Annotated in this window: 46 protein-coding genes and 2 pseudogenes (2 of these 48 running past the window's edge); 28 read left to right on the forward strand and 20 right to left on the reverse strand. The window is 70.3% G+C overall.

From position 1 onward, the window contains the following. The 3 genes from rpmA to proB all read left to right on the forward strand — a co-directional run. Positions 1 to 108: the 3' portion of a 50S ribosomal protein L27 gene (gene rpmA / locus RGI145_RS02270; protein WP_075797061.1), read on the forward strand. Its footprint begins 174 nt before the window's first position; 108 of the gene's 282 nt are visible here — the last part of the coding sequence; its start codon lies beyond the left edge, outside the window; the stop codon is at positions 106 to 108. Positions 109 to 235: 127 nt separating this feature from the next. After that, the gene (gene obgE, locus RGI145_RS02275) at positions 236 to 1,246 is read left to right on the forward strand and encodes a GTPase ObgE (protein WP_075797062.1); all 1,011 of its coding nucleotides are present in this window, start codon (positions 236 to 238) and stop codon (positions 1,244 to 1,246) included. Beyond that, entirely contained in the window at positions 1,243 to 2,355 is a 1,113-nt protein-coding gene (gene proB / locus RGI145_RS02280; RefSeq protein WP_075797063.1) for a glutamate 5-kinase, read from the forward strand. Before obgE ends, proB begins: the two co-directional genes overlap by 4 nt. 77 nt (positions 2,356 to 2,432) lie before the next feature. Here the strand turns inward: proB and RGI145_RS02285 are convergent, their stop codons facing one another. Beyond that, positions 2,433 to 3,086: a glutathione S-transferase family protein gene (locus RGI145_RS02285; RefSeq protein WP_075797064.1), complete on the reverse strand. Its 654-nt coding sequence runs from the start codon at positions 3,084 to 3,086 to the stop codon at positions 2,433 to 2,435. A gap of 151 nt (positions 3,087 to 3,237) precedes the next feature. Between RGI145_RS02285 and RGI145_RS02290 the strand changes: the two genes are divergently transcribed. The 7 genes from RGI145_RS02290 to RGI145_RS02320 all read left to right on the forward strand — a co-directional run bounded on the left by RGI145_RS02290 (position 3,238) and on the right by RGI145_RS02320 (position 14,951). Continuing rightward, entirely contained in the window at positions 3,238 to 4,536 is a 1,299-nt protein-coding gene (locus RGI145_RS02290) for an Hsp70 family protein (protein WP_075797065.1), read from the forward strand. Between the two features lie 51 nt (positions 4,537 to 4,587). Then, a complete protein-coding gene (locus RGI145_RS02295; RefSeq protein WP_075797066.1) occupies positions 4,588 to 6,273 on the forward strand; it encodes a M3 family oligoendopeptidase in 1,686 nt (561 codons plus the stop codon). Then, complete coding sequence (locus RGI145_RS02300; RefSeq protein ID WP_075797067.1) at positions 6,270 to 7,547, forward strand: TIGR03862 family flavoprotein; 1,278 nt, start codon at positions 6,270 to 6,272, stop codon at positions 7,545 to 7,547. Before RGI145_RS02295 ends, RGI145_RS02300 begins: the two co-directional genes overlap by 4 nt. A gap of 101 nt (positions 7,548 to 7,648) precedes the next feature. Then, the gene (locus RGI145_RS02305) at positions 7,649 to 7,906 is read left to right on the forward strand and encodes a GlsB/YeaQ/YmgE family stress response membrane protein (protein WP_075797068.1); all 258 of its coding nucleotides are present in this window, start codon (positions 7,649 to 7,651) and stop codon (positions 7,904 to 7,906) included. A gap of 186 nt (positions 7,907 to 8,092) precedes the next feature. Beyond that, positions 8,093 to 9,262, forward strand: coding sequence for an iron-containing alcohol dehydrogenase (locus tag RGI145_RS02310; protein WP_075797069.1), 1,170 nt, complete (start codon positions 8,093 to 8,095; stop codon positions 9,260 to 9,262). Positions 9,263 to 9,503: 241 nt separating this feature from the next. After that, on the forward strand, positions 9,504 to 11,204 hold the full coding sequence (locus RGI145_RS24890; RefSeq protein ID WP_075797070.1) for an FkbM family methyltransferase: 1,701 nt from the start codon (positions 9,504 to 9,506) through the stop codon (positions 11,202 to 11,204). 15 nt (positions 11,205 to 11,219) lie between these two features. Next, entirely contained in the window at positions 11,220 to 14,951 is a 3,732-nt protein-coding gene (locus RGI145_RS02320; protein WP_075797071.1) for a glycosyltransferase, read from the forward strand. A gap of 15 nt (positions 14,952 to 14,966) precedes the next feature. Here the strand turns inward: RGI145_RS02320 and RGI145_RS02325 are convergent, their stop codons facing one another. The 9 genes from RGI145_RS02325 to thrC all read right to left on the reverse strand — a co-directional run bounded on the left by RGI145_RS02325 (position 14,967) and on the right by thrC (position 27,859). After that, positions 14,967 to 16,319, reverse strand: coding sequence for a TldD/PmbA family protein (locus RGI145_RS02325; RefSeq protein ID WP_083670304.1), 1,353 nt, complete (start codon positions 16,317 to 16,319; stop codon positions 14,967 to 14,969). Positions 16,320 to 16,342: 23 nt separating this feature from the next. After that, positions 16,343 to 17,608, reverse strand: coding sequence for a M16 family metallopeptidase (locus RGI145_RS02330; RefSeq protein WP_075797073.1), 1,266 nt, complete (start codon positions 17,606 to 17,608; stop codon positions 16,343 to 16,345). A 160-nt stretch (positions 17,609 to 17,768) separates the two neighbouring features. Beyond that, complete coding sequence (locus tag RGI145_RS02335) at positions 17,769 to 18,362, reverse strand: IS5/IS1182 family transposase (protein ID WP_075797074.1); 594 nt, start codon at positions 18,360 to 18,362, stop codon at positions 17,769 to 17,771. Between the two features lie 666 nt (positions 18,363 to 19,028). Further along, positions 19,029 to 19,805 carry an SMODS domain-containing nucleotidyltransferase gene (locus RGI145_RS02340; protein ID WP_075797075.1) on the reverse strand — a complete coding sequence of 259 codons (777 nt, stop codon included), beginning with the start codon at positions 19,803 to 19,805 and terminating at the stop codon, positions 19,029 to 19,031. Continuing rightward, entirely contained in the window at positions 19,805 to 20,365 is a 561-nt protein-coding gene (locus tag RGI145_RS02345) for an SLATT domain-containing protein (RefSeq protein WP_237183171.1), read from the reverse strand. Before RGI145_RS02345 ends, RGI145_RS02340 begins: the two co-directional genes overlap by 1 nt. A gap of 292 nt (positions 20,366 to 20,657) precedes the next feature. Beyond that, positions 20,658 to 22,493: an SLC13 family permease gene (locus RGI145_RS02350; RefSeq protein WP_075797077.1), complete on the reverse strand. Its 1,836-nt coding sequence runs from the start codon at positions 22,491 to 22,493 to the stop codon at positions 20,658 to 20,660. Between the two features lie 240 nt (positions 22,494 to 22,733). Next, on the reverse strand, positions 22,734 to 25,553 hold the full coding sequence (locus tag RGI145_RS02355; RefSeq protein WP_075797078.1) for a Calx-beta domain-containing protein: 2,820 nt from the start codon (positions 25,551 to 25,553) through the stop codon (positions 22,734 to 22,736). 134 nt (positions 25,554 to 25,687) lie between these two features. Further along, positions 25,688 to 26,215: a phenolic acid decarboxylase gene (locus tag RGI145_RS02360; protein WP_075797079.1), complete on the reverse strand. Its 528-nt coding sequence runs from the start codon at positions 26,213 to 26,215 to the stop codon at positions 25,688 to 25,690. Between the two features lie 237 nt (positions 26,216 to 26,452). Next, on the reverse strand, positions 26,453 to 27,859 hold the full coding sequence (gene thrC / locus RGI145_RS02365) for a threonine synthase (RefSeq protein ID WP_075797080.1): 1,407 nt from the start codon (positions 27,857 to 27,859) through the stop codon (positions 26,453 to 26,455). A gap of 253 nt (positions 27,860 to 28,112) precedes the next feature. On the opposite strand from thrC, the gene RGI145_RS02370 reads away from it, so the two are divergent. The 7 genes from RGI145_RS02370 to RGI145_RS02400 all read left to right on the forward strand — a co-directional run bounded on the left by RGI145_RS02370 (position 28,113) and on the right by RGI145_RS02400 (position 35,202). Next, a complete protein-coding gene (locus tag RGI145_RS02370) occupies positions 28,113 to 29,192 on the forward strand; it encodes an acyltransferase family protein (RefSeq protein WP_075797081.1) in 1,080 nt (359 codons plus the stop codon). Positions 29,193 to 29,243: 51 nt separating this feature from the next. Next, a complete protein-coding gene (locus tag RGI145_RS02375) occupies positions 29,244 to 29,930 on the forward strand; it encodes an MBL fold metallo-hydrolase (protein WP_075797082.1) in 687 nt (228 codons plus the stop codon). A 143-nt stretch (positions 29,931 to 30,073) separates the two neighbouring features. Continuing rightward, positions 30,074 to 31,357 carry a M20/M25/M40 family metallo-hydrolase gene (locus RGI145_RS02380; RefSeq protein ID WP_156878407.1) on the forward strand — a complete coding sequence of 428 codons (1,284 nt, stop codon included), beginning with the start codon at positions 30,074 to 30,076 and terminating at the stop codon, positions 31,355 to 31,357. A 296-nt stretch (positions 31,358 to 31,653) separates the two neighbouring features. Further along, a complete protein-coding gene (locus tag RGI145_RS02385) occupies positions 31,654 to 32,631 on the forward strand; it encodes an SMP-30/gluconolactonase/LRE family protein (protein WP_075797083.1) in 978 nt (325 codons plus the stop codon). A gap of 3 nt (positions 32,632 to 32,634) precedes the next feature. Further along, on the forward strand, positions 32,635 to 33,333 hold the full coding sequence (locus tag RGI145_RS02390; protein WP_075797084.1) for a glutathione S-transferase family protein: 699 nt from the start codon (positions 32,635 to 32,637) through the stop codon (positions 33,331 to 33,333). Beyond that, a complete protein-coding gene (locus tag RGI145_RS02395; RefSeq protein WP_208863911.1) occupies positions 33,260 to 34,078 on the forward strand; it encodes a metallophosphoesterase family protein in 819 nt (272 codons plus the stop codon). The genes RGI145_RS02390 and RGI145_RS02395 overlap by 74 nt, the downstream gene beginning before the upstream one ends. Before the next feature lie 146 nt (positions 34,079 to 34,224). Further along, positions 34,225 to 35,202: a Bug family tripartite tricarboxylate transporter substrate binding protein gene (locus tag RGI145_RS02400; protein ID WP_237183172.1), complete on the forward strand. Its 978-nt coding sequence runs from the start codon at positions 34,225 to 34,227 to the stop codon at positions 35,200 to 35,202. Positions 35,203 to 35,295: 93 nt separating this feature from the next. On the opposite strand, the gene RGI145_RS02405 is transcribed toward RGI145_RS02400, so the two are convergent. Further along, positions 35,296 to 36,204, reverse strand: a complete 909-nt coding sequence (locus RGI145_RS02405; protein ID WP_075797085.1) for an SDR family oxidoreductase — start codon at positions 36,202 to 36,204, stop codon at positions 35,296 to 35,298. A gap of 117 nt (positions 36,205 to 36,321) precedes the next feature. Between RGI145_RS02405 and RGI145_RS02410 the strand changes: the two genes are divergently transcribed. After that, a complete protein-coding gene (locus tag RGI145_RS02410) occupies positions 36,322 to 37,146 on the forward strand; it encodes a helix-turn-helix transcriptional regulator (RefSeq protein ID WP_156878624.1) in 825 nt (274 codons plus the stop codon). A gap of 159 nt (positions 37,147 to 37,305) precedes the next feature. Here RGI145_RS02410 and RGI145_RS02415 read toward each other — a convergent pair whose 3' ends face one another. Then, the gene (locus RGI145_RS02415; protein ID WP_237183173.1) at positions 37,306 to 39,114 is read right to left on the reverse strand and encodes an ABC transporter ATP-binding protein; all 1,809 of its coding nucleotides are present in this window, start codon (positions 39,112 to 39,114) and stop codon (positions 37,306 to 37,308) included. Positions 39,115 to 39,503: 389 nt separating this feature from the next. Between RGI145_RS02415 and RGI145_RS02420 the strand changes: the two genes are divergently transcribed. The 3 genes from RGI145_RS02420 to RGI145_RS02430 all read left to right on the forward strand — a co-directional run bounded on the left by RGI145_RS02420 (position 39,504) and on the right by RGI145_RS02430 (position 41,883). After that, positions 39,504 to 40,376: a bifunctional helix-turn-helix transcriptional regulator/GNAT family N-acetyltransferase gene (locus tag RGI145_RS02420; RefSeq protein WP_075799766.1), complete on the forward strand. Its 873-nt coding sequence runs from the start codon at positions 39,504 to 39,506 to the stop codon at positions 40,374 to 40,376. 196 nt (positions 40,377 to 40,572) lie between these two features. Next, positions 40,573 to 41,526 (forward strand): NAD(+) diphosphatase, encoded by a 954-nt coding sequence (gene nudC, locus RGI145_RS02425; RefSeq protein ID WP_075797087.1) that lies wholly within the window; start codon positions 40,573 to 40,575, stop codon positions 41,524 to 41,526. Beyond that, on the forward strand, positions 41,527 to 41,883 hold the full coding sequence (locus tag RGI145_RS02430) for a hypothetical protein (protein ID WP_075797088.1): 357 nt from the start codon (positions 41,527 to 41,529) through the stop codon (positions 41,881 to 41,883). It abuts the gene before it with no gap. Between the two features lie 42 nt (positions 41,884 to 41,925). Here the strand turns inward: RGI145_RS02430 and RGI145_RS02435 are convergent, their stop codons facing one another. From RGI145_RS02435 to RGI145_RS24895, 4 genes and pseudogenes are all read right to left on the reverse strand, one after another. Beyond that, positions 41,926 to 42,462 (reverse strand): NAD-binding protein, encoded by a 537-nt coding sequence (locus RGI145_RS02435; protein ID WP_335740093.1) that lies wholly within the window; start codon positions 42,460 to 42,462, stop codon positions 41,926 to 41,928. A gap of 3 nt (positions 42,463 to 42,465) precedes the next feature. After that, a pseudogene (locus RGI145_RS26145) lies at positions 42,466 to 42,694 on the reverse strand (NAD(P)-binding domain-containing protein); the annotation flags it as partial. Continuing rightward, positions 42,689 to 42,994 (reverse strand): annotated as a pseudogene (locus RGI145_RS25365) (transposase); the annotation flags it as partial. The pseudogenes RGI145_RS25365 and RGI145_RS26145, both read right to left, overlap by 6 nt. 62 nt (positions 42,995 to 43,056) lie before the next feature. Next, positions 43,057 to 43,629, reverse strand: a complete 573-nt coding sequence (locus RGI145_RS24895; RefSeq protein ID WP_156878408.1) for a hypothetical protein — start codon at positions 43,627 to 43,629, stop codon at positions 43,057 to 43,059. Between the two features lie 271 nt (positions 43,630 to 43,900). Here RGI145_RS24895 and purH point away from each other — a divergent pair, with 271 nt between their 5' ends. From purH to RGI145_RS02475, 7 genes are all read left to right on the forward strand, one after another. Further along, entirely contained in the window at positions 43,901 to 45,475 is a 1,575-nt protein-coding gene (purH, locus tag RGI145_RS02445) for a bifunctional phosphoribosylaminoimidazolecarboxamide formyltransferase/IMP cyclohydrolase (protein WP_075797089.1), read from the forward strand. A gap of 79 nt (positions 45,476 to 45,554) precedes the next feature. Then, positions 45,555 to 46,112 (forward strand): DUF924 family protein, encoded by a 558-nt coding sequence (locus tag RGI145_RS02450; protein ID WP_075797090.1) that lies wholly within the window; start codon positions 45,555 to 45,557, stop codon positions 46,110 to 46,112. A 922-nt stretch (positions 46,113 to 47,034) separates the two neighbouring features. After that, on the forward strand, positions 47,035 to 48,360 hold the full coding sequence (locus RGI145_RS02455; protein WP_075797091.1) for an MFS transporter: 1,326 nt from the start codon (positions 47,035 to 47,037) through the stop codon (positions 48,358 to 48,360). A gap of 286 nt (positions 48,361 to 48,646) precedes the next feature. Then, positions 48,647 to 50,266 (forward strand): hypothetical protein, encoded by a 1,620-nt coding sequence (locus RGI145_RS02460; protein WP_075797092.1) that lies wholly within the window; start codon positions 48,647 to 48,649, stop codon positions 50,264 to 50,266. 26 nt (positions 50,267 to 50,292) lie between these two features. Then, the gene (locus RGI145_RS02465; RefSeq protein WP_075797093.1) at positions 50,293 to 51,405 is read left to right on the forward strand and encodes a zeta toxin family protein; all 1,113 of its coding nucleotides are present in this window, start codon (positions 50,293 to 50,295) and stop codon (positions 51,403 to 51,405) included. Beyond that, positions 51,402 to 51,743: a hypothetical protein gene (locus RGI145_RS02470; protein ID WP_075797094.1), complete on the forward strand. Its 342-nt coding sequence runs from the start codon at positions 51,402 to 51,404 to the stop codon at positions 51,741 to 51,743. Before RGI145_RS02465 ends, RGI145_RS02470 begins: the two co-directional genes overlap by 4 nt. A 9-nt stretch (positions 51,744 to 51,752) precedes the next feature. Then, the gene (locus tag RGI145_RS02475; protein ID WP_075797095.1) at positions 51,753 to 52,676 is read left to right on the forward strand and encodes a LysR family transcriptional regulator; all 924 of its coding nucleotides are present in this window, start codon (positions 51,753 to 51,755) and stop codon (positions 52,674 to 52,676) included. Positions 52,677 to 52,842: 166 nt separating this feature from the next. On the opposite strand, the gene ahcY is transcribed toward RGI145_RS02475, so the two are convergent. From ahcY to RGI145_RS02495, 4 genes are all read right to left on the reverse strand, one after another. Further along, positions 52,843 to 54,255 carry an adenosylhomocysteinase gene (ahcY, locus tag RGI145_RS02480; RefSeq protein ID WP_075797096.1) on the reverse strand — a complete coding sequence of 471 codons (1,413 nt, stop codon included), beginning with the start codon at positions 54,253 to 54,255 and terminating at the stop codon, positions 52,843 to 52,845. A 305-nt stretch (positions 54,256 to 54,560) separates the two neighbouring features. After that, positions 54,561 to 54,869 carry a hypothetical protein gene (locus tag RGI145_RS02485; protein ID WP_075797097.1) on the reverse strand — a complete coding sequence of 103 codons (309 nt, stop codon included), beginning with the start codon at positions 54,867 to 54,869 and terminating at the stop codon, positions 54,561 to 54,563. A 212-nt stretch (positions 54,870 to 55,081) separates the two neighbouring features. Next, the gene (gene ptsP, locus RGI145_RS02490; protein ID WP_075797098.1) at positions 55,082 to 56,959 is read right to left on the reverse strand and encodes a phosphoenolpyruvate--protein phosphotransferase; all 1,878 of its coding nucleotides are present in this window, start codon (positions 56,957 to 56,959) and stop codon (positions 55,082 to 55,084) included. Then, positions 56,949 to 57,210, reverse strand: the 3' portion of a protein-coding gene (locus tag RGI145_RS02495; RefSeq protein WP_027282707.1) for an HPr family phosphocarrier protein. 38 nt of this gene lie beyond the right edge of the window; only the last 262 of its 300 coding nucleotides appear in the window; its start codon lies beyond the right edge, outside the window; its stop codon occupies positions 56,949 to 56,951. The genes ptsP and RGI145_RS02495 overlap by 11 nt, the downstream gene beginning before the upstream one ends.

A 57,210-nucleotide genomic window follows, 5' to 3' on the forward strand; every position in this document is an offset into this window, starting at 1 on the left:
ATCCAGGCCGTGGCCGATGGCGTCGTGAAGTTCGACCGCAAGGCCGAGGGCCGCGTGATGGTCTCCGTGGACCCGCGCCCGGTGGCTGCCCCGGCGGCCGCCGAGTAACCACGCGCCCCCACTACACGGCTCGTCTTACCGGACGGGGGCCCTCGTGGCCCCCGTTCGTCGTTTCAGGCTCGTTTTCTCAGGGGTCCGTGCCGATCCCGCATTCCCTCTCCAGGCTCCCGAACCGATGAAGTTCCTCGACGAAGCGAAGGTCTATCTGAAGGCAGGCGACGGCGGTGACGGCGTCGTGGCCTTCCGCCGCGAGAAATACATCGAGTTCGGCGGCCCGGATGGCGGCAATGGCGGCCGGGGCGGCGATGTGGTGGTCGAGGCGGTGGAGGGGCTGAACACCCTGATCGACTACCGCTACTCCCAGCATTTCCGCGCCCGCAAGGGCGGCAACGGCGCCGGCTCCGACCGTACTGGCGCGGGCAGCGAGGATGTGGTGCTCAAGGTTCCCGTCGGCTCGGTGGTGCTGGACGAGGACAAGGAGACCGTCCTCGCCGACCTGACCGAGCCCGGCCAGCGCGCCACGCTCTGCCGCGGCGGCGATGGCGGCCATGGCAACGCGCACTACAAGACCTCGACCAACCGCGCCCCGCGCCGGGCCGACAAGGGCTATCCGGGCGAGGAGCGCTGGGTCTGGCTGCGCCTCAAGCTGATCGCCGATGCCGGTCTGGTCGGCCTGCCCAATGCGGGCAAGAGCACCTTCCTCGCCGCCGTCTCCGCCGCCCGGCCCAAGATCGCCGACTACCCCTTCACCACCCTGCATCCGCAGCTCGGCGTGGTGCGGCTCAATGCCTCCGAGGAATTCGTCCTGGCCGACATCCCGGGGCTGATCGAGGGTGCGGCGGAGGGGGCCGGCCTCGGCACCCGCTTCCTGGGCCATATCGAGCGCTGCGCCGTGCTGCTGCACCTGATCGACGGCACCCAGGCCGATCCGGTCGCCGCCTGGAAGACGGTGCGCGGCGAGCTGGAGGAGTATGGCGCCGACCTGACCGACAAGCCCGAGATCCTCGCCCTCAACAAGACCGACGCCATGACGCCGCAGGCCCGCGCCTCCCGCATCAAGGCGCTGGAGCGTGCCACCGGCCGCCCGGTCATGCTGATCAGCGGCGCCACGGGGGAGGGCGTGCCGGAGGTCCTCCGCGCCCTGGCCGATGCCGTGGCCGCCGACCGGGCGGAACGCGCGGCATGATCGACCTCCGCAACGCGAAGCGGATCGTCGTCAAGGTCGGCTCCGCCCTGGTGGTGGACCCGGAGACCGCCGCGCCGCGCGAGGCCTGGCTCGCCTCCGTCGCCGCCGACCTCGCCGCGCTGCGCGAAGGCGGGGCCGAGGTCATCCTGGTCTCCTCCGGCGCCATCGCCCTGGCCCGGCGCGTTCTGGGCCTGACCCAGCCGCGCCTGCGGTTGGAGGAGAAGCAGGCGGCTGCCGCGGTCGGGCAGATCCGCCTCGCCGGGGCCTGGCAGGGCGTCTTCGCCGCCCATGGCATCGCCGCCGCCCAGCTCCTCCTGACCCTGGAGGACAGCGAGGACCGCCGCCGCTACCTGAACGCCCGAGCCACGCTCTCCACCCTGCTGGGCCTGGGCTGCGTGCCGGTGATCAACGAGAACGACACGGTCGCCACGGCGGAGATCCGCTTCGGCGACAATGACCGTCTCGCCGCGCGAGTGGCCGAGATGGTGCAGGCCGATGCGCTGGTCCTGCTCTCCGACATCGACGGCCTCTACACCGCCGATCCGCGCCGCGACCCGGAGGCGCGGCACCTTCCCGCGATCGAGCGCATCACCGACGAGATCATGGCCATGGGGGGCGAGCCGCCGCCCGGCTATTCCTCCGGCGGCATGCGCACCAAGCTCCTGGCCGCGAAGATTGCCACCGGCGCCGGCTGCGCCATGGCCATCGCCCTCGGCACCCGCCTGAACCCGCTCCGGCACCTGCTCGAAGGCGGCCGCTGCACCTGGTTCCTCCCGGCGCCCGAGGGCCGCAGCGCCCGCAAGGCCTGGATCGCCGGCAGCCTAGCCCCGCACGGCGCCGTCACCGTGGATGCCGGTGCCGTCCGCGCGCTGCGCAACGGCTCATCCCTGCTGCCCGCCGGGGTGCGGGAGGTCTCGGGCAGCTTCGGGCGGGGCGACCCGATCTCGATCCGCGACGAGGCCGGCCGCGAGGTCGCCCGCGGCCTTTCCGCCTATGACGCCGATGCCGCGCAGCGCATCGCCGGGCGCCATACGGACGAGATCGAGGCCATCCTCGGCCTGCGCGGCCGCGACGAGATCATCCACCGGGACGACCTCGTCCTGCTCTGATCGCCGGCCCTCCGGGAAGGGGGGGCGGCCTTCACGGCACCGGGCAGACGCCTCTTTCCGGCCGCCGCCGCACCACCTCAGGCATAGGCATAGGGCCCGCCCCGCTCCAGCGCCCGCCGATAGGCCGGCAGGGCATGGATGCGCTCCAGGAACCGTGCCGGGTTCGGCTGCGCTTCGCCGAAGGGCGCGCGATGCGCCGCCGCCTCGATCGGGAAGCTCATCATGATGTCCGCCGCCGTCATCTCCGGCCCGGCGAACCAGCCCGTCTCCGCCAGGGCGTCGTTCCAGTACTGCTTCATCCGCTCCAGGCCGGGCGCCACGAACCCGTCGCGGATCTTCGCGAGCGCCGCCCCGGCTTCCGGCGGCACGCGCTCGGCGGCGCGGTTGAGCTGCAGCGTCATCACCAGGGGCGGCATGGCCGAGCCCTCGGCATGGTGCATCCAGTGGCGATAGGGCCACCAGTGCGGCCCGTCCTTCGCCGGCTGCAGCCGCCCCGCGCCATGCCGGTCCAGGATGTACTCCACGATCGCCCCGGTCTCGGCCAGGACCATCCCGTCCTCGGTGATGACCGGCGATTTGCCCAGCGGATGCACCGCCCGCAGCTCCGGCGGCGCCAGCATGGTCTGCGGGTCACGGTCGTAGCGCTTCACCTCATAGGGCACCCCCAGCTCCTCCAGCAGCCAGAGCACCCGCTGGGAGCGGGAGTTGTTCAGGTGGTGGACAGTCAGCATCGTGGCCTTCCTGTTGCGCGGTGTGGGACAGGATAACGCGCCGCGGCGGCGTCCGTGCGGCCCGTCCCCCGGAAAACGCCGCGCCGCCTCTTGCCCGGCCCGCCGGTTTTGGCTCTAAGACGCGCCCCCTCGCCCCAGCGGAGTCCTGCCCATGTCCTCTCCCCATGCCGCCATGGGCCGTCCTGTCGTGGGCATCGACTTCGGCACCACCAACAGCGTCATCGCCACGCTGCAACCGGACGGTTCCGTCGCCACCGCCCGCTATGCCGTGGGGCGGGAGGTGCTGGACACCTTCCGCTCCGTCCTCTGCTTCTGGACCGAGCACGGAGCCGCGGGCCGCGCCGCCACCCGCCATGCCGCCGGGCCGCGCGCCATCGAGGCCTATCTGGAGGACCCTCTCGCCAGCCGCCTGATCATGTCGATCAAGAGCTACCTGGCGCAGCGGAGCCTGATGGAGACCCGGGTCTTCGGCCGCTCCTACGCGCTGGACCAGCTCGTCGGCCTGCTTCTCGACGGCCTCTTCGACTCGGCGGGCGGCCTGCCCGCCGGGGCGCATGTCGTCGCCGGCCGTCCGGTGCGCTTCGTGGGGGAGACGGCGGACGACGCGCTCGGTGAGGCCCGGCTGCGCGACGGCTTCCGCGCCGCCGGCCAGGGGCGGATCCAGGTGGCGCTGGAGCCCGAGGCAGCGGGCCACCGCTTCGCCAGCACCCTGGACGGTGCGGCCACGGTCCTGGTCGGCGATTTCGGCGGCGGCACCAGCGACTTCTCGATCCTGCGCTTCGAGCCCGGCCCGCCGCGCCGCGTCGCGCCGCTGGGCCATGCGGGCGTCGGCATCGCCGGCGACGCGCTGGACTACCGCATCATCGACCACGTGGTTTCGCCGCGCTTCGGCAAGGGCACGAGCTATGCGATCATGGGCAAGGACCTGCCCGTGCCGCCCGGCTGGTACGCCAATTTCGCCCGCTGGCACCGGCTCTCGCTGATGCGCGCCCCGCGCACCCTGCGCGAGATCGAGGAGGTCGCCCGCACCGCCGACCACCCGGAGCGCCTGCGCCACCTGATCCGCTTCATCGAGGAGGAGGCGGGCTACGCGCTCTACCAGGCCGTCTCCGGCGCCAAGGCCGCGCTTTCCCGCGCCCCCACCACCACGCTGCGCTTCGAGCACGAGGGATTCCGGCTGGAGGAGGAGGTCGCCCGCGCCGATTTCGAGCGCTGGATCGCCCCGGAACTGGCCCAGTTCGAGGCGGCGGTGGACCGTGCCCTGGCCGATGCGGGACTGGGGGAGGGGGAGGTGGACCGGGTCTTCCTCACCGGCGGCACCTCCCTGGTCCCGGCGGTGCGGCAGCTCTTCGAGCGGCGCTTCGGCCCGGCGAAGGTGGCGGGTGGCAGCGAGTTCGTCTCTGTGGCGGAGGGTCTCGCGCTGATCGGCGCCGAGGCGCAGGATAGCTAGCGCCGGAGGGCACCGCCCCCGAAAGAACAGCCCGGAACGGGAAGAACCGCCATGAGCCAGATCCGCTTCGAGGATATCGACGCCGAGACGCCGAGCCGGCAGAGCCTCTCCGCGCGATACGCCGTCATCGAGGCGCTGCTGGGTCGTCCCGGCACCTCCGGCCACGCCGAGGCGCTGGAGGAGTGGGACCGGCTGCGGCGCGAATACGAGACCTGGAGCTCGCTGGTGCATCTGCGATTCTCGCAGGACACCACCGACGAGGAGGTCAGGGCGGCGCGCGAATATGCCGATGCCCTGGCCCCGGTCGCGACGGAGCACGAGGTCGCCGTCAAGCGCCGCCTGCTGGCCGACCCCGACCGCCGGGCGCTGGAACGCCTCACCGGCCCCCATGCGCTGCGCCTCTGGGAAACCGACATCACCACCTTCGAGCCGGCGATCGCCAAGGACCTGGAGGAGGAAGCGAAGCTCGGCGCCCGCTACACCGCGCTGCTCGCCTCCGCCCGCTTCGAGATCGGCGGCAAGTCGGTGAACCTGTCCGGCCTCGCCCCCTATGCCGAGGATCTGGACCGCGACACCCGCCATCGCGCCGAGCGCCTGCGCTGGAGCTTCTTCGAGGCGAATGCGAAGGAGCTGGACGCGATCTATGACGGGCTGGTGAAGCTGCGCCACGGCATGGCGCGCAAGCTGGGCTACGACAGCTACACGCCGCTCGCCTATCGCAACATGCGCCGGGTGGATTACGGGCCGGAGGACGTGGCCCGCTACCGCGAGCAGGTGGTGGAGCATGTCGTGCCCCTGGTGTCCCGCCTGCTGGAGCAGCAGCGCCGCGAGAATGGCTGGGAGAGGCTGTATTTCTGGGATGAGGCGCTGGTCGATCCCCGGGGCAACCCGAAGCCCGCCGGCTGCCACGACCTGCTCGTGACCCGCGCCCAGGCGATGTTCGACGCGATGGACCCGCGCCTCGGCGCCTTCTACCGCCTGATGCACGAGGGCGGCTTCCTCGACCTCAAGAACCGCCCGGGCAAGGCGGGCGGCGGCTTCTGCACCTCCTTCCCCAGCTACGGCGTCCCCTTCATCTTCGCCAACTTCAACGGCACCAACCACGATATCGGCGTCTTCACCCACGAGATGGGGCACGCCTTCCAGAACTGGGAAAGCCGCGAGCAGCCGGGCATCGACTATCTCTGGCCGACCATGGAGGCGGCGGAGATCCATTCCATGGGCCTCGAATTCCTCACCTGGCCGCAGATGGAGAGGATGGTGGAACCCGGCGCCGCCGACCGCTTCCGCCGCCTGCACCTGATCACCTCGCTCGCCTTCCTGCCCTATGGCGTCTGCGTGGATCACTTCCAGCACGAGGTCTATGCCAACCCCGATGCCAGCCCGGCCGAGCGCCACGCGATCTGGCAGCGGCTGGAGAAGCTCTACATGCCCTGGACGGATTACGGCGACCTCGCCTATCCGGCGCGGGGCGGGCGCTGGCAGGCCAAGCACCACATCTACCGTTCGCCCTTCTACTACATCGACTATACCCTGGCGCTCTGCTGCGCGATGCAGCTCTGGGTGAAGTCGCGCCGCGACTATGCGGGCACGCTGGAAACCTATGTCTCCCTGTGCGGCCAGGGCGGCTCGGCCCCCTTCGGCGAACTCGTCCGCTCCGCCGGCCTCGTCTCGCCCTTCGAGCCGGGCGCCCTGGCCGAGGTGGTGCGCGAGGCCGAGGCCGTGCTCGGGGCGTGACGGCGGCTCCCCCGGAGAAAGGGCGGCCCGGAGGCGCGGCGGCGGTCGCGGTGGTCGGCGCCGGCCCCGCCGGGCTCTTCGCCGCGGAATGCCTGGCCAGGGCGGGCTGCGCTGTCACCGTCTTCGACCGCATGCCGTCCCCCGCCCGCAAGCTGCTGATCGCCGGGCGCGGCGGCCTGAACCTGACCCATAGCGAGCCGCTGGAGGCCTTTCTTCCCCGCTATGGCACGGCCCGCGACTGGCTGGAGCCCGCCATCCGGGCTTTCCCGCCCGAGGCGCTGCGCCGCTGGTGCGAGGAACTGGGGCAGCCCACCTTCACCGGCAGCAGCGGCCGCGTCTTTCCCACCGCCTTCAAGGCGGCTCCGCTGCTGCGCGCCTGGCTGCGCCGCCTGGATGCCCTGGGCGTGCGCCTGCGCCCACGGCACCGCTGGACCGGCTGGGACGGGCAGGGGAGGCTGCTCTTCGGGCCCGAGGGGGCGGAGGCCTTCGCGTGGCGGACCGATGCCGTACTTCTGGCCCTGGGAGGCGCTTCCTGGCCGCGCCTGGGCTCGGACGCCGCCTGGGTGCCGGTTCTGCGGGAGGCCGGGATCGCCGTCTCGCCGCTCCGTCCCGCCAATGCCGGCTTCACCCTCGACTGGTCGCCCCTGTTCCGCGAACGCGCGGCCGGCGAACCGCTGAAACGCGTCGCCCTGCATTTCGGGGGCCACACGGTCCGGGGCGAGGCGGTCGTGACGGCCGAGGGGCTGGAAGGCGGGGTGTTCTACGCCCTTTCCGCCCCGTTGCGCGAAGCCATCGCCCGCCGGGGAGAGGCGGTGCCGCAGCTCGATCTCCGCCCGGACCTTCCGGCGGAGGAGGTGCTGCGGCGTCTTTCCGCGCCCCGTCGCGGGCAATCCCTCTCCAACTTCCTGCGCAAGACCCTGGCCCTGCCACCCGTGGCCATCGGCCTGTTGCGGGAGGTGGCGCGAGGCGCGCCGGACAGCCTGTCGGACCCCGCGCGGCTGGCATCGCTGGTCAAGGCGCTGCCGCTGCGGCTGACCGGGATCAGGCCGATCGAGCGCGCCATCTCCTCGGCCGGCGGCATCGCCAGGGAGGAAGTCGAGGAAGGCTTCATGCTCCGCCGCCGCCCCGGCGTCTTCGTCGCGGGCGAGATGCTGGACTGGGAGGCGCCGACCGGCGGCTATCTGCTGCAGGCCTGTTTCAGCACCGGCCGCGCGGCGGCGGAGGGGATGCTGCAATGGCTGGACGTGCCGGAAGTGCCCCCGCCGGCACACTGAGACCGCCGGCAGCCAGCCCCCGTCGATTCCCGCGCCTCCGCAGGAAACCCATCCGCCATGCCGGCGCTCAAGGTTTCACAACGTTTCCGGAGACACTCGAAGTGGGCATCATCTGGACCATCATCATCGGCTTCATCGTGGGCCTGATCGCCAAGTTCCTGATGCCTGGGCGTGACCCTGGCGGCTTCATCATCACCACGATCCTGGGCATCATCGGTGCCGTGGTGGCCACTTATCTCGGCCAGGCCGTCGGCTGGTACGGACCAGGACAGGGGGCCGGCTTCATCGCCTCCATCGTCGGCGCCGTCATCGTCCTCTTTATCTACCGCATGGTGGCCCGGCGTTCGAACTCCGTCTGAGGGAATAGCCCCTCGGGCGCATCGATCCGCGCGTCATGAAGGAACCGGAGCCGGCCCTGCCGGCTCCGGTTCTGTTTCCGGCCCGGCTCCCGGGGTGGAGAGCCTCCATGAGGTCCCGCCATCCGGTCGCCCTTCACGCATCCGGCGATATCCGCGATGCTCCCCTTCTCAAGGGGAGGAAGAACGATGCTGGTTTCCCTGGTCACACCCCGGTTGATCCTCCTGGGCGGCGGCGCGGTGGCTCAGGTCGCCGAAGTGCTGGCGCAGTTCGGGCTATCCCGCCCTCTGGTGGTGACCGATCCCTGGATGGTCTCTTCCGGCATGGTGGAACGCTGCCTGGAGCCGCTGCGCCAGGCCGGTCTCCACCCGTCCGTCTTCTCCGACACCGTGCCCGACCCCACCGATACGGTGGTGGCCGCCGGCGTGGAGTGCCTGCGCGGTGCCCGGCATGACTGCCTGATCGGCTTCGGTGGCGGCAGCCCGATGGACACCGCCAAGGCCATGGCCATCCAGGCCGCGCTGGAACCCGGCGTCCATATCCGCAGCGTGAAGTTCCCCGCCCGGGCGGATCGCGGGGCCATGCCGGTGATCTGCATCCCCACCACCGCCGGCACCGGCAGCGAGGCCACCCGCTTCACCATCGTCACCGACACGGAACGCGACGAGAAGATGCTGATCGCCGGCCTGGGCGCCCTGCCGCTGGCCGCCATCGTGGACCACGAGCTGAGCTGGACCGTCCCGCCCCGGATCACCGCCGATACCGGCGTGGACAGCCTGACCCATGCGCTGGAGGCCTTCGTGTCCCGCCGGGCCAACCCCTTCTCCGACGACTATGCCCGCCAGGCCATGCGCCTCATCGCGCCCAACCTGCGGGCCGTCTATGCCCGGCCGGACGACGTCGCGGCGCGGGAGGCCATGATGCGGGGCGCCCTGCTGGCGGGGATCGCCTTTTCCAACGCCTCGGTCGCCCTGGTGCATGGCATGTCCCGCCCTCTGGGCGCGCATTTCCATGTGCCGCACGGACTGTCCAACGCCATGCTGCTGCCCGCCGTGACCGCCTACAGCCTGCCGGGCGCCCTGCCGCGCTATGCGGAGGCGGCGCGGATCATGGGCGTGGCGGGGCCGGAGGAGGGCGACCAGGCGGCAGCGGCCCGGCTCGTCGAGGCCCTGCGCGCGCTGAACCGTGACCTCGCCGTGCCGTCCCCCGCCGCCTGGGGGATCGAGGAGCAGCGCTGGAACACGCTCCTGCCCCTGATGGCGGAACAGGCCCTGGCCTCCGGCAGCCCCGGCAACAACCCGCGCGTGCCGGAGAAGGAGGAGATCATCGGGCTGTACCGGGAGGTGTATGGAGACTGACGGACATCGTCTGCACGCATCGCGCGACACGGATGTGTCTCCGCAGCCGGGGCGCGATGGCGGCCCGGCGGACATCCTGGCCGCCCCCCCAATCTCCGGCGGGGAGGGATGACAACCTCGTTTCGGGCTGGCACACCTGTCGCGACATCATCGTCGGGCGCGGTTCGCGATCTTCCCGGACCTGTCCTGGTCGCGCTTTCCGCCGGCTCCGCAAGGCGGCGATCCACACATGGGATCTCGGATGGATTTGATTTCCTACGCGCAGAACCAGGAAGACGTCATGCTCTGGCGGGCCCTGCAGCGTGTCGAGAACGGCTTCTACATCGATGTGGGCGCGGCACATCCGGAAGATCTGTCCGTGACGCGGCTGTTCTATGACCACGGATGGTCGGGCATCAATCTCGAGCCGAACAATGCCTACTTCGCCGAGCTCCAGGCCCATCGCGGACGGGACATCAACCTCCCGGTCTGCGCGACGGCCGAACCGGGGGAACGTGTTTTCCACGAGATCCCGGGGACGGGTCTTTCCACCCTTGATACGTCGGTGGCGGAAGAACACGCCCGCAAGGGCTGGGAGCTGAAGGAACGCCGTGTGCCCGGCCTGACGCTGGCGCAGATCTGCGAACAGTACAGGCCCGACGGCCCGATCCACTTCCTGAAGATCGATGTCGAGGGCGGCGAGGCGGAAGTTCTGCAGGGGGCGGATTTCAGCCGCTTCCGGCCCTGGATCCTGCTGATCGAGGCCACGCGCCCGCTTTCACAGGAACCGGATCACGCCGTCTGGGAGAACGGATTGCTGGCGCAAGGCTATCGCTTCGCCTGGTTCGATGGCCTCAACCGCTTCTATGTGGCGGATGAACGGGCTGCGGCGCTGCTGCCGTATTTCACGGTCCAGCCCAATGTCTTCGACGGCTTCCTTCGGGCTGCGGACCTGCTGCAGCGGCACCGGGATTCGGAAACCTACGCGGCCAACGAGCGGGAAGCCCGGCTGCGGGCCGAGGCGGATCGCGACCGCGTGGAACAAGCGCGCCAGAAGGCCGAGGCGGACCGCGACCACGCGGAACAGGCGCGCCAGAAGGCCGAGGCGGATCGTGACCAAGCGGAACAGGCGCGCCGGAAGGCCGAAGCGGATCGCGATCGCGCGGAGATGGCAAGCCAGAAGGCCGAGGAAGCCCATGCCCTTCTGCTGACGGCGCACAAGGCGGCCCTGTCCAGCCTAGAGGAAGCGGGGACGCGCCGGGGCGAAGCGGAACAGCGGGCCTTGTCGCTGCGGGAGAAGATGGCAGGGCTGGAAGAGGCGCTGCGGGACGCGGGGGCGCGCGCCCGTCAGATGGAGCAGAAAGCTGCTGCGGCCGGCGAGCGCGAAAGGAAGGCGCATGCCGAGTACATGGTCCTCCGGGAAACCCTGATCGCGCAGACGGCGTCGGCCGCCGAAGGGACCGGCATCCGCATCGGTCAGGCGCTGGAACATGCGGATGCCGCCCATCGCCGCCTTTCGGAGGTGATGGAGGAGCGCGCGCAACTGGAGGCCCGCCTGCAGGAGGCCGAGCATCGCTATGTCGCGGCGGAAGTGATGAACCGGGCCTATCACACCAGCACGTCCTGGCGCCTCACGCGTCCCTTGCGTGGCGTGATCTATCTGCTGCGCCGCCAGATCGGCCTGAAGGATGTCGGCCTCTACGCCTCGCGCCGCGTGCTGCCCAAGCTTCGCGGAGTCCATGCCGGCGACGATGCGAAGCAGGTGCAGGGCATCACCGAAATGCCGGCGCCGGACGAGACGCCCGCTCTCGCGCTTCCTTTGCCGGAGGTGCCTTCGCCGGCGGAGGCGATGCCGGCGAGGGAGCAGGATCTTTCCCTGCGCGGGCAGTATGTGCGGCGATTGCTCTCGCATCGCCTTTCCTCGGATGCCCGGCAGGGCCATCCCATCATGCCTGCTGGCTGAGACAGGAAGACAGAGTTGCGACTGGTCATCGATCTGCAGGGCGCGCAGGGAAGCAACGCCAAGCGCGGCATCGGGCGCTACTCGCGCGAGCTTGCCCTGGCGATGGTGCGTGCCCCTCGTCAGCACGACGTCGTCGTGGCGCTGAACGGCACGATGCTGGAAACCGCCGAGGATCTTTCGGCGCGCTTCTCGGCCCTTCTTCCTCCCTCCCATCTCCGCTCCTGGTTCTCCACCCCCAGCTCGGCCGGACCTTATGCGGCACAGGCCGCGCGGGTCGTGCGGGCCCAGTTCCTGGCCTCCCTGCAACCCGACATCGTCCATGTCTCGAGCATCTTCGAGGGGCTGGGCGACGGGGCCGTCACCTTCTCGCCGCCCGGCCTCGAAAGGCTGCCGCTGGTCGGCACCTGCTACGACCTGATCCCCCTGATCCGGCACAAGGAGTATCTGGAGGGACAGGGCGTCCTGGCGCCGCACAGGCGCTGGTACTATGCGGGGCTGCACGAGATGTTCCTGGCCGAGGGCCTCCTTGCCATCTCGGAATCGAGCCGCCAGGAAGCCATCACCCATCTGGGCTTCGATGCCGGGAAGGTGTCCAACATCCAGGCGGGAATCGGCCCGGCCTTCCGCCCGCCGGAAACGGATGAGGCCGCGGCCGCGGCGCGGCTGGCGCGCTACGGCGTGCAGGCCCCCTATATCCTCTTCGTCGGCGCCGGTGACCCGCGCAAGAACGAGCAGGGCTTCATCGAGGCCTATGCCCGTCTGCCCGCGGAACTGCGCGCGCTGCATCAACTGGTCCTCGTCGGGCATGTCGACGAGGAGCGCCTTCGCCAGCTCCTGGCGGATGCCGGCACCTCGCCGGAGAAGCTGCGCATCGTCCCCTTCGTCCAGGAGGATGACCTGCCCGTGCTGTACGGGAACTGCGCGGTCTTCGTCTTCCCTTCGCTGCACGAGGGTTTCGGCCTGCCCGCCGCGGAGGCCATGGCCTGCGGCGCCCCGGTCATCGCGAGCAACACGAGCAGCCTGCCGGAAGTGGTGGGCCTGGACGAGGCGCTGTTCGATCCGGCCCGGCCGGCGGAGATCGCCGAGCGCATGGCCCGGGTCCTGCGGGAGCCGGAGTTGCGGCAGCGCCTGTCGGCGCACGGCCTGCAGCAGGCGCGCCGCTTCACCTGGGAGGCCTGTGCCGAGCGTGCCTGGGATGCGCTGGAGCAGATCCAGGATCGCCGCGTCAGGCAGGGCCACGGGCGCGTCACCGCGCTTCAGCCGCTGCCCTCGATGGCTTTCGTCTCACCGCTGCCGCCGCAGGAAAGCGGCATCGCGGATTACAGTCGGAGCCTCCTGCCCGCGCTGTCGCGCCACTACGACATCACCCTGGTGAGCGAGCCGGGGCAGACCGACGATCCGTGGCTGGAAGCGGCCTTCCCGCAACTGGACGCGCAGCGTTTCCTGCAGCGGGACCAGGGCTTCGACCGCGTCCTGTACCAGGCCGGCTGCTCGGACTTCCACACCTTCCAGTATCGCGACCTCCTGCCCGTCCATCCCGGCGTCACCGTCCTGCACGACGCCTTCCTGTCGAATCTCTGGAACTGGCTGGCGCATCACCAGGGAAGGCCCGGCGACTTCCTGGCCCACCTCTACCATTCCCATGGCTATCCCGCGCTTCACTACGAGGCCCGGCACGGGCGCGACGAGGCGGTGAGGCAGTATCCCTGCTGCCTGAACGTGCTGGACCAGTCGCTTTCCCTCATCCAGCACTCCGAGTACGGCCGCACGATCCTGGCCATGCATTTCGGCGCCGGCGTGCGGGACAGGATCAGGATCATCCCCCATCTGGCGCATGCCCGTGTCCGCCCGGAGCGGGAGGCCGCCCGCAAGGCCCTCGGCATCGGCCCGGGGGAGTTCCTGGTCTGCAGCTTCGGCATCGTCTCGCCCGCCAAGATGCCGGGGCGGGTCCTGGAGGCCTGGCGCTCCGTCGCCGGCGGGAACGGACGCCTCGTCTTCGTCGGCACGCTGGCAGGTGAGCCGGAGGGGTTCGCGTTGCGGAACGGCGAGCGGGAGGGCGATGTCACGGTCACCGGCCGCGTCGGGCAGGAGGAATACGACCAGTGGCTGGCGGCGGCGGACATGGCCATCCAGCTTCGCCGGGATTCGCGCGGGGAGACCTCCGGCGCGATCACCGACTGCCTGTGCTTTGGGGTGCCGCTGATCGTGAACCGGCATGGCACGGCGACGGAATTGCCCGATGACTGTGTCTGGAAGCTGCCGGAGCAGTTCTCCACCGAGGCGCTGGGCGAGGCGATCGGGCTGTTGCGCGACGATGCGGAACGGCGCCACGCCCTGGCCCGGGCCGGCAAGGCCTATACCGAGCAGCGGCTTCGCCCGGCCCGGATCGCGCAGGAATACCATGCCGCGATCGAGGCGAGCTATGCGAAGCAGCAACTGCCCTCGCTGGCCGGAGCATCGCTTGGCCTTGCCCGCCTGCGCGCCGCGCCATGGCCCGGGGAGGAGGAACTTTCCGCGGTATCGCAGAGCCTGGAGGCCAGCTTCCGCCCCGCGGCGCCGCGGCGGCGTCTTCTGGTCGATATGTCGGAGATGGCGCGGTTCGATGCACGCTCCGGCATCCAGCGCGTGGTGCGAGAGGTGAGCAACCGCCTCCTGGCCTCGTCCGGCAACTACGGGCGGGTGGAGGCCGTGCGCTTCGATGGCGGCGGCCTGCGCCATGCCCATGAGGCCGCCACGCGGGTCCTGGGCACCCCGCCGCTCCCCCTGGCCGAGGCGCTGCTGGACATGGGCGAAGGCGACACGCTCCTCTGCATCGACCTCAACCCGAAGATGACCGAGGCGGAGTTCACCGACCTGCGGCGGCGCAAGCTGGCGGGCCTGCGGCTCGTGCTGGTGGTCTATGACCTCCTGCCCATGCTGCGCCCGGACTGCTTCCCCGCCGGGATCGTGGAGGTCAGCGCCTGGTACGAGAGGATGCTGTCCATGGCCGACCACGCCATCTGCATCTCGCGCGCCGTGGCGGACGAGCTCTGCGATTGGCTGGACACGGCGGAGATGGTCCGGGACCGGCCGCTGCCGGTCGACTATTTCCATCTGGCCGGCGACTTCAAGGGCGAGGCCGCGACGGGCGAGCCGCCGGGCTCGGTCCTGGCGGCCATGTCCTGCACCGCCCGCCGCCCGACATTCCTGATGACCGGCACGCTGGAGCCGCGGAAGGGCTACAGGCAGGCCGTCGCCGCCTTCGAGCAGCTCTGGGCCGAGGGGGTGGATGTCGGCCTCCTGATCGTCGGCAAGGAGGGCTGGCAGATGTCGGATCTCGCCGAGCACCTGCGCACCCACCCCTATCTCGGCGGCAGGCTGCACTGGCTGGAAGGGGTTCGCGACGTCGATCTGCGGCGGCTCTACGGCATGAGCCATTGCCTGCTGATGGCGTCGGAAGGAGAGGGCTTCGGCCTGCCGCTCGTCGAGGCGGCGCAGACCAGCCTGCCGATCCTGGCACGCGACCTGCCAGTCTTCCAGGAGGTGGCGGGCGAGAACGCGATGTACTTCTCGGGTCTCCGGCCGGAGGACCTGGCCGCCGCCCTGGGACGCTGGCTGGAGGCCCGGGAGAAGGATGAGGTCCCGTCCTCGGCCCGGATCAGGACCCAGGACTGGGACGGGACCGTCCGGCAATTGCTGGACCGCCTCGATGCGAAGCAGCCCTATCGCCTTTGGGCGAAGGGCGCGGCTCCGGCCGGCCCCGCCTGAAATCGGGGCGGGGGGTCAGCCCCCCGCCACCGTCAACCCCTCGATCCGCACCGTCGGGCTGTCCGTGCCGCGGCGGAAGCGGAGGTCGTCGGCCGGGGTCATGGCGAGGAACATCTCGCGCAGGTTGCCGGCGATGGTCAGGCCGCTGACCGGCTCGGCAAGCTGGCCGTCGCGGATCATGAAGCCGGCGGCGCCGCGGCTGTAGTCGCCGGTCAGGGTGTTGACGCCGTGGCCAATCAGCTCGGTGACGTAGAGGCCCTCCCGGATATCGGCCATCAGCGCCTGGGGGGAGAGGGCGCCGGGTTCCAGCCACAGGTTGCTGGGGGCCGGGGAGGGCGGCGAGGACGGGCCGCGCGCGGCGTGGCCGGTGGTGGGCAGGTTGAGTTGCCGGGCGGAGCGGGCGTCCAGGATCCAGCTCCGCAGCGTGCCGTCCTCCACCAGGGCGAGGGAGGCGCCGGGCTGGCCCTCGCCGTCGAAGGGGCGGGAGCGCAGGGCGCGGGGCTTCGTCGGGTCGTCGCGGACGGTCAGGCCGCGGGCCATGACCGGCTGGCCCATGCCGTCCCGCAGGAAGGAGGTGCCGCGCGCCACGGCGGCGCCGTTGAGCGCGCCAACGAGATGGCCGAGCAGCGAGGCGGCGACGCGGGGGGCATAGACCACCGTGCGGCGCGCCGTGGCGGGGCGGGTGGGGTTCAGGCGGCGGACGGCGCGCTCGCCGACCTCGCGGCCCAGCGTGGCGGGATCGTCGAGGTCCGAGAGGTGGACGGTGGAGACGTGGTCATAGTCGCGCTCCATCCCCGTGCCGCTGCCCGCCAGGGCGGTGACGGAGAGGTGGTGGCCGGAGCGGGCATAGGCGCCGGAAAAGCCGGTGGAGGTGACCAGGGCGAATTCGCGGTGCGACCAGCCGGCCTCGGCACCCTCGGAATTGGTGATGCCGGGGATGGCCAGGGCGGCGTCCTCGGCCAGGGCGGCGCGGGCGGTCAGTTCCTCGACATCGGGGCGGGCGCCGCTGGTGAGGTCGAGATCGGGCAGGGTGAACTTCGCCGTGTCGGGCAGGCCGGCGAAGCCGTCCTCCGGCACGGCGCGGGCCATGGCCACGGCGCGTTCGGCCAGGGGCGGAAAGGACAGGGGATCGGTGTCGGTGGTGGAAACGATCGCCTGCCGCCGGCCGGAGCGGCTGTGCAGGAAGACCCGCAGGCCGAGCTCCACGCCCTCGGCACGCTCGATCCGCTCCACCTTGCCGAGACGGCGGGCGACGGAGAGGGCGGTGCCGCGGATCAGCACCGCATCGGCCGAATCCGCCCCGGCCGCCCGCGCGGCGGCGACGAGGTCGCCCAGCCGCGCCAGGTGGCGTTCCGCGGCGCTCTCCATCCGGCCCCCCATCCCGGCGGCGCTCACGCCGCCAGCTTCTCGGCGATGGTGGCGAGGGAGGGCACCTTGCCCATGGGGCCGAGGGCCGCGAGGGTGGGGGTGCCGCGGAAGGCGCGGGCGGCGGCGGCCTGGACCTGTTCCACCGTCACGGCGGCGATCTTCGCCTTGGTTTCCTCGACCGGGATGATGCGGCCATGGACCTGGAGCTGGCGGGCGAGCTGCTCGCAGCGGCTGCCGGTGGATTCCAGGGACATCAGCAGGGAGGCGCGGAGCTGGGCCTTGGCGCGGTTCAGCTCGTCCTCCGTCACGTCGTGCTGGACGCGGCGGAGCTCCTCCAGCGTCACGGGCACGAGTTCCGCGGCCTGATCCTCCCCGGTGCCGGCATAGATCGCGAACATGCCGCTGTCCCGGAAGGGGGAGTGGAAGGAGTAGATGGAATAGACGAGGCCGCGCTTCTCGCGGATCTCCTGGAACAGGCGGGAGGACATGCCGCCGCCCAGCAGGCCCGACATCAGCATGGTCGGGTAGTGCATCGGGTCGCCATAGCCCGGGCCGGGAAAGCCCAGGACGACATGGACCTGATCCAGCTCCCGCTCCTCGCGGAACTCGCCGCCGGTGTAGCGGGCGGGCTCGGCCTCGTGCGTCTCGGCCACCGGCAGGTCGGCGAAGTGGCGGCCGACCATCTCCACCAGCGCTTCGTGCTCCAGCGCCCCGGCGGCCGCGACCACCATGCGGGAGGGGCCGTAGTGGCGGCGCATGTAGTTGCGCAACGCGTCGCGCGGCATCTTCTCGATGATCGAGGAGGGGCCCAAAGTGGGGCGGCCCATGGCCTGGTTGCCGTAGGCGGTGGCCTGGAAGTGGTCGAAGACGATGTCGTCGGGCGTGTCGTTGGCCTGCCCGATCTCCTGCAGGATCACGCCGCGCTCGCGCTCCACCTCCTCCGGCGCGAAGGAGGAATGGGTGAGGATGTCGCCCAGGATGTCGGCGGCCAGCGGCAGGTCGTCCTTCAGCACCTTGGCGTAGTAGGCGGTGTTCTCCCGCGCCGTGTAGGCGTTGAGGTGGCCGCCGACATCCTCGATCTCCCGCGCGATGGCGGCGGCGTCGCGGCGCTCGGTGCCCTTGAAGGCCATGTGCTCCAGGAAGTGGGACACGCCGTTCTCCTCGGCGCGTTCGTCCCGCGTGCCGGCATGGACATAGGCGCCGATCGAGGCGGTCTCCACGCGGGGCATGGTGTCGGAAACGACGGTCAGGCCGTTGGGGAGGCGCGTCAGGCGCACGGCATCGCTCATGGGTTCGGTCGGTCTTCCACTCGTTCGGGGCCCGGCCCGGTCCTGGGCAGGGCGTGCTGGCGTATCGGGGGTAATGTAGGCGCGGTGGCCCGAAACTGCGACGGGGCGAGGCAGAAAGGGCTGATCCGGCCAGTGGGCATGGCGGGCGGCATGGCGGGGGTCAGGCCCAGCGCAGGCGCACGGAGCGCGGGATGCGGGCGCGGCCGGCGGCGGCGCGGTGCAGGGCGGCGAGGCCCCGCAGCAGGCGGCGATACGGGGTGATGGTGCCGTAAGCGCCTGTAAACGGCGGAAGCTTCGTGCGAGCGAGGGTTTGGGACAAATCCGGATCGGGCAGCAGCCAGGGCGGGCCGGGCAGGGCCGCGCGCAAGTCCAGCCGGCGGGCGAGCAGGATGAGGCCGAGGCCCAGGATGCGGTGGGCGCGGCGGGCGGCGCGGCAGATGCGGTGGGCCAGGGCGTGGAGAGGGTGGCCGGGCGGGGTGGTGGCGAGGGCGGTGAGCAGGCGCTGCCACAGGCCGGCATGGGTGAGGCGGCGGAAATAGCGGGCGACCGTGCCGGGATTGCCGAAGCGTTCCGGCAGGGCGGACCAGGGGGCGTGGGTGAGGGCGGCGTGGAAGATGGCGTCGAGGCGGTGGCGGCGGTCGGCGGGGCGGCCGGTGCCGGTAGGGTTGGTGGGGAGGTGGGGGGCGAGGGCGCGCCATTCCGCCTCGGTCATCGGGTGGAAGGGGTGGGGGGCGGGGAGGGGGCTGGGGCGCATCGGGGGAGGATGGCATAGGTGGGTGGAAATAGGCAAGTTTTCCTATTTGTGGGTATGGTGATTTTGCCTTCGCCTTCGCCTGGGGCTGTGGGCTGGTGGTGCCGATCGCCGGGGAGGCGATCCATAAGGTGAGGGGTTGGTCGGGAATGGCCGAGAAGGGTGGTTTGCAGAAGTTCGGCCTTCGTACGGCAAGATCCGGTGATCCTCCAAAAGTGGACATGGAGGCAACCTGCTCAAACCAGCCCACGCGGCATGTAACCCCTTCGAGTTCTCAACATCAGGCTCCTCGACAGGTTGTAGATGATCTCGCTGCGGTGGCGGTCGGAAGCCGTTCCTCAAGATGCCGGCGCGCCCATATTATTTATCGGATCGAGACTGAACTCAGAGGGCGGAACGCCCCTGCGAAAAAAAGGTGACATGAGGTGTCGGAGGGCGTGGCGTCTGGGTTGCAGGCGATTGGGGCATCGGACTCCCTTCTTTGCGTTGCCGATTCCGCCAACCAACGGATCGTTGGCGACGTCGCGCGCGAGACCGTTGCCTCCCTAGGGGGCTATGCCTACCAGATTTACGCCTCCGCGCTGGCTTGGCTAGATCTGCCGCCCGGTTCCGAGTTCCATTGTCGCGCTACAGACGTTGCCGGCGCTGGGAAAGCAGGGACTGAGGACCCTATTCCGGTATCAGCTTCTTCACTTCCGCTTCAGCCATATACGGCATCCCGTCGCGCTCAAGCTCTCGGACTTTGGCAACGATTTTTTTCGCCCGCTCAATCTGGTCCTTACGCCACTGCTCGCTGACGCTGTGGGTGGAGAGATTATCGAAAACCGTGAAGAGGTAGTCTCTCTGGTTGCTCACGCTCCAGTAGCTCAGCGCCATGATCCATTTCTCAAATAAGAACGAATCGAAAATATATCGAGCGTCAGAGTTCCAGAACTTGGCGAGCCGGATCGTTGGCTTGATAAGGTAGGAATTGCTCTTGTTCGTATCTTCCAAGACTTGGTTGAAGTCGTTGGGTTCAGTGTCCTGCCACCCGCCAGAACCATTTGGTATCTGGTAGCCGGAACCCCATGCACGCTTCAAAGCCGGTACCAAATCAAACTTGATGTGGTTCAACTCCAAAACGATAGTCGGGCTCGACTGATATATTTCAGACCGTTGATAGTATGTGCTGACGAAGCGGCGAAGGCGGTCGAGGTAGGTCTGTGGAGTGTAGCCCCCCTCCTTGAAGACAATCATGTAATCAATATCGGATCGCTCATCCATCTTGCGCGGCAAGATGGTGTCGCGGGTGAAGGAGCCGAAGCGGAATTGTTCGGCGAGTTCGCCAGGAAAATGTCGGATCAGCCTGTTCTGCAGGCTCGATGTTGAGATGGCGATAGAGTTTCGCTCATCGGAAGAGAGTACGGCATTGCTAGCGCGTGTTTGCAAGTAGCTCAAGACCGACATCAGGACTTGTTCCTGTCGACGACGTGCGTTGCCTCGCCCTGCTCAATCCCGGCTCGTGCCCTCCTGCGATCACCATCCGAAAACTGCGGGCTCGCTTGGTTCAACTCGTTGCGCCGTTTGGTGAACCCGGAAAGGGCGGCGAGGGCGGCCGGCGCATCGCGAACTTGGTCGACCTCAATCTCCCGAAAGATTCGGGCATCGTTGCGCAGCGTGAGATACTGGTCACCGGCTTTCTTGTGTTCGGAGGCACGCTCTGCTGGTTTGAGGAAGGTCATCAAGGCAGTCAGCACTGCGACGGCACTCGTCATAAGCCCAGCAACCGCGCTGTAGTCTTTGAAGAAAGCGGTACCTGCGAGTGCACTAAGGATAATGGAAGGCACACCGATGAGAGAGTTGTAGCGAGTCCAGCGGGCACTGGCATTGAAATGCGACTTGGCCGAATGAGTGCAGTCCTCTTCTAAGCGCTCGATTTCCGTCTTGATCTTTGCAGGAAGGGCGGCATTCAGCGGCTCGTTCAGCGGAGCCGCTTTCATACCAGTCCTTGGGGCTTCAACGCTCATGGCCCAAGCGTTTCGTGGAAAAGGTTCAGCGAATCGAACATGCCGGCGGAAGAATAACCCAATCCATAGAAGTGTTGCAGGTCTATGCTTGGCTGCATACGACCTTGCGTCAGCGAGCACCAATGTCGTGGAAGGGTCGCTTGCAGCCGCTGGAGCGTCATGCGCTCCAACGCGACCCCGCTGACAGCAAGCGCCAGCTCACCGGGTCCAGGGCGCGCAGCGTCCTGGCCGCCGTTGCGCCGTCCCGGGGGAAGGCAGGGCCTTCCCCCGGGACGGCGCAACGGCGGCCAGATCAACGCAGCGGCAGGACGAGCGGCACCAGCGCCACGCTGACCGCCATCACCAGCACGGCGAGGGGCAGGCCGATGCGGAGGAAGTCGCCGAAGCGGTAGCGGCCCGGGCCCATGACCAGGGTGTTCACCGGGGAGGAGACGGGGGTCATGAAGGCGGCGGAGGAGGCCAGGGCCACGATCATGGCGAAGGGATAGGGGGAGAGGCCGGTTTCCTGCGCGGTGGCGATGGCGACGGGGGTCATGAGGACCGCGGTGGCGGTGTTGGAGATGAAGAGGCCGGTGACGGCGGTCAGGGCGAAGAGGGCCGCCAGCAGGGCATGGGGGCCGGCGGTGCCGACGGTGGCGATCAGCGCGTCGGCGGCGATGGTGATGGCGCCGGTGCGCTGGAGGGCGAGCGAGAAGGGCAGCATGCCGACGATGAGGACCAGGCTGGGCCAGTGGATGGCGCGGTAGGCGCTGTCCATGTCCAGGCAGCGGAAGCCCAGCATCATCAGGCCGGCGACGAGGGCGGCCTGGACGTTCGGGACCAGGCCGCTGACCATGAGCACCACCATGACGGCGAGGCTGAGCAGGGCCTGGGGGGCGCGGGTGGCGGCGGGGGTGAGTTCCTCCAGGTCCTCCGGCTGGTTCAGCAGGAGCAGGTCGCGGCGGCCGCGCTGGGAGCGGCGGATATCCGCCCAGGGGCCGACCACCAGCAGGGAGTCGCCGGTCTGGAGCGGGGTTGCCAGCATGTCCTCGATCACCGGGGCGTTGCCGCGCCGCAGCCCGGCCACGGTGAGGCCGAGGCGGGAGCGCAGCTTCGCCTCCAGCACCGACTTGCCGGCGAGTTCGCCGCCGGGGGTGACGATCATCTCGGCGATGCCGACGGCGCGGGGGCGCTGGGCGAGGTCGGAGCGCTCGATGGGCAGGGGCTGGAGGCCCAGGCGCTGGGCGATCTCCGCCAGTGTTTCCGGCGTGGCGGGCAGTTCCACCAGCAGCTCGTCGCCCGCGCGCAGCACCGTCTCGGCGGTGGGGCTGAAGGTTTCCGTGCCGAAGCGGGCGGGGCGTTCCACGGCCATGACGTTGAGCCCGTGCCGGGCGCGCAGGGCGAGCTTGTCGAGCCGCTGGCCGGCGAGCGAGGAGCCCGCGCGCAGGCGCAGGCGGTGGGCGCGGTCCTGGAGGCGGTAGTCCTCGACGAGCTGGCGCAGGGTGGTGCGCGCGCCGGGCGGGGCGCCGTCCTCGGCCGGGACGCCGGAGAGCCAGCGGCGGGCCAGCAGCATGTAGCCGATGCCGAGCAGGAGGATGGGCAGGCCGAAGGGGGTGAAGCCGAAGAAGCCGAAGCCGGGCAGGCCCTGCCGCGTCAGCTCCGCCTGGACCACGAGGTTGGGGGCGGTGGCGACGAGGGTCATCATCCCGCTGATGAGGGCGGCGGTGCTGAGCGGCATCATGAGCTGGCCGGGCGGGATGCCGAGGCGGGTGCAGATGCGCAGCACCACGGGGATGAAGATCGCGACCACGCCGGTGGAGCTCATCACCGAGCCGGTGAGGCCCACGATCAGCATCAGCAGCGCCATGAGGCGGGTGGGGCTGCCATGGGCGCGGGCGAGGAGCCAGTCGCCGAGCTGGCGGGCGATGCCGGTGCGGACCAGGCCCTCGCCGACGACGAAGAGGGCCGCCACCAGGAGGACGCTGGAATCGCCGAAGCCGGCCAGGGCCTCGGGCACCGTGACGGTGCCGGTGAGCGGCAGGAGGAGGAGCATGAGCAGGGCCACCACATCCGTGCGGGGGCGGCCGGTCACGAACATCGCGATCGCCAGGCCGAGGAGGCCCAGCACCATGGCGAGCGGGGCGGTCATCGGCGGGCCGGAAGGCGATCGCGCCACGAGGTGGAAGAGGGCATGCCGGTCCTTCCGCCGCCGTGGATGGTCCGGCCCGTGGGGGCTCCCTTTGGGTGACCCCTCAAGGTTTCCCCTCAGGGCGCCCCGGCCGGTGCCGGGGCGGAAGGCGGGGCGGCCGGGGACTGGGGCGGGACTATCCCATTCCGCCGCCCGGGTGAACCGGGTGCGGCGATATCAGGGGGGCCGCATCCGCCCCGGTCAGAAGACGAAGTCCACCTGGGCCGGGTTGACCTGCCCGTTGGCCAGGAAGCCGAAGCTGACCTCGCCGTCGCCAGCGATGCCGCCATTCCAGGCCGCGTTGTGGATGATGTAGCCGGTGCTGGTGCGGGACACGATCTCGGCGTTCCAGATCTGGGTGATCTCGCTGCTGATCCGCAGCTCGAACTCCCAGCCGGAGACCGTGGTGGTGCCCTCGTTGTGGACGGTGACGGCGCCCTGGAAGCCGCTGTTCCAGGCATTGGTGACAGCGAAGCTGGCGTCGAGGCCGGTGCCGGTGGAGCCGGTGCCGGTCGAGCCACCGGTCGAGCCACCGGTGGAGGGCGTGCCGTCGTCGTTCAGGATGGTGGCGGTGCCCGTGCCGTCCAGGATGGTGGCGCCGGAGGGGCTGGAGAGGATGAGGGAGAAGGTCTCGTCTGCCTCGGCCGTGCTGTCGGCCTTGATGGCGATGGCGACGGTTTTGCTGGTCTCGCCCGGGGCGAAGGTCAGCTTGCCGGAGAGGGAGGTGAAGTCCTCCGCCGTGGCGGTGCCGGGGGTGGTGCTGAAATCCACCGTGACCTCGCTGGCGGAGGCGGCGGAGAGGGTGACGGTGAAGAGGGCGACATGGGCGTCGCCCGTGGTGCCGGGGGTGGCCGTGCTGCCGTCGAGGCTGAACTGGATCGGCTGCAGCTCCGCCACCTTGGCGGTGTTCACCGAGGTCCAGTCGTCCTGGAGGATGCCGCCGGTGTCGCCGGAATTCGGGTTCCAGGACCACCAGGTCCAGCTGATACCCTGCTGGCCCGCGGCGATGTCGTGGGTGCCGCTGGCGTCGAGGTCGCCGGAGAGATAGGCGGTGATCTTGTCGAGCCAGACGAGGTCCTTGGCGTCGGTCATCTTCGTGCCGAACTCGCCGAGATAGACCGGTGCGATGCCTTCCTTGTAGATGTAGCCCCACATCTGGTCGAATTTCTGGGTCAGCGTGTCGCCGAAATTCGCGCTCTGGAACCAGGGCTGGGCGTAGATCGAATTCGGGTAGTCGTGGGCCGAGTAGACGAGCTTGTTGGCGACATCGAGGGTGACGGGGCGGTCGCGCACGCCCATGAGGTTGCCGCCCCACCAGTAGTTCTGGCCGTCATAGGTGCCGATGCCCTCGACGAAGATCAGCCAGTTCGGGTTGACGCTGCCGATGGCGTTGCCGGCGCGTTCCGCCGCCGCGGCCCAGTCGGTGGCGCTGCCGGTGCCCCAGGTGCCGTTATAGGGTTCGTTGTGCAGGTCGGCGCCGATGACGGTCGGGTCGTCGGCATAGCGGGCGGCCAGCATCTGCCAGTCGCTGATCCACTGCGATTCCGGATGGGTGGCATCGTACCAGAGGCCGTTGCCGGAGGTGCCGGCGCCGGCATCGCTGCGGTGGTGGTCGAGGATGATGCGCAGGCCGATCTGGCCGGCATAGTCCACGATCCGGTCCATGATCTGGAGGCCGGTGAGGCCCTGCAGGTCCGGGTTCTTGCTGAAGTCGATGCCGCTGGGCGTGCCGCCGTGCAGCAGGTCGGTGGAGAAGGGGAGGCGGATGGTGTTGAAGCCCAGATCCACCATCTGGTCCATCATCTCCTTGTAGCCGCGCGCCCAGAGGCCGTGCGGGGCTTCGTTGGAGGATTCCAGGCCGAACCAGTTCACGCCGGCGATCTTCACGATGTCGCCCTCGGCATCGACGATCTGGTTGCCGCGGGTGCTGAACCAGCCGGTGGCGGCGGTGCCGGAACCGGTGCCGGAGGTGCCCGGGTTGCCTTCCGTGACGGAGGTGTCGCTGACGCTGAGCCCGGGCAGGGCAGCGGTGTCGTCGTTCAGGATGGTGCCGGTGGCGGTGCCATGGGCGATGGTGGCGCCGCCGGGCTGGGAGAGGGTGAGGGTGAAGGCCTCGTTGGCCTCCACCGCCGTGTCGCCGAGGATGGCGATGCTGACGGTCTTGCTGGTCTCGCCGGCGGCGAAGGTGAGGGTGCCGGAGGCGGCCGTGTAGTCGCTGCCCGATGTCGCGGTGCCGTCCGCCGTGGCGTAGTGGACGGTGACCGGGGTGCTGCCGGCGGCGGAGAGGCTGACGGTGAAGGAGAGTGCCTTGGTGCCGCTGTTGCCTTCGGTGACGGAGGCGTCGGCGACGGAGAGGGTGGGCAGCGGCGCGGTGTCGTCGTTCAGGATGGTGCCGGTGGCGCTGGCGCGGGCGATGGTGGCGCCGCTCGCGTCGGAGAGGTTGAGCAGGAAGCTCTCATTCGCCTCCACCGCCGTATCGCCGGGGATGGCGATGCTGATGGTCCTGCTGGTCTCGCCGGCGGCGAAGGTGAGGGTGCCGGAGGCGGCGGCGTAGTCGCTGCCGGCCGTCGCGGTGCCGTCCGCCGTCGCGTAGTGGAGGCTGACCGCGCTGGCGGCGGGTTTGGAGAGCGCCACGGTGAAGGTCAGGAGCCTGGTGCCGCTGTCGCCCTCGGTGACCGAGACATCGGCCACGGAGATCGCGGGCGGGACGGCTGGCTCACTGGTGGTGCCGTTCAGGGTCAGGTTGCTGGCCTGGCTGCCGGCGCTGCCGGAGGTGGCCTGGAAGCCGAAGCTGGCCTGGCCATTGGCGGGGACGGTGGCGTTCCAGGAGAGGTTCCGCACGACGTAATGCGTGCCGACATGGCTGACGATCTCGCCGCCCCAGAGGTTGGTGATGGTGAAGGCGGCGTCGAATTCCACGAGCCAGCCGTTCAGGGCGCTGTCGCCGGCCTGGAGGGCCATGTTCGCGACGAAGCCGGCGCCCCAATCGCTAGCGACGTTGTAGGTCAGGGACGAGACCATGCGGGCAGCGATCCGAATCGGGTTGTTTCACCGCATGAGACGTTATTCCCGCAAAAGTTGCAATTCCGGAAACATACTTTTCCGGAACGGGAAGGCCGGACGCCGTCACCAGCCGCTTCGGCCTGTCGCCGCGATCAGTTGCTGCGGTCGAGATAGCCGTCGGGGAGCTGGCCCGGTGCCAGGGAGATGACCTCGTCGTTGTCGGCGCCGCGCTGTTCCATGAAGGTGATCTTCGCGAACTCGCCGATGATCACATAGGGATAGGCGGGGCCGGCATCGCGAAAGCGGTGCATGTCCTCGGTGAACTCGTTCTGGTAGCAGATGGTCTTCTCCGGATGCCCGTCCTTCCCGGCGATCCATTGCGGGAAGAAGATCGTGCCGTGCACGAAGCGGTGCGCCGTGTCGAAGCAAAGGCTGACACAGGTTCCGGTCGGCTCGTGCCAGTCGGCCTTGAAGACCGCGGGGGCGATCTGGACGAGGTTCATCGCCTGGCGCGTGACCCAGCGGCCGCCCACCAGCCCGTGGTGGATGCGGTAGTCGCAGGTCCTCTCGTTGCGGGCATACCACTCGTACTTCCAGCCATTGGCATAGGTGTAGATGAAGTGCGTGCCGACGAAGGACGCGATGCCGGACTGGGGGGTGAAGTCGTCGTTCCCGGGCATGGACGGGCTCCTGGAAGAAGATGTGCGGGGCTGGGGTCCGCAGATGACTTTCCGGGAACGTCCGGCGCTGGTGGGGGGTTAGGGTCCCATCGCTGAATTGTGGGCAGGCGGCCATGACGCCGCGTGCCGGGGCCGGAAGCCATCCCCCCCCCGAGCGCAGCCAGCACTGGCTCCCGGTGCTGGCCGTCAGGGGCACCCATTGCATGGCGAGGCCGGCGGCGTGGGGCCGCCGGGGCGTCAGGCACGGTTGCGGCGCGCGTGGCGGCGGACGGCGGCCTCGACCTGGGCGAGGTCGCCGGGGAGGAGTTCCAGGCGTTCCTCGCGGTTGAAGAGATCGGCGAGGTGCGGGGGGAGGGCGGGGCGGAAGCCAACCGCCTGTTCCGCCGCGTCGGGGAATTTCGCGGGATGGGCTGTGGCAGCGACGATCACCGGGATCGCCGGGTCCTCGGGCGCCAGGGCGCGGGCGGCATGGGTCGCGGTGGCGCTGTGCGGGTCGGGCAGCCAGCCGGTGGCGGCGTGGACGCGGCGCATTTCCTCCAGCGTGCCCGCGTCGTCCAGGGCCACGCCGCGGAAGAGTTCCGCCGCGCGCTGCCAGGCGGCGTCGGGGACGGGCATGCGGCCGGTCTCGCGGAAGCTGCGCATGGCCTGGGCGGTGGCGGCGGGGTCGCGGTCCAGCAGCTCGAAGAGCAGGCGCTCGAAGTTCGAGGAGACCTGGATGTCCATGCTGGGGGAGAGCGAGGGTTCCACCGGCCGGGCGGACATGTCGTTGGCCGTGAAGAAGCGCGGCAGGATGTCGTTGCGGTTGGAGGAGATGATCAGCCGCTCGATCGGCAGCCCCATCTTCCGCGCCGCCCAGGCGGCCAGGACATTGCCGAAATTGCCCGTGGGGACGGAAACGGCGACCGGGCGGTCGGGGGCGCCGAGGGCCAGGGCGGCATAGGCGTAATAGGGGATCTGGGCGGCGACGCGGGCCCAGTTGATGGAGTTCACCGCGGAAAGGTTCATCTCCCGCCGGAAGGGCGCGTCGGCGAACATCGCCTTCACGAGATCCTGGCAGGTGTCGAAATCGCCCTCCACGGCCAGGTTGTGGACGTTGGAGGAAAGGACGGTGGTCATCTGCCGGCGCTGCACCTCGGAGGTGCGGCCCTGCGGGTGCAGGATGACGATGTCGATGTTGGCGCGGTCGCGGCAGGCCTCGATGGCGGCGGAGCCGGTGTCGCCGGAGGTGGCGCCGACGATGGTCACGCGCTCCCCCCGCTCGGCCAGCACATGGTCGAAGAGCCGGCCCAGGAGCTGCATCGCCATGTCCTTGAAGGCGAGCGTCGGGCCGTGGAAGAGCTCCAGCGCGAAGGTGCGGGTGTCGAGCTGCACCAGCGGGGCCACGGCGGGGTGGTTGAAGGAGGCATAGGCTTCCTCCGTCATGCGGCGCAGGGCGGCCTCGGGGATCGTGCCGCCGGTGAAGAGGCCGACAATGCGCGCGGCCAGTTCCGGATAGGGCAGGCCGCGCATCGCGCGCCATTCGGCGGCGGCGAGGGAGGGCCAGGTCTCGGGCACGAAGAGGCCGCCATCCTCGGCCAGGCCGGCGAGCAGGACGCCCGGGAAGTCGCGGGCCGGAGCCTCGCCGCGGGTGGAGACGTATCGCATGGGAGGCAGCGTATAGCCGGGCGGGGCGGCGGATGCCATGCGGGAAGCGGAAGGAGACGGCTGCGGCAGGGGGCGCGCCCGCCCTCCGGACCCGAAGCTCATCCCGGGGGCGGCAGCCGGGCCTGGGCCGGCATGGCGCCGGAAGCATCGGGGCGGTCCGGCATGCCCGCGAAGCCCAGCCCTTCCGGTGCGTATGGCTGCCATCTTTTGGCGGCAGAGGCCGTTACAAGGGCGATATCTGGGTTTTCGCGGCATGGGCAGGGAAAACGGCTTCACGGCGCTGCGGCTCTTCGCGGCGGTTCTGGTGCTCTTCACGCATGGCTATGTGCTGGGCCGTTCCAGCCCCGATCCGGTCATGGTGCTCACGGGGCTGTTGCCGGCCAGCACCTTCGGCGTGGACATGTTCTTCGCGATCAGCGGCTTCCTGATCTGCGGCTCGCTGCGGCGGCAGCCGGACGCGCTGCATTACCTCCGGAACCGGTTCCTGCGGATCTTTCCCGCCCTGCTGGTGGTCTGCCTGCTGTCCGTCTTCGTGCTGGGCCCGTGGCTGACGACGGCGGAGCACTACTGGTCCGAGCCGGGGACCTTCGCCTACCTGCTGAACGCGACGATCTATGTCTGGCAGCCTTTCCTGCCGGGCGTCTTCGCGCAGAACGGCACGGCGGTGGTGAACGGGTCGCTCTGGACGCTGCCGATGGAGACCACCTGCTACCTGCTCCTGCTGCTGATCGGCTGGTGCGGCGCCCTGAACTGGCGGGGCGTGAGCGTGATCGTGCTGGCCGCCTATCTGCTGAACCTGTTCACGGTGTTTCCAAAGGGCGCCACGCTCTTCCAGTATTCCGGCGCGCTGGAGCTCTATCACCTGAACCGGTTCATGATCCTTTTCGCGGGCGGGAGCCTCATCCAGCTCATCGGGCGGCCATGGGCGGTCTCGGCGCCCGTGACGCTCGTGGCGGGCCTGCTGGTCCTGGCGGCGCTGCTGCTGGGCCAGCACGACTGGCGGTACTTCCCGGCCATCTATCTGCTGGCCTGGCCGTGGTTCGTCATCAGTCTGGCCTATCGCCTGAAGGGGCTGAGCGGGCTCGACCGGTTCGACATCTCCTACGGGATCTACCTCTACAGTTTCCCGATGCAGCAGGCCATCATCCAGTGGATGCATGGCGGGGCCGAGCCGATGGTGGTGAACCTGATGGCGCTGGCCGCGACCGTCGTCCTGGCGGGGGCGTCCTGGTTCCTGATCGAACGGCCGGCCCTGTCGCTGAAGGGACGTGCCGTGACCGCGAAGGCCGCTGCCCCGTTGGCCGCGCCGGCCGGTTCCGTGCTGCGGAGCTGAGGCCGGCGGCGGGCCTGTTCACCCCCCGGATGGGGAAGGAGGAGGATTGCCGTGAAGATCACGTTCTACGCGCATGCGAGCTTCCGGCTGGAAGCGGATGGGGTGGTGGTGGTCACCGATCCCTACAAGCCGCCGCTCAGCCGCTTCGACCCGATCGACGAGCCGGCGGACCTCGTGCTGATGAGCTCGGCCACCGACGAGTTCCATTCCGACCCCAGCCACATCCGGGGCGAGCCGGTGGTGATCAACACGCTGGAACTGCCGCCCGAGGGGGTGGAGGTGCTGGGCATCCCGATCCACTCCTTTCCCGCCTATGAGAGCCTGACCTTCGACTTCCAGGCGGCGGCGGGGCGGGACCCGGATGCCAACGCGCTCTACCACTTCACCCTGGGCGGGCTGCGGGTGCTGCATATGGGCGATATCGGCAATCCGGTGGACCCGAAGCAGTTGGAGGCGCTGCGCGGGCAGGTGGACATCCTGCTGGCGCTGACCGGCGCGCATGCGACCATCGCGCTGGACGACCTGGACGCGGCGATCGAGGCCATCGGGCCGAGGGTGATCATCCCGATGCACTACTACAACCCGCGCGGCATCCTGCAGATCGAGCCGGTCGAGACCTTCCTGGCGCGGGTGCCGCCGGAGCGGGTGACGCGGGTCGGCGGGCCGAGCCTGGAGCTGACGCCGGAGACGCTGCCGGCGGATGCACCGCATGTCTATGTGCTGGAGCAGGCGCGCTGAGGGCGTGAGGCGCGCGGCGGGCTTTTCCGGGCGGCGCCGCGCCTGACGGCGCGGGCCTGCGGGGCCGTATCCGTCCGGAGCCGGCCTTGACCGGGCCGGGCAACGGGCGGAGCCTCCGCGCCCGGAATTCCGGAGGCCCTGCCATGAACGACCTGTCCCAACCCGCCATGCCGCCCGCGCTGCGGGGGGCCCTGGTCTCGGCCAGCGGGCAGGAGGTCGCGGGCGAGGTGTCGCGCCTGCTGACCGGGGAGGCCTTCCGCAAGGCGGATGCCTTCGTGCGCCAGGATCATGACCGCACGGTGGAGGAGATCATCCGCATCGCCGAAATCGCCTCCCCGCCCTTCGGCGAGGCGAAGCGGGCGGCGGCCTATATGGAGATGTTGCGGGCCCAGGGGCTCGCGGATGTGGCGCGGGATGCGGAGGGCAACGTTACCGCGCTGCGTCCCGGCACCGATCCGGAGGCCGGGCTGGTGGTGATCTGCTCGCATCTCGACACGGTCTTCCCGGAGGGGACGGACGTGGCCGTCAAGCGCGAGGGCACGGTGCTGCGCGGGCCGGGGGTTGGCGACAACAGCCGTGGCCTCGCCGTGAAGCTCGCCATCCTGCGCGCGCTGGACGCGGCGGGCCTCCGGACCAGGGCGGGCATCCTGGTGCTGGCCTCGGTGGGCGAGGAAGGGGCGGGCGACCTGCGCGGGGTGAAGAGCTTTTTCCGCGAGCATCCGCTGCGCGACCGGGTGGCGGCCTTCATCGCGGTGGACAGCCTGGAGACGGCACGGCTGACCATCGGGGCGGTGGGCAGCAAGCGCTACCGCGTCAGCTTCCGTGGGCCGGGCGGGCATTCCTTCGGCGCCTTCGGGCTGGTGAACCCGGTCTTCGCCCTGGCGCGGGCGGCGGACGACCTGTCGCGCATCCGCGTGCCGGCGGTGCCGCGCACCACCTTCTCCATCGGCAAGATCGGCGGAGGCACCTCGATCAACGCCATCCCGGAGGAGGCCTGGATGGAGGTGGACCTGCGCTCCGAATCCGCGGAGGCGCTGGCGGCGCTGGAGGAGCGTTTCCTGGCCACGCTGCCGCAGGCGGCGGCGGACGAGGACGCGGCGCGCGACGTGAAGCGCGGCGGCATCCAGGTGGAGGTGAGGCAGGTGGGCGACCGCCCGGCGGGGACGACGCCGCGCGAGGCGCGGATCGTGCGGCTGGCGGAGGCGGTGATCGCGGCGCGGGGCTATGCGCCAAAGCTGGAGGCATCCTCGACCGACAGCAACATCCCGATCAGCCTGGGGATTCCCGCCGTCACCGTGGCCTCGGGCGGCACGGGCGGGCGGGCGCATTCGCTGGAGGAGTGGATCGACGTGGCGCCGGAAGAGAGCGCGAAGGGGATCGCCACGGCGCTGGGCGTCATCGTGTCGGTGGCCGGCCTGGCCGGGTAAGGGCGGGGCGTGGCCGGGATGGGAGAGCGGGCCTTCCGGCCCGCTTCCCGCACGGGTTCCGCGTCAGTGCAGAACGCCGAACAGCCACAGCAGGATGATCACGGGAATCGGGATTCCGATCAGCCACAGAAGGATGCCGCGCATCGTTTCCTCTCGAAATGTCTTCCCGAAGGAAACGTGGCGTTCGCGGCGGCGGTTGCGTCGGGTCCTCGCGGTATTCCGTTCCTCCTCGCCCCCCTGGGGCCGAGCAGGGCAAGGCGGGGAGAACCGGGGAAGGATGGCATGGGGAGGTGGAAATGAGCGGTGAAACGGCGCCGGAGGCGGGCGCGGCGAACGAGACGCCCTGGGTGGCCTCGCCGCGCTATCCGGATGCGCGGCTGCGGGACCTCGACCGGGGATTCGCGAAGTACCGGGTGATGAACGCGGCGGTGGAGAAGCTGTGCGGCGGGTTGCGCTGGGGCGAGGGGCCGGTCTGGTTCGGCGACCACCGCTGCCTGCTGTTTTCCGACATCCCGAACAACCGCATCCTGCGCTGGGACGAGGAGACGGGGGGCGTCACCACCTTCCGCAAGCCGTCGAACTTCGCCAACGGCAATACCCGCGACCGCGAGGGGCGGCTGGTGACCTGCGAGCACGGCGCGCGGCGGGTGACGCGGACGGAGCATGACGGGCGCATCACCGTGATCGCCGACCGTTTCGAGGGGAAGCGGCTGAACTCGCCGAACGACGTGGTGGTGAGGTCGGACGGCACGATCTGGTTCACCGACCCGCTCTTCGGCATCGGCGGCGACTACGAGGGGGAGCGGGCGGAGTCCGAGATCCCGGCCGCCGTGTACCGGGCCGATCCGGCGCGGGGGACGCTGCGCAAGGTGGCGGAAGGCGTGCCGGGGCCGAACGGGCTGGCCTTCTCCCCGGATGAGGGGCTGCTCTACCTCGTCGCCTCGCGCGCCGAGCCGCGGCAGATCCTGAGTTATCCGGTCGGGGCGGACGGGGCCTCGCTGGGCGAGGCGCGGGTGCTGATCGAGGCCGAGGCGGACGGCACGCCGGACGGGTTCCGCGTGGACGAGGACGGCAACCTCTGGTGCGGCTGGGGCATGGGGCGCGACGGGCTGGACGGGGTGCGGGTGTTCAACGCCGGCGGCGCGCCGATCGGGCATATCGACCTGCCGGAACGGGTGGCCAATGTCGCCTTCGGCGGCTGGCGGCGGAACCGGCTGTTCATGGCGGGGTGCCGTTCGCTCTACAGCGTTTTCGTCAACACGCGGGGGTGCTGAGGCATGGCGATCCGTCTGCATGAGCTGTGCGGCAGCGATCCGGCGCGGGTCTTCAGCCCCTATTGCTGGCGGGCGCGGATGGCGCTGCTGCACAAGGGGCTGCCGCATGAGAGCCTGCCCTGGCGCTTCACCGAGAAGGCGGCGATCGCCGATGCGGGCACGGACAAGGTGCCGGTGCTGCGCGACGGGGCGCGGGTGGTGCATGATTCCTGGGCGATCCTGGAGGATCTGGAGGACCGCTACCCCGGCCGCGCCAGCCTGTTCGGCGGCGAGGGCGGGCGGGCGCTGGCGCGCTTCGTGGCGCAGTGGGCGGATACGGTGCTGAACCCGGCGATCGCGGCGCTGATCGTGTCCGACATTCCGGCGCTGCTGGATGCGGAGGACCGCGAGTATTTCGTCCGCACGCGCGAGGCCCGCTTCGGCAAGCCGCTGGCGGAGGTGACGGCGGGGCGGGACGAGCGGCTGGAGGGCTTCCGCGCCGCGCTGCTGCCCTTGCGGCGGACGCTGTCGGAGAGGCCTTTCCTGCATGGCGCCACGCCGGGGGCGGGGGACTACATCGCCTTTTCCGGCTTCCAGTGGGCGCGGGTGGTGAGCCCCTTGCCGCTGCTGGCGCCGGAGGATGTGCTGCATGCCTGGCGCGGCCGGCTGCTCGATGCCTTCGGCGGCGTGGCGCGCGCGGTGCCGGCGGCGGATCGGGGCTGATCCGGTGCGGATCGCGGTGCTGGGCGATGTGCATGGCAACCTCGCCGCGTTGAAGGCGGTGCTGCGCGACCTGCGGGCGGCGTCGCCGGATGCCGTGGTGAACCTGGGCGATCTCGTCTCCGGCCCCTTCGACCCGGCGGGGGCGGTCGCGGCGCAGATGGCGCTGGATGCCCATACCATCGCGGGGAACCACGAGCGGCATGTGCTGGAGGGCGGCGAGGGCGCCTCGGATGCCTATGCGCGGGCGCGGCTCTCGGCGGCGCAGCTTCGCTGGATGGCGGATCTCCCCGGCACGCTGTCGCTCCTGGAGGGGCGGGTCTTCGCCTGCCACGGCAGCCCGGCCGGAGGCGATCTGGAATACCTGCTGGAGGATGCGGGCGGCGGGCGGACGCGGCTCGACCGGATCGAGGCGATCCGGCCCCGCCTGGCCGGGATCGGCGCGGCGGAGCTGGTGCTCTGCGCGCACACGCATGTGCCCCGGGCGGTGCGCGTCGATGGTGTGCTGGTGGTCAATCCCGGCAGCGTGGGCATGCCGTGCTACCGCGACGTGAAGCCGGTGCCGCATGCGATGGAAGCGGGGGCGCCGGAGGCGCGCTATGCGCTGGTGGAGCATGGCGCGGGCGGATGGCGGGTGGAGCTGCGGGCCGTGCCCTATGACACCGAGGTGGCGGCGCTCCAGGCCGAGCGGGCTGGGCGGCCGGATCTGGCACATGCGGCGCGCACCGGTTGGTTGCCGCCCGGGTAGGCGGGGCGGGCAGGCAGACCGTGTGACGGTGGTGGCGGGACCCCGATCGGGACGCCGCTTCCGGGGCGGTGGTCCGGAGGCCCGTTGGCACGCTGCATGCCAGGGCGTGTTGCGATAGGCTGGGCCGATATCCGGGGCAGGGATCGATGCTGGGACGACGTGGGCTGGGTTTGGGCGTTCTGGGAGCGGCTTCGCTCGCGGGGGCGGGGCAGGGACGTGCCGCGTCCTGGCCGGAGCATCCCTTGCGCTGGGTGGTGGGCTATCCGCCGGGCGGGGCCTCGGATGTCTTCGCGCGGCTGATCGGCGCGGGGATGGGTACGGCGCTGGGACAGAACGTGGTGGTGGAGAACCGGCCCGGCGGCGGCGCGGTACTGGCCAGCGAGCTGGTGTCCCATGCCGCGCCGGATGGCTACACCTGGCTGCATACGGACAACGGGAACCTCGTCTACAACCCCGCGCTCTACGCGAAGCTGCCCTATGATCCGGATCGCGACCTGACCGGGGTGGGGTTCATCGGACGCTTCCCGCTGTTCCTCGTGGTGCGGCCCGACGATCCGGCGAGGAGCTTCGCGGATTTCCTGGCGGCGGCACCGAAGGACCCGCCGACCTATGGCACGGCGGGCGTGGCCTCGCCGCACCATCTGGCGATGGAGATGCTGCGGCGGCGGGCGGGGAACTTCCCGGCGGTGCACGTGCCCTATCGCGGCGCGCCGGCGGCGATGCAGGACCTGATCGCGGGCAGCGTGGACTGCGTGGTGGTGGATTGCGCGACGGGCATCCCCTTCCTGCGCGACGGCAAGGCGCGGGCGCTGCTGGTGATGGGGGAAGCGCGCTCCCAGGCCGCGCCGGAGGTGCCGACGGCGCTGGAACTCGGCTATGCGGATGCGGTGGCCTATGGCTGGCAGGGGCTGTCGGTGCCGGCGGCCACGCCGCCCGACCTCGTCGCGAAGCTGAACGCCACGCTGAACGGCACCATGCGCAGCGATCTCGTGCAGTCGCGCATGAGCGCCCTGGGCATCGAAACCTCGGCCCTGTCGCCCGCCGAATTCAATGCCTTCGTGGCGAAGGAAAGCGGACGCTGGCGGCCGCTGATCAAGGAACTCGGCATCCGGCTGGACAGCTAGGGCGGATCGCATCCGGGCGATTTCGTCCGGGCGCGATCCGCTCTGGCGGAAGAGGGCGGCCCGCGCCGGATCGCGGACCGCCTCGCGCTTGTCTCAGCCGCCGAAGTAGCCGGGCTGGCCGATATCGGCGAGAAGGCCCGGCTGCGCCGGCGCCCAGCCCAGTTCCGCCCGGGTCCGCTCGCTCGATGTCGGCGCATCCATGCCGGCAAAAGCGGCGAACCAGCCGAAATGCGCGGCGGCTTCCCCAGGGGACAGGGCGGTGACGGGCAGGTCAAGCTGACGGCCGATGGTCCCGGCGATCCCGCGGAACGGCACGCCTTCCTCGGCCACCGCATGATACCGCTTGCCCGGCGCGGAATGGCCACGGGCACCATGCTCGATCGCCAGCCGGAAGGCGCGCGCGGCGTCCAGGCGGTGCACGGCGGGCCAGCGGTTGAGCCCTTCGCCGATATGGGCCGACAGGCCCTTCTCGCGGGCGATGCGATGCAGGATCGGCACGAAGCCATGGTCCCCCTCGCCATGCACCGAAGGCGGCAGGCGCATCACCGCGACGTGCACGCCCTGTGCCGCGAGCGCGGCGGCGGCCTCTTCCGAGGCGCGGGGATAGCGGGGCGTCGGAGGAGGCGGGGTGTCGTCCTCGGTCGCGAGCCGGCCCTCCGCCAGATGTGCCACCCCGGAGGTGACGATCAGGGGGCGGCCGGAGCCCTTCAGCGCGTCGCCGAGCGCCCCGATGGCGCGGCGGTCGGTCTCGCAGTTCTCCTGGAAGCGCGAGAAGTCGTGGATGAAGGCGGTGTGGATGACGCCGTCCGTGGAGGCGGCGCCGCTGCGGAGGCTCCCGGCATCCTCCAGCGAGCCGCGATGCACCTCGGCGCCCATGGCGGCGAGGGCCTGGGCGCCGGCTTCCGAACGGACCATGCCGAGCACCCGGTGCCCGGCGCCGATGAGGTCCCGGACCACGGCGGAACCCACGAAACCCGTCGCGCCGGTCACGAAGATACGCATGGGGCAGTCTCCAGAGCTTGGTCGCGGGCGAGACTTGGCCCAGTCTCCATCGTGGTAAAGCCGTGAGATCATCGTGGTATAATGACTGTCAGGATAAGCCTCCCGGCCAGCGGCGGGATGACGCTGGGCGCCTATCTGAAGGACCGCCGCGGCAGGCTCGACCCGGTCGCCTGCGGCCTGCCGGGGACGCGGCGCCGGACTCCGGGGCTGCGGCGGGAGGAGGTGGCGCTGCGCGCCCATATCAGCCCGGCCTGGTACACCTGGCTGGAGCAGGGGCGCGGCGGGGCTGCCTCGCCCCAGGTGCTCGACCGGCTTTCGCAGGCCCTGATGCTCACGGAGGTGGAGCGCGAGCACCTGTTCCTGCTGGGCCTGGGCCGGCCGCCGGAGGCGCGCTACCGGGGGGTGGAGGGCATCACGCCACGATTGCAGCGCGTGCTGGACGCGCTGGAGCCCAGCCTGGCGATCATCAGGACGGCCACCTGGGGCGTGGTTGCCTGGAACCGGGCGACGGCGGCGGTGCTGACGGACTACAGCCTGCTGCCGCCAGGGGAGCGCAATGTCCTGCGCCTTCTCTTCGGCGACCCGCGTGTCCGTGCCGCGCAGGATGACTGGGAAGGCGTGGCCCGCTTCGTGGTGGGGTCGTTCCGGGCGGATGCGGCACGCGCCGGTGCCGTGGAGGAGGTGAGGGCGCTGGCGGAGGAACTCTGCCGGACGAGCCCGGAATTCGCGGCGATGTGGCGCGACAACGATGTGCGCGGCCATGGCGAGGGCCTCAAGCACCTGCGCCACCCGGTGCTGGGCCGGATCACCCTGGAAATGTCCAGCTTCGCCGTGGATGGCCGGCCGGATCTCTGGCTGCTGGTCCACAACCCTGTCCTGCCGGCGGACAGGGAGCGGATCCGGGCGCTGATCGAGGCGCCCCGGGCTTCCGCCCCAATCTGAGCGGCTGGGACTGAGCGACACGGGTAGCTTTTCCCAGGGCGCCGCGTCTCGTGGCCGGCCCCCGATGGCCAGCCCCCGTGGCCAGCCCCCGTGGCCAGCCCCCGTGGCCGGCGTCCGGGACGGAGCGATGCCGGACAGGGAGGAACGGCCGCCCGGGCATCACTCCGCTATCAGGCCGCGTGCCAGTTCCAGCGCCTGGCGTTCGAAGAGGCGGCGGTAGATGCCGTCCTCGCGGCGGACCAGGGTTTCGTGGCGGCCTTCCTCGACCACTTGGCCGTGGTCGAAGACCAGGATGCGGTCCAAGGCGCGGACGGTGGAGAGGCGGTGGGCGATGACGATGGTGGTGCGGTCGCGCATCAGCCGTTCCACCGCCTCCTGGATCAGCGCCTCGGATTCCGAATCCAGGGCCGATGTGGCTTCGTCCAGGATCAGGATCGGGGCGTCGGCCAGGAAGGCGCGGGCCAGGGCGATGCGCTGGCGCTCGCCGCCCGAGAGCTTCACGCCGCGCTCGCCGACCGTGGTGGCGTAGCCTTCCGGCAGGCGGGCGATGAAGCCGTGCGCGTTGGCGAGCTGGGCGGCGCGCTCGATCTCCGCGCGCGTGGCGCCCGGGCGGCCATAGGCGATGTTCTCGGCCAGGGAGCGATGGAAGAGCACCGGTTCCTGCTGCACGATGGCAATGCTCCGCCGCAGGGATTCCTGCGTGACGGCGGCGACGTCCTGGCCGTCGATCAGGATGCGGCCGCCGCTCACGTCGTGCAGGCGCTGGATCAGCTTCACGAAGGTGGTCTTGCCGGAGCCCGAATGCCCGACCAGCCCGACGCGCTCGCCCGCCCGGATGGTGAGCGAGAAGTCGCGGTAGAGCGGCGTGGTGTGGCGGCCGTAGTGGAAGGTGACGCGGTCGAAGTCGATGCGGCCTTCCGGGATGGCGATGGCGCGCGCGCCGGGACGGTCGGCGACGCCGAGGGGCAGGGCAAGGATCGCCACCATCTCCTCCATGTCGTTCACCGAGCGGCGGAGGTTGTTGATGTGGTAGCCGATGTCGCGCAGGTAGCCCTGCACCACGAAGAACATGGCGAGCACCGTGGCGAGGTCGCCCGGCGTGGCCTGTCCGCGCCACCACAGCCAGACGGCCATGCCGATCGTGCCGATGCGCAGCAGCAGCATCGCGGCGGTCTGGGCGGTGCCGCTCCAGGTCGCGCGCAGCCAGGTGGCGCGGGTGCGGTCGCGCCAGCGGCGCAGGATGCGGGCGGTGCGGGCGTCCTCGCGCGGTTCGGCGCCGAAGGCCTTCACCACCGCGTTGGCGCCGACCGCGTCGGCGAGCGTGCCGCCCAGGCGCGTGTCCCAGGCATTGGAACGGCGTGCGGCGGGCGCCACCCAGCCGAGGTTCATCGACAGGGTGAGCGTGATGTGCAGCGCCGCGCCGAGGCCGACCGCCAGCCCCATCAGCGGCCAGCGCCAGCCGAGCAGCAGCGTGGCGCCAACGAGCACCACCAGCGCCGGCAGCAGCGCCACGAGGATGGTGTCGTGCAGCAGGTCGAGCGCGCTCATCCCGCGGGTGATCTGCCGCACGGTGGAGCCGGCGAAGCTGCTGGCGTGCCAGTCGGCGGAGAAGCGCTGCACGCGGGCGAAGCTGCGCTCCGTGGCCTCCACCATGGCGCGCAGCGTCATGCGGATGATGGCGATGAAGGCCAGGTGCCGCAGGCCCAGCGCGGCGAGGCCGAGCAGGGCCAGGGCGGCCAGCGCGCCGAGCATGGCGCGCAGCGCGGCGTCGCGATCCGCCATGGCGGCGGCATCGACCAGCCGGCCGGCGAAGATCGGCACGAGCAGGTCGGACAGGGTGGCGGCGAGCATGGCGCCGCCGATGGCGGAGACCAGGCCGCGCTGCCGCGCCCAGCCCTGGAGGACGAAGTTCAGGACATCCCGGATGGGATGCGCGCGCCGCCGGGCGGCGTGGTTGTCGGAAGACACGATGTCATGCACGCCGCGCTGGGCACGGCGTTCCTCGGCACGAGGTTCGGGTGCGGCGACGTCAGGCCGCCGGGAGGGCGAGGCTGGCCCCGGAGCGTCCGGGAGGCTTCAGCCCCGCGGCGTGTCGGCTTTGCGGGACACGCGCGGGGCCATCAGGGGGCCATGACGATGGCGGTAGCAGACCATGCAGCCCTCCTGTGGCCGGGATGACGAGAAGGTCACGTTAGAACGGCCCGCGGGCGAGTCGCAAGTTCACCTTCCCGTGCCCTGCCGGGATGCCACCCCACGGAGCGGGGCAGGCCATGGGGCGCAATGTCTTCCGAAAGGACGGCCGCTCCGGGCCTGTGGCATTGATCGCCCGTGTTTTCTGACTAAAGTCAGATATCATGATGCCCGATCCGATCAGCCGCTTCCGCCGCTTCAGCCGTGCCGTGACCCGGGAGGTCGGGGCGCTGGACACCTCCTTCCTCGGCCGGGGCCGTCCGCTCGGCGCCGCGCGCGTGCTCAATGCCATTGGCCATGGCCGCACGGATGTGGCGGCGATCCGCGACTATCTCGGCCTCGATTCCGGGCTGATGAGCCGCCTGCTCCGGAGCCTGGAGGAAGAGGGCCTGGTCGCCACCGAGGCGCATCCCGCCGATGCCCGCCGCCGCGTCGCCCGGCTGACGGAGGCGGGCGAGGGGGAGTTCGCGGCCTATGAGGAAATCTCGAACGCCAGGGCGGCGGCCCTGCTCGCCCGCGCCCCACGGGCCGAGGCGCTGCTCCAGGCCATGGACATCGTGGCCCTCGCCCTGGGCCGCGACCACCTCGCCATCGAGGAAGCCGATCCCCGTGGCGAGGCCGCGCGCCATTGCCTGGGCGAGTACTATGCCGAACTCGGCCGCCGCTTCGAGAAGGGCTTCGACGTCTCCCTCTCCCGCGATCCCGAGGCCGGCGACATGACGCGGCCCCAGGGCAGCTTCCTGCTCGCCATGTCGGACGGCCTTCCCCTCGGCTGCGTCGGGCTCAAGGGCACAGGCAAGGAATGGGCGGAGATCAAGCGCCTCTGGGTGTCGCCCGCCGCGCGCGGCCTGGGCGTCGCGCGGCGCCTCATGGAGGCCGCCGAGGCCGCCGCCCGGGAGCTCTCGATCGCCGTCCTCCGCCTCGACACCAACCGCGCCTTGCCGGAGGCCATGCAGCTCTATCGCAGCACCGGCTGGACGGAGATCCCGCGCTTCAACGACGATCCCTATCCCGACACCTTCTTCGAGAAGAGGCTCTGAACGGGGATGCCGAGGAGAGCGGCCCGCATCCTCGTCCTCCCGGCGCCCCGGTGGGTGCCCTGGCACCGGCCTTCCGGCACGCCCTGTTCTCGCCGGAAACGCCACCAGGCCCAACCCCCATTGGGCAGCCCCGAGGGGGGAGGACTCGATCCTCCTCGGTGGACCACCCCCGGCGCCCGTGGCAATTTGCCACGGCATGCTCTCCATCCCCGCCAGCCGCCCCAACGCCTATACCGGCAGCCCGCTCGACCGGGTGTCCGGCCGCCGTGACGAGGCGGATTTCGTCGCCGCCCAACTGGCGCGCGAGGATGCCCTCTTCATCCCCGTCTGGCGCAGCCAGTCCCTGCTCCGCGACAACGCCGCCGGCGAGCCCGAGGCCGTCCTCCTGACCCCCGCCACCGCCGAGGCCGTCCGCATGACGGCCGGCCCGGTGCCCGCCCCCTGGGTGCTGCTCGGCCTCTTCGAGGAGGGCCCGCTGAAGGGCCGCCCCGCCTTCGCCGTGGACTGCTCGGCCGCCGAGGACCCGCTCCCTCTCCTGCCGCCGGAGATGGGCCGCTTCGCCGACCTGCGCCCCGTCGCCGCCCTGATGCCGCCCGGCGAGGCCAGTCTTCTCGCCCATGCCCGCGGCATGCTGCACTGGCGCAGCCGACACCGCTTCTGCGGCGTCTGCGGCGGCGTCTGCGAGCCGCGCGCCGCCGGCAACACGCTCCGCTGCGCGAATTGCGGCACCATGCACTTCCCCCGCACCGACCCCGCCGTGATCATGCTGATCCTCCGCGGCGACCGCTGCCTCCTCGCCAACTCCCCCCGCTTCCCCGACACCACGATGTATTCGACCCTGGCCGGCTTCGTGGAACCGGGCGAAAGCCTGGAGGAAGCCGTGCGCCGCGAGGTGCTGGAGGAAGCGGGCATCCGCGTCGGGGAGGTCCACTACCATTCCTCCCAGCCCTGGCCCTTCCCGGCCTCCGTCATGATCGGCTTCCACGGAGAGGCCCTGACCGACGCCATCACCATCGACCCGGACGAGATCCGCGACGCCCGCTGGTTCACCCGGGACGAGATCCGCCGCATCGACACCTTCGGCCTGCGCCTCCCGCGCGCCGATTCCATCGCGCGCCGTCTGATCGAAGACTGGCTGGAGAACGCCTGAATGCCCGCCTTCGCCCCGCGCCCCACCCTGTCGCTGGCCCTCCTGGCCGCCCTGCCACTCCTGGCCGCCTGCAACCCCGGCGGGGCCATCGTCCTGCCCGTTCCCCGCGCCGACAGCCCGCAGGAGGCCGCCTGCCGCCGCGAGGCCGCCCGGCGGCCGGAGATCGTCGCGCTGATGCGCCAACAGCCCCCCATCGACAACATCACCTGGTACCAGCGCTGGAAGTCCGAGGTCGCCGACGCGCAGCTCCGCGCCACCAACGACTGCCTCCGCGCCGGGGGGCTGCCGATCAGCGGCGGCGTCGAAGCCGTCCGCTCGCCCGGCACGGCCGGCCTGAACGACCAGTCGCTCCGCTGACCCGGCGGCCCGTGCCGCCCCGCGACGGGACGGCACGGGCCCTCAGCCGCCCTTCGGCGCCTGCCCCAGCGCCGCCCAGTCCCGCTCGCCCCCATCCGCCCGGATGATCGCGTCCATCCGCTCCGCCAGCAGCCGCGCCACCGGCACCTCCGCCTCGCCCGCCGCTTCCAGCGCCAGCCCCACATCCTTCCGCTCGAGCGTCATCGGGAACCCCGCCAGCTCGAACCGCCCCGCCGCGATCATCGGCGCATAGACCCCCATCATCCGGCTGCCGAAATCCGTCTCCGTCAGGAATTCCGCGAACCGCGCCGCCGGCACGCCCTGCGACCCGGCGATCCGCATCTGCTCGCTCACCAGTTCGATCACCGCCGCGATCCCGAAATTCGCCGCCAGCTTGGTCGCCGCCGCCATCGCCGGCCTCTCCCCCATCCGAAGCGTCTTCGCCCCGATCGCCCCGAACAGCGGCGCCAGCCGGTCGAGCGCCTCCGCCGTCCCCGCCGCGATCACCGACAGCTTCCCCGCCGCCGCCCGCCGCTCCGTCAGCGCCACGCTCACCGTGCTGCACGACACATGCAGCATCCCCGGCCCCGCCGAGAGCACCCCGCCTTCGCCGGAGGTCACCGCCTCCACCGCCGCGTCATTCGCCAGCATGCTGAACACGATGCCTGCCCGGGCCACCTCCGCCGGGCTGCCCGCCACCTGCGCCCCGCGCCTCCGCCTTTCCGGCGCTGCGATTCCACACCGTCACGCGGTGCCCGGCCTCCAGCAGCCGCCCGGCCATCCCCGATCCCATCTGCCCGAGGCCCAGCATCAGCGCCAGGTTGTGGATCGTCTGGAACAGCAGGCGGCGCACCAGCCGCCGGAACCACCAATACACCGTCTTCCACGGCCCGAAATGCACCGGCAGCATACGCCAGCCCCCGCCGGAGCGCGCCATGTAACGGATCGCGTTCAAGATATCCCACAGGTCCACCCCAGGCTTCCTGCCACGCTTGGGAGGTCTCGGCAGCAGGGGCCTGACCCGCTCCCATTCTTCGTCCGTCAGGTCGCTCGGGTAGCGCCGGCCACGCTCAAACGCTCGCTGCCGCGCACGATGTTCCTTGGTCCACATCCCACCCAGATGGCCATCCAAACCAGCCCAGCCCAGGTCAAAACCGCATTCTCAAACGGGGTCTAACCACCGGCTGCTTTTGCGATGGGAACTTCCGCAACTTCTTTCGCTGGAATAAATCGGAAAAACCAGCCGTTGTTCTGACGGATATTGTCGAAAGCGCCAATATAACCGTCTTCCGGAACAGAGTCCGATATTTCGCCGTGACGAGAGGAACGAACGACGACGCCACTGCCGAGATCTGCGGTGTAGATGTCGAAACGGTCAACGAGCACCAGGGTGTTGGGCGCCGTCTGGTATATGTTGATGCGGACGGTACCTCCGGTATCCTCGAATAGCGCCGTCCGGCCGATCACACTATTTCCGCGGATCAGTATGAGTTCTCTGCTGAACTCTGCAAGAAAAGGATGCAGAGGTTTCCGTTTGATGACGATGCTGGTCGAAGCGACGACCCTGTCTATGGCAACGCTCTCGGCCGCCCAGGGCAGGTAAGTATAGAGCCATAGGCCGAATACAATCACCACAGGTATGCTCAGGACCGTGGCGATTGCCACCGCAAGAATCCTGAGCATCCACTTCAGGAGGTGATAGCCGGGTATTCCATGCGGCTTTCCATTTTTCGAATCTGCGGCCATCGCGAGTCCCGATTTTGCTGGAAAATCGACGTTTCCTGGTGAGCGGGCAAGGCAATAGCGCGAACGATACGCTACCCGGCAGTGAAGGGGAGGGAGAGGCACGGATCTTTCCGTCCCATTGTTCGGCAGAATTCGCCGATGCCAAGCAGGAAGTCCGCCTAGTCGTCCATCCTCTGCCAGCAGCCTCCCCCCCACGCCTGAACCCGGCGGATACCCGCCCTGCGCCCATTCCCCTTGCGGCGGGGACCGGCCCGCGCCTAATCCGCGCGGCATGAGCGATGCCCTCCCGATCCGCCGTGCCCTTCTCTCCGTCTCCGACAAGGGGGGGCTGATCGACTTCGCCCGCGCCCTCGTCGCGCACGGGGCCGAACTCCTCTCCACCGGCGGCACCGCCGCCGCCATCCGCGCCGCCGGCCTGCCGGTGAAGGATGTCAGCGACCACACCGGCTTCCCGGAAATCCTCGATGGCCGCGTGAAGACGCTGGTGCCCCAGGTCCATGGCGGCATCCTCTTCCGCCGCGACCTGCCGGAACACCGCGCCCAGGCCGACCAGCATGGCATCGCCCCGATCGACCTCGTCTGCGTGGACCTCTACCCCTTCGAGGCCACGGTCGCGAAAGGCGCACCCTTCGAGGATTGCATCGAGAACATCGACATCGGCGGCCCGGCCATGATCCGCTCCGCCGCCAAGAACCACGACCACGTCGCCGTCCTGACCTCCCCGGCCCAGTACACGGAAGTCGCCGGGGCCCTGTCCTCCGGCGGCACCACCCTGGCCCTGCGGCGGAAGCTGGCTGCCGCCGCCTATGCCCGCACCGCCGCCTATGACGCCGCCATCGCCGCCTGGTTCGCCCGCCAGGAAGGGGAGGAATTCCCCAACCGCCTCGCCGTCGCCGGCACGCTGCGCCAGACGCTGCGCTATGGGGAGAACCCGCACCAGCGCGCCGCCTTCTATGTGGACGGCACCCACCGCCCCGGCATCGCCACGGCGCGGCAGGTCCAGGGCAAGGAGCTTTCCTACAACAACCTGAACGACACGGACGCCGCCTACGAGGCCGTGGCCGAGCTCGACGGCCCCGCCATCGTCATCGTCAAGCACGCCAATCCCTGCGGCGTCGCCCTCGGCACCGAGCTCGCCGAGGCCTGGGACAAGGCGCTCCGCTGCGATCCCGTCTCCGCCTTCGGCGGCATCGTCGCCGCCAACCGCCCGCTCGACGCCGCGGCGGCGGAAAAGATCGCGGCCATCTTCACCGAGGTCGTCATCGCCCCCGACGCCTCCGAGGAAGCCAAGGCGATCTTCGCCCGCAAGAAGAACCTGCGCCTCCTCCTTACCGGCGGCCTGCCCGACCCGGCGGCGCCCGGCACCATCATCCGCTCCGTCGGCGGCGGCTTCCTCGCCCAGTCCCGCGACGCCGGCCGCATCACCCAGGCCGATCTGAAGGTCGTCACGAAGCGTGCCCCGACCGATCAGGAACTGGCCGACCTCCTCTTCGCCTTCCGCGTCTGCAAGCATGTGAAGAGCAACGCCATCGTCTATGCCAAGGGCGGCGCCACCGTCGGCATCGGCGCCGGCCAGATGAGCCGCGTGGACAGCGCCCGCATCGCCGCCTGGAAGTCCGAGGAAGCCGCCAAGGCCGCCGGCCTCTCCACCCCGCTCGCCCAGGGCTCGGTCGTTGCCTCCGACGCCTTCTTCCCCTTCGCGGACGGCCTCCAGGCCGCGGCGGCGGCGGGCGCCACGGCGGTGATCCAGCCCGGCGGCTCGATGCGCGACAGTGAGGTCATCGCCGCCGCCGACGAGGCCGGCCTCGCCATGGTCCTCACCGGCATGCGGCACTTCCGCCATTGACCCGGCGGGCCTCCCCACCCATCCCCGTTGGGCCGGATCGCCGCATCCGGCCTTCCGGACAGGGCAGGGGAGGCCCCCGATGAACGACGAACACGCCGAATCCGTCCTCACCTTCTGGCGCGAGGCCGGTCCCGACCGCTGGTTCGCCAAGGATGACGGCTTCGACGCCGCCTGCCGCCACCGCTTCGAGGACCTGCACCTCGAAGCCTCGCGCGGTCCGGTTGCCTCCTGGATCGGCTCCCCGGACACCGCCCTGGCCTTCATCCTCCTGACCGACCAGATCCCGCGGAACCTCTATCGCGGCTCCGCCCATGCCTTCGCCACGGACCCGCTGGCCCTGGCCGCCGCGCGCCTCGCCATCGCCCGCGGCCATGACGAGGCCACCGAGCCCGCGCTGCGCCCCTTCCTCTATCTACCCTTCGAGCATTCCGAGGACCCGCGCGACCAGGCCCGCTCCCTCCAGCTTTTCGCCCACCATGCGGAGCGGACCGGCGACGCCCATTCCCTCCACTGGGCGCGGCTGCACGACGACATCATCCGCCGCTTCGGCCGCTTCCCCCACCGCAACGCCGCCCTGGGCCGTGAAACCACACCGGAGGAACAGGCTTTCCTGGACGCCGGAGGCTTCTCGGGATGACCCCGCCGCGATCGCCTTTCCGCCCCCAAGCCGGAGCCTGCCGTATGCCGAAAGCCCGCCCCACCCCACGGCGTCCCGGAGCCCTGGCCACCAGGGGCCTGATCCCGGGCGTGCTGCTGCCGGCGGGGCTGGTTTCGGCGGCCATGCTTTCTTCCGTCCCGCTCGCCCCCGCCTGGGCCGCCGACCCGCCGCCCCCGCCGCTGGCCACCCAGCAGATGCTGCCCGCCACCGACACGCTCCGCGTCTTCGGGCGCGACGTGAAGAGCCCTTCCGGCACCGTGGTCGCCCAGATCGTCAACGTCCTGGTCAACGAGGCGGGTGAGCCCCGGGCGGCGATCCTCGACTATGGCGGTTTCCTCGGCGTCGGCCGCCGCCGCATCGCCGTGACCTGGGAAACCCTGTCCTTCACCCCGGACGGCATCACCTTCCTGCTGACCCGCGACCAGCTGAAGGGCTTCCCGGATTTCGTGGAAGGCAAGCCCATCCTCGCCGCCGCCCCGCCGCCGGAAGGTTCCGCCCCCCCGCCGAAGCCACCGCGCACCCCGCGCCCGAAGCGGCGCCCGCCACGGCGGGAACACCCCAGCCCGCGCCTGCCCAGGCTCCCGCTCCTCAGCCCGATCCGGCCGCGGCAGCCGCGCCTGCCCAGGGCGATGCTCCCGCCGGCCATCCCCCTCAGGGTGACGGTGCGCAGGACAGCGGCGCCCGGAAGGGCGATGCCGAAGGCCGCGATGCCGGGAGCCCTGATACGGGGAAGGACAGCCCCCCGGGGGATGCCGGCCAGAGCGGCGGCACCAGCTCCGGAGCGTCGGCGCCCGGGCCGGTTCCGGCCACCCCGGTGGTGCCCGGCGCGGCCCCCGCGCCACAATCGCCGCCATCCGCAACGGCCCCCGCAACCCCCGGCGGCAAGCCGGATTAAGCGCCCATGTCATCCGGCCGTACCGGGTCGGCGCGCAGCGCGCGCGGGCTCGACCTGCTCAATTTCTTCGTCGCGAACATCCAGACGGGCTTCGGTCCCTTCATCGCCGTCTATCTGAGCGCCCAGGCCTGGACCGAGTTCGAGATCGGCATGGCGCTCAGCGTCGGCACCTTCACGGCCATGGTCAGCCAGCTTCCCGCCGGGGCGTTGGTGGATGCCACGCCGCGCAAGAAGCTGGCGGCGCTGGTTGCCATCCTCTGCATGCCCGTCAGCGCCCTGCTGCTGGTGGCGGTGGAGCCGCGCCAGCTTCCGGTGATGCTGTCCGAGGTGCTCCACGGCATCGCGAGCTGCGTGCTCGCGCCCGCCATCGCGGCCATCAGCCTGGCGCTGGTCGGGCGCGCGGCGCTGGGGGAGCGGCTGGGGCGCAACGCGCGCTTCGCCGCCATCGGCAATGGCGCGGCCGCCGGGCTGCTGGGGCTGGCGGGAACCTACATCTCCAGCGCGGCGGTCTTCTGGCTGACGGCGGCCCTGGCCATTCCCAGCCTGATCGCCCTGGCCATGATCCGGCAGGCCGACCTCGTCACCGTGGTGCAGCGGGAACAGGCCTCGAAGGGGCAGAGCGGCCTGCTGACGTTGCTCCGCAACCGCGGCGTCCTGATCTTCTCCGGCTGCTGCCTGCTCTTCACCCTGGCGAATGCCGCCATGCTGCCGCTGGCCGGGTCCGAGGTGGCGCGCAATACCGGCGACGAGGCCAACCTCATCATCGCCGCCTGCATCGTCGCGCCGCAGCTCGTGGTGGCGGCGATCTCGCCCTGGATCGGGCGGCTGGCGGAGCGGCGCGGCCGGCGCGTGGCGCTGATGATCGGCTTCGCCGCCCTGCCGCTGCGCGGTCTGCTCCTCGCCCTCGTTTCCGACCCCAAGGTCCTGATCCTGGTCCAGGCCCTGGACGGCATCAGCGCCGCATCGCTGGGCGTGCTGCTGCCGTTGCTCTCGGCGGATCTGACGCGGGGGACGAACCGCTTCAACCTGTGCATGGGCATCTTCGGCCTGGCGGTGGGCATCGGCGGAACGCTCAGCACGACGGTGGCGGGCGCGACCGCGACCTGGTTCGGCTCCGGCGCCGCCTTCGGCCTCCTGGCCCTGGTCGGGCTGCTGTCCTTCCTGCTGGTGGCCTTCGTGATGCCGGAAACCCGGGAGGGGGATAGCGAGCAACGGATTCGCACGCCGGCCGCCCCGGACAAGAAGCCACTCAACCCCCATCCTGCGAAGGGGCGTGGCGCGGAAGTCGTGCGGAATGGCGGAAGGCGGGTTGGGAGACCGGCGAGCCGATAGCGCTGTGCGCGCGATCAGCCATTTCCATGCCCTTCATGGACGGTTTTTGATCAGAATAGCAACCTAAAGTTGTGGAACAAACCAGGGCGAGGTCATGTCCTGCCTCATATTGCGGGAAGCTGCCTCACGGAGAATTGTGCTCGGGCCGCGACTGTAAGAACCTGCCTCTTTCCATGACGGCAAGACGCCGGATGGCATCGGAAAGCAAGCTGGGCGGCGGGACGGCGAAGGCTCACGGCGTGGCGTGGGGCCGTCGGGCATCCACCGCCCGAAGGGGACCAGTCGCTTGAATTACAGCCTGCCCGGACACCCCGGCCCGGACTATCCCGGCGGCCTTTCCCCGCGCCCCGCCATCATCCGCAACAGCACCCGCACCGGCCTGATCTGCGGCGCACTGGTGCTGGCGGCCCTCGGGCTGATGCTGTTCGTGCTGCTACGCACGCCGATGAAGGACGATATCGCCTGGCTGCTCTGGGTGGCGCGGCAGTGGCTCAAGGGGAAGAGCCTCTATGTCGATGTCATCGAGGTCAATCCGCCGCTGATCATCTGGATCAGCGCCATTCCGGTGCTGCTCGGCGACCTGCTGGGCGTTTCCGCCAAGACGCTGGCCCTGCTCCTCTTCGCGGCGGCCGCGCTGGGTTCCTCCTGGGTGACGGCGCGGCTGCTCGAAGGGGTGGCCCCGGCCTTCCGCTGCCGGCCCGCCACCTTCGCGGCCATCGCCTGCGTCCAGATCCTGATGCCGGGGATCGAGTTCGGACAGCGCGAGCACCTGCTGACCATCGCCGTCCTGCCGCATCTGGCGATCCTGATCCGCGCCCTGGAAGGCCAGGCCACCGGCTGGCGCATGGCCACCGGCAGCGCCGTGCTGGCGGGCCTGGGCGCGGCGCTCAAGCCCCGCTACCTGCTCTGCCTGGCGACGGTGGAGGTGGTGGGCTGGCTGCAGCGCGGCTTCCGCCTACGCCTGCCGCCCTTCATCGCCTTCGGGGTCGCGGGGCTCTATGCGGCGGCCATCCTGTTCCTCTTTCCCAGCTTCATCGACCGAGCGGTGCCGCTCGCCCTGACCCTGTATGGCGGCACCGATGCCGGCTTCCTGTCGCTGCTGACGCATTCCTGGCGGTTGATGGTCGGCATCGTGCTGAGCGTGGCGCTGACCTTCGCGATGCCGCGTGGCGGCGCGGCGCGGCGGGTGATGGCGGTGCTGGCGGGCTTCGCCGTCACGGCCACGGCGGTGATGTTCCTGGACGGCAAGAACTGGTTCTACCACCGGATCCCCGCCTCGATCGTGATGACGCTGTCCCTCATCTACTGGTGCGCGGAAGCGGCGGCCCTGCGCCGCCGGGGCGGCCTGCGGGGACTGCGCTTTCCGGTGCTGATGCTGGTGGCGCTGACGCCGCTGGCGATCCAGGCGCAGAACCTGGCCGGACGGCTGCAGGACCGGCTGGTGCTGGCGATGGAGCCTGAGCTTTCCACGGAAGTGAAGCTGGAGCGCCTGATCCGGCAGGAGAAGGCCAGGACCTATGTGGCCTTCTCCGAATGGATCGGGCTGGGCTTCCCGATCGTGGACGACACCGGCGTCACCTGGGCGAGCCGCTTCGATTCCATGTGGGCGCTGCGGGGGGAACTGTGGCGGGCGAGGCTGGATGGCCGCCCGCCGGCGGAATGGCCGATCCATCTCTGGGTGGCGCAGGACTTCATCCGCGGCTGCCCGGACCTGGTGGTGGTGGACAGCCGCCGGAAGAAGGACGTGGAGGACATCAACTACCCCAGCGTCCTGGCGCAGGCCGATCCGGATTTCGCGGCGGTCTGGGCGCTGTACCGGCAGATCGCCGTGGTGGACGGGCTGCAGGTGTTCAGGCGGGATGGCGAGAGCTGTCAGCCAGGGACGCAGGCGGTGGCACCGCCCTGACGGGGCGCGCGCCGAAGGACCCGCACATGCAGCCGCAGGCCACGTCGGCTGTCGGCGCCGGTTGGGCGGGGGCGGGGTCGGGTGGCGATGGCGGCGGCCAGGCCGATCCCGCGCCGGGTGGTTCGGGCGGCGGCGGACAGACGCCGCCGGAGCAGTTCAGCGCGGCGGATTTCTTTGCCGGGGCCAACGATCCGAATGCCACGCCGGAATCGGTGCTGGCAGGGTTCCCACCGGACACCGCGCAGAAAATCGCGGACGTGCGTTCCCGCCTCGAAGGCGAGGAGCAGACGATCAACCGGTACAAGAAGAACGGAGCCTGGACGCCGGAGCGGTCAAAGCTGCACGAGCAGATCATCAGCCGCTTCATCACGCCGGAGCTGCTGGAGGCCGCAAAACCGCCCAAGGGTCAGAAGCCGACCTTCACGATCCTGGGCGGTCGCGGCGGATCGGGAAAGAGCTGGTTCAAGGGCCAGGTCTACGATCCCGCCAAATGCGTTTGCCTCGATGCCGATGAAATCAAGGGGATGCTGTCCGAATACGAAGGCTGGAACGCCGCGGTCGTGCACGAGGAATCCGGTGAGCTTTTCGACCATATCACTGATCTGGCGCAACAGCTTGGGCTGAACATCGTGCACGACGCCACGATGAAGACGCCCAAGAAGGCGGTGGCGCTGGTGCAGCACTTCAAGGATTCGGGCTATCGCGTCGAGGCGCACTATATGCACCTTCCCAGACAGGAGGCAGCCAGGCGCGCCGTCGAGCGTTTCCTGAAGGGGGGCAGCACGGGCCGCTTCGTGCCTCCCGAGGTCGTGCTGGGCAATACGCAGAACGAACAGGGCTTCGACCAGGTGAAGGGCCTTGCGGATGCTTGGTCTTTCCGGGACAATGGCGCTGCCAAAGGCTCCGGTCCTACCCTCATCTCGGAGAAGGCAGATGAAACTCACTCCCGACAATCTGGACTATCAGGACGCCCGGGTGCCCAGGCGCAACCCGGCGATGGCGGTGCCCCAGCACCTGGCGCAAGCCCTGGAGGCAAAGCAAAAGCCCAAGACGAGTTCCACAAAGGCACCTCGCCAGAAGGCTACGCGAAAGCTGGAACAGGTCGGATAGTCGTCCCGCGGAGCCACCCACGGAAGTGAGTGGCCACCCCCTTCTGGTCGATCTGGCCGACGTCCCTGCTGCCCATTGCGACAACTGCCTGGACGATCTGTTCAGGACGATCGCCATCGACCTCCATGCCGACGCTGCCCGGTCCATGTGGCGGCCCCATGAAAACCCCTGGCTGACCGCGCACGTCGAGGACGTGACGCGCTGCCTCTCGCTCGTGCTGGAGCGGTTGCAGGATGCCCCGTCACGGGCCCTGACCGGGGAGCCGATCGGCAGCTTGGCCAAGGCGGAGCCGTTGCGGGGTCCGGGGGCGGGGCGGCGATGGCTTTCGTGCTGCGCTGCCGTATCATGCGCGCCTGCGGACCGGTGAGGGAATGGCATGACGCTGGAGCAGCTGCGTGTCTTCGTGGCCGTGGCCGAGCGCCAGCATGTCACCCGGGCGGCGGAGGCGCTGCACATCGCCCAGTCGGCCGCCAGCGCGGCGGTGGCGACGCTGGAGGCGCGCCATGGGGTGCGGCTCTTCGACCGGCTGGGGCGCGGCATCACGCTGACGGAGGCGGGACGGCTCTTCCTGGCGGAGGCCCGTGCCGTGCTGGCCCGGGCCGAGGCGGCGGAACGTGTCCTGGCGGAGCTGGGAGGGCTGGAGCGGGGCGTGCTGACCGTGCAGGCGAGCCAGACCATCGCCAGCTATTGGCTGCCGCGCCATCTCGTGGCCTTCCGGCGCGCCTATCCGGGCATCGAGATCCGGCTGGGGATCGGCAACACGGCGCAGGTGGCTGCGGCGGTGCATGACGGGCTGGCGGAGCTGGGCTTCGTCGAGGGCCGCGTGGAGGACCCGGTGCTCGCCAGCCGCGACGTGGCCACCGACCAGCTGGTGCTGGTGGTGGCGCCCGGACATCCCTGGACGGGCGCCTTGCCGGGGGATCTGGCCGGTCTTGTGGCGGAGGGGGAATGGGTGTTGCGCGAACCCGGTTCCGGCACCCGTTCGGCCTTCGAGGCCCTGCTGACCGGGGCCGGCCTGCGGGAGCGCCTGCGCGTGGCGCTGGAACTGCCGTCCAACGAGGCGGTCCGGGCGGCGGTCGAGGCGGGCATGGGCGCGACGGTGATCTCCGCCTCGGTGGCGGCGCCCAGCCTGGAGGCCGGCCTGCTGCAACAATTGCCCTTCCCCCTGCCGGAACGCGCCTATCACGTCCTGAGCCATCGGGAGCGGCGCTACAGCGGTGCGGCGCGCAGACTGTTGGATCTCGTGACCGGGGCGGTGCCCCTGGCCGGGAGAAGTCCCGCCGGAACCCTGACGGGGTGACGCGCCCGGCGGCATGGGGCGGGGATAACCCCTGCCGGGACGCTCGCGAATGGTCCCGGGGGAAGGCCGGCTTGGGACCGGCCTCCGTGGCGGTGGGGCCCGCACCGCCGGGCACCATGCCCGGCAAGCGGCCCGCCACGGCCCTCTTTCCCCCGGGTGAGGTTCGTCAGTAGCGGTACTGCTCGGCCTTGAAGGGGCCGGCCTGCGGCACGCCGATATAGTCGGCCTGCTGCTGGCTCAGCACCGTCAGCTTCGCGCCGACCTTCTCCAGGTGCAGGGCCGCCACCTTCTCGTCGAGATGCTTCGGCAGGGTGTAGACCTGCTTCTCGTACTTCGCGCCATTGGTCCAGAGCTCGATCTGGGCGAGCGTCTGGTTGGTGAAGGAGGCGCTCATCACGAAGCTCGGATGGCCGGTGGCGTTGCCGAGGTTCACGAGGCGGCCTTCGGAAAGCAGCGTGATCGCCTTGCCGTCCGGGAAGGTGATCTCGTCCACCTGCGGCTTCACGTTGCTCCACTTCAGGTTCTTCAGCGCGGCGACCTGGATCTCGCTGTCGAAGTGGCCGATGTTGCACACGATGGCGCGGTGCTTCATCGCGCGCATGTGGTCGATGGTGATCACGTCCACATTGCCCGTGGCGGTGACGAAGATGTCGGCGCGCGGCGCGGCATCCTCCATCGTCACCACCTCGTAGCCTTCCATCGCCGCCTGCAGCGCGCAGATCGGGTCGACCTCGGTGACCATGACGCGGCAGCCGGCGTTGCGCAGCGAGGCGGCCGAGCCCTTGCCCACGTCGCCATAGCCGGCGATGCAGGCGATCTTGCCGGCCATCATCACGTCGGTGCCGCGGCGGATGCCGTCCACCAGCGACTCACGGCAGCCGTAGAGGTTGTCGAACTTCGACTTGGTGACGCTGTCGTTCACGTTGATGGCGGGGAAGAGCAGCTTGCCTTCCTTGGCCATGGTGTAGAGGCGATGCACGCCCGTCGTCGTCTCCTCGGAGACGCCCTTGATCGAGGCGGCGAGCTTGGCGAACCAGCCCGGCTTCTCGGCGACCAGCTTCTTGATCAGCGCGAAGAAGACGGTCTCCTCCTCGTTGGCCGCCTTGTCGAGGAAGGCGGTGTCGCCCTTCTCGGCGCGCAGGCCGTAATGGACCAGCAGCGTCATGTCGCCGCCATCGTCCAGCAGCATGTTCGGCACGTCGCCATTCCAGTCGAGCGTGCGGTACACGTAGTCCCAGTACTCCTCCAGCGTCTCGCCCTTCACGGCGAAGACGGGCACGCCGGTGGCGGCGATGGCGGCCGCGGCATGGTCCTGGGTGGAGAAGATGTTGCAGGAGGACCAGCGGACCTCGGCGCCGAGCGCGGTCAGCGTCTCGATCAGCACGGCGGTCTGCACCGTCATGTGCAGGCAGCCGGAGATGCGGGCGCCCTTCAGCGGCTGCTCGGCCCCGAATTCGCGGCGCAGCGCCATCAGGCCGGGCATCTCGTCCTCGGCCATCGCGAGTTCCTTGCGGCCCCAGTCGGCCAGGGTGATGTCGCGGACCTTGTAGTCGGTGGCGGGCACGTTGGTATCGGGCATGGGTCGTCCGGAACTCCGGCTTGTGGGCGGGCCAGGGCGCCGGCGGGGCCGGTCCTGGTCAGGTATCAAGATATCTTTATGTCATGCGAGGGAATTTGGGAAGCGCGAAGCGCCCCTCCCGGCGCCGGGCATCCGTGAAGAGCCGGAGACAGGCCCCTGCGCGGCGCGGGGGCGGCGTGGGTCAGAGGCTGACGGTGGTGCTGATCGTCGCGGTGCAGGCGATCTTGGTCGGCTTGAAGCTGCAGGTGACACAGACCTCGAAGCAGATCTTGCCGACGCCGAAGGGGCCGCTGAAGCAGGTCCGGTTAGCAGTTCCCCTTCTTGGCGGAGGTTGGCGGCCCGCCGGCCGGGGCGTCTTCGGGCGGCAGGGCGATGGCGATCTGCAGGGTGCCGGCCTCGGCCTTCGCGTCGGCCCCCTTGCCGCTCTCGATCGCCTCGATCGTGGCATCCTCCAGCGCGGCCGGCAGGGGGATGCCCAGGATCTTCGCCAGGCGCTTAGCGTCCTCGCCGGGCGGAAGCTTGCCATCGCCGATCCGGTGGGAAAGCTCGTGGAAGAACTTCGCCGTTTCCACGAGGGTCTCGGCGGAACCGAGGAAGTCCGTGTTCCTGGCCATGGTCTGGCCCTCCCTTTCAAGCGCTGCTGTTCCCATCGTGGGTGCAGGCGGGGGCGGGCATCAGGCGGGAATCAGGCGGGAATTCTGTCTGGGCTCGCAGGTGCCGGGACGCGCGGGGAAAGGCGCGAGCGGAGGTTACACCTATTGGTTCGAAGTCATTACGAATATTTTCCGGCGCGGCGGGGGCCGGGGCAGCCGCCTTGCGGCCGGCCTCAGCTCCGCCAGTCGGCGCCTTCCTCGAAGTTCAGCACCAGCTCCTGGATGCGGCCCGGGTCCGACTGCTCCATGACCCGGCGGGCGAAGCGGGCGCAGTCGTCGATGTTCAGCGCCCGCACGGCCTGCTTCACCCGCGGCACGGCGGAGGCGTTCATCGAAAGGCTCCGCAGGCCGAGGCCGAGCAGCAGCGGCACCAGCCGGGGATTCCCCGCCATCTCGCCGCAGACGGAGACGGGCATCCGCAGCCGCAGCGCCGCCTCGGTGGAGAACTGGATCAGCCGCAGCACCGCCGGGTGGAGCGGGTCGTAGAGATGGGAAACCTCCGCCTCCGCCCGGTCCACCGCCAGGGTGTACATGGCGAGGTCGTTGGTGCCGATGGCGAAGAAATCGGCCTCCAGCGCGATGGCATCGGCGGCCAGGGCGGCGCCCGGCGTCTCGATCATCGCGCCCAGCGGCGGCAGCTTGTCGGGCAGGGCGATGTTGCCGCGGCGGCGCAGGCGCTTGGCCACGCGCTCGTAGATCTCGCGGGCCTGGCGGACCTCCTGCGGCACGGTGACCATGGGCAGCAGGACGCGCACCGGGCCGAGCGCGGCGACGCGCAGGATGGCGGCGAACTGTACCTCCAGGATCTCCGGCCGACGCAGCAGCATGCGGATGCCGCGCAGGCCGAGCGCCGGGTTGGCGCCGCCCTGGGCGAAGTCGATGGTCTGGGCGAGGGCCTCCATGTCCTTCTCGCCGCCCCAGTCGAGGACGCGGATGGTCACGCCGTCGCCCGCGATGCTTTCGACGATCTGGCGATAGGCCTCGAAATGCGCCTCCTCGTCGGGCGGCACGTCGCGGTTCATGAAGAGGAACTCGGTGCGCAGCAGGCCGATGCCATGCGCGCCGGCGCCGGCGATCAGCGGCAGCTCGGCCGGGATCTCCATGTTGGCCTGGAGGTCCACCTCCTCCCCATCCGTGGTGACGGAGGGCAGGCGGCGCAGCTTGTTCAGCCGGGTGCGCTCGCGCGCATAGCCGGCCAGGGCCTCGCGCCCCAGGGCGAGGGACTTCTCGTTGGGGCGGATCACCACCGTGCCGGCGCCGCCATCCAGCACGCAGAGGTCGTCGCGCCGCGCCGCCTCGGTCAGCCCCTCGCAGCCCAGCACGGAAGGGATGCCCAGGGCGCGCAGCATGATGGCGGTGTGGCCGTCGGCGCCGCCTTCCTCGGTGGCCACGCCGGCGATGCGGGAGGGGTCGATCAGCGCCGCGTCGGCGGGGGTCAGCTCCTGCGCCACCAGGATGGAGCCGGCGGGCACGTCTTTGAAGGAGCGGAAGCCGGTCTGCGTCAGGTTGCGGGTCAGGCGGCGGGCGATCTCCCGCACCTCGCCCGCGCGGCGGCGCAGGCCTGGCTTGTCGTCGTCCTTGGCGGCCAGGATGGCGGCGGCGATGGCTTCCGCCTCGTCGGCCACCGCCGTTTCCGCGGACAGCAGGCCGGCCTCGATGCGCTTGCGGGCGCCGCGCAGCAGGCGGGATTCGCCCAGCATCATCGCATAGGCGTCGAGCAGCGGCTCCAGCTCCTCCTGTGCCTCTTCCGGCAGGACGGAGAGGCGCTTCTTGAGCTTGCCGACCTGCTTGCGGGAGGTCGCCGCCGCCGTGGTGAGGCGGGCCTTCTCCTCCTCGACCTCGGCGGGCTGGATGGCGCGGCGGGGCGTTTCGGCGGGCGGTTCGGAGGTGTCGTAGGCAGGTCCGATCGCCACGCCCGGCGCGATCGGCAGGCCTTCCAGCGTGACCTCCCGCGTGCGGCGGCCGGCGCGCTTCACCTCGCCGGACTTGGCTTCGGGCCTGGCTTCGGCGCGGGGTTCCGCGGGCCTGGCCTCGGTCTTGTCAGTCTTCATGGAAGCCGGCCTCGATCAGGCCGGCGACCCCGTCCAGGGCCTCGCGGGCATCCCAGCCCTCGGCCTCGACCGTGATCGTGCTTCCCTTGCCGGCCCCCAGCATCATCAGGCCCATGATGGAGCAGGCCGGGACGCTCTGGCCGTCATGGACGATGTTCAGGCAGGCGGAGTAGCGCTCCGCCAGCGTCACCAGCTTCGCGGCCGCGCGGGCGTGCAGGCCGCGCGTGTTGACCACGGTGACCTTGCGCCGC

The organism is Roseomonas gilardii (genome assembly GCF_001941945.1).
In the GTDB taxonomy this organism is placed as follows: Bacteria; Pseudomonadota; Alphaproteobacteria; order Acetobacterales; family Acetobacteraceae; genus Roseomonas.

Bases quoted from the DNA above. Each gene is read 5' to 3' on its own strand.
- obgE (WP_075797062.1), top strand. From the start codon at position 236: ATGAAGTTCCTCGACGAAGCGAAGGTCTATCTGAAGGCAGGCGACGGC.
- proB (WP_075797063.1), top strand. From the start codon at position 1,243: ATGATCGACCTCCGCAACGCGAAGCGGATCGTCGTCAAGGTCGGCTCC.
- RGI145_RS02285 (WP_075797064.1), bottom strand. From the start codon at position 3,086: ATGCTGACTGTCCACCACCTGAACAACTCCCGCTCCCAGCGGGTGCTC.
- RGI145_RS02290 (WP_075797065.1), top strand. From the start codon at position 3,238: ATGTCCTCTCCCCATGCCGCCATGGGCCGTCCTGTCGTGGGCATCGAC.
- RGI145_RS02295 (WP_075797066.1), top strand. From the start codon at position 4,588: ATGAGCCAGATCCGCTTCGAGGATATCGACGCCGAGACGCCGAGCCGG.
- RGI145_RS02310 (WP_075797069.1), top strand. From the start codon at position 8,093: ATGCTGGTTTCCCTGGTCACACCCCGGTTGATCCTCCTGGGCGGCGGC.
- RGI145_RS24890 (WP_075797070.1), top strand. From the start codon at position 9,504: ATGGATTTGATTTCCTACGCGCAGAACCAGGAAGACGTCATGCTCTGG.
- RGI145_RS02325 (WP_083670304.1), bottom strand. From the start codon at position 16,319: ATGGAGAGCGCCGCGGAACGCCACCTGGCGCGGCTGGGCGACCTCGTC.
- RGI145_RS02330 (WP_075797073.1), bottom strand. From the start codon at position 17,608: ATGAGCGATGCCGTGCGCCTGACGCGCCTCCCCAACGGCCTGACCGTC.
- RGI145_RS02335 (WP_075797074.1), bottom strand. From the start codon at position 18,362: ATGCGCCCCAGCCCCCTCCCCGCCCCCCACCCCTTCCACCCGATGACC.
- RGI145_RS02340 (WP_075797075.1), bottom strand. From the start codon at position 19,805: ATGTCGGTCTTGAGCTACTTGCAAACACGCGCTAGCAATGCCGTACTC.
- RGI145_RS02345 (WP_237183171.1), bottom strand. From the start codon at position 20,365: ATGAGCGTTGAAGCCCCAAGGACTGGTATGAAAGCGGCTCCGCTGAAC.
- RGI145_RS02350 (WP_075797077.1), bottom strand. From the start codon at position 22,493: ATGACCGCCCCGCTCGCCATGGTGCTGGGCCTCCTCGGCCTGGCGATC.
- RGI145_RS02355 (WP_075797078.1), bottom strand. From the start codon at position 25,553: ATGGTCTCGTCCCTGACCTACAACGTCGCTAGCGATTGGGGCGCCGGC.
- RGI145_RS02360 (WP_075797079.1), bottom strand. From the start codon at position 26,215: ATGCCCGGGAACGACGACTTCACCCCCCAGTCCGGCATCGCGTCCTTC.
- thrC (WP_075797080.1), bottom strand. From the start codon at position 27,859: ATGCGATACGTCTCCACCCGCGGCGAGGCTCCGGCCCGCGACTTCCCG.
- RGI145_RS02370 (WP_075797081.1), top strand. From the start codon at position 28,113: ATGGGCAGGGAAAACGGCTTCACGGCGCTGCGGCTCTTCGCGGCGGTT.
- RGI145_RS02380 (WP_156878407.1), top strand. From the start codon at position 30,074: ATGAACGACCTGTCCCAACCCGCCATGCCGCCCGCGCTGCGGGGGGCC.
- RGI145_RS02385 (WP_075797083.1), top strand. From the start codon at position 31,654: ATGAGCGGTGAAACGGCGCCGGAGGCGGGCGCGGCGAACGAGACGCCC.
- RGI145_RS02390 (WP_075797084.1), top strand. From the start codon at position 32,635: ATGGCGATCCGTCTGCATGAGCTGTGCGGCAGCGATCCGGCGCGGGTC.
- RGI145_RS02395 (WP_208863911.1), top strand. From the start codon at position 33,260: ATGCCTGGCGCGGCCGGCTGCTCGATGCCTTCGGCGGCGTGGCGCGCG.
- RGI145_RS02400 (WP_237183172.1), top strand. From the start codon at position 34,225: ATGCTGGGACGACGTGGGCTGGGTTTGGGCGTTCTGGGAGCGGCTTCG.
- RGI145_RS02405 (WP_075797085.1), bottom strand. From the start codon at position 36,204: ATGCGTATCTTCGTGACCGGCGCGACGGGTTTCGTGGGTTCCGCCGTG.
- RGI145_RS02410 (WP_156878624.1), top strand. From the start codon at position 36,322: ATGACGCTGGGCGCCTATCTGAAGGACCGCCGCGGCAGGCTCGACCCG.
- RGI145_RS02420 (WP_075799766.1), top strand. From the start codon at position 39,504: ATGCCCGATCCGATCAGCCGCTTCCGCCGCTTCAGCCGTGCCGTGACC.
- nudC (WP_075797087.1), top strand. From the start codon at position 40,573: ATGCTCTCCATCCCCGCCAGCCGCCCCAACGCCTATACCGGCAGCCCG.
- RGI145_RS02430 (WP_075797088.1), top strand. From the start codon at position 41,527: ATGCCCGCCTTCGCCCCGCGCCCCACCCTGTCGCTGGCCCTCCTGGCC.
- RGI145_RS02435 (WP_335740093.1), bottom strand. From the start codon at position 42,462: ATGCTGCATGTGTCGTGCAGCACGGTGAGCGTGGCGCTGACGGAGCGG.
- RGI145_RS24895 (WP_156878408.1), bottom strand. From the start codon at position 43,629: ATGGCCGCAGATTCGAAAAATGGAAAGCCGCATGGAATACCCGGCTAT.
- purH (WP_075797089.1), top strand. From the start codon at position 43,901: ATGAGCGATGCCCTCCCGATCCGCCGTGCCCTTCTCTCCGTCTCCGAC.
- RGI145_RS02450 (WP_075797090.1), top strand. From the start codon at position 45,555: ATGAACGACGAACACGCCGAATCCGTCCTCACCTTCTGGCGCGAGGCC.
- RGI145_RS02455 (WP_075797091.1), top strand. From the start codon at position 47,035: ATGTCATCCGGCCGTACCGGGTCGGCGCGCAGCGCGCGCGGGCTCGAC.
- RGI145_RS02465 (WP_075797093.1), top strand. From the start codon at position 50,293: ATGCAGCCGCAGGCCACGTCGGCTGTCGGCGCCGGTTGGGCGGGGGCG.
- RGI145_RS02475 (WP_075797095.1), top strand. From the start codon at position 51,753: ATGACGCTGGAGCAGCTGCGTGTCTTCGTGGCCGTGGCCGAGCGCCAG.
- ahcY (WP_075797096.1), bottom strand. From the start codon at position 54,255: ATGCCCGATACCAACGTGCCCGCCACCGACTACAAGGTCCGCGACATC.
- RGI145_RS02485 (WP_075797097.1), bottom strand. From the start codon at position 54,869: ATGGCCAGGAACACGGACTTCCTCGGTTCCGCCGAGACCCTCGTGGAA.
- ptsP (WP_075797098.1), bottom strand. From the start codon at position 56,959: ATGAAGACTGACAAGACCGAGGCCAGGCCCGCGGAACCCCGCGCCGAA.